The organism is Nisaea sp. (genome assembly GCF_017640745.1).
GTDB lineage: Bacteria > Pseudomonadota > Alphaproteobacteria > Thalassobaculales > Thalassobaculaceae > Nisaea.
This window is the reverse complement of sequence record NZ_JAEPQA010000014.1, coordinates 1-55,555: the sequence shown is the minus strand read 5'-3', so window position 1 is coordinate 55,555 and position 55,555 is coordinate 1. Positions and strand designations below refer to the sequence as shown.

The window sequence follows — 55,555 nt, the reverse complement described above, 5'->3', positions numbered from 1 at the left end:
CAATGATCTCGCGCGCCCGCTCCTCCTTCAGGCGGAAGTCCCGGCAGACCTCCAGCGCCAAGTCGATCGAGCAGGTCCCGTCGTCGAGCGAGATATAGGTAGTCAGCACGCGCGCTTTCAGGTCCGTCGGCGTCGGGTTGAGATCGTAAGCAGGCGAGAGCGCCCACCCATCCGGCCCTGAGCGCAGGAATCCGTGGTTTCGGAGATGGTCATCGACATTGGAGATAAGGATGTTGAACACCATCCGGCGGTACAGTTCCTCCAGGTCCGCACGCGTGCGCGAACCCAAGCGGGACAACTCGTCAGCGATCTCGATGTAGCTCGCCCGCTGCCCGTCGGTGAGCTGAAGCATGGACAGGGCCGACAGGAACGGGATGCGCGTCTCGCCGTCTCGATCGAAGCGCCAGGAGAGCAGGACCGGCCGCCCGTCGACCCGATGCAGTTCGTGTTTGGGGGTCGAGATGCCGGCTTCGGCGGCAAGCAGCAGGGTGATGTGCTCCCAGGTCTCGACGCTGTACTCGTCCGTTTCCTTGGGGAACTTGGCGATGGCCATGCGACCCTCGGGATCGATCACCGAGGCCTTCGGGCGAGCGCCGCCAAGCGACGAGCCCGGCGCGAACATCATCCGCAGGTCCTCGTCCGTCTCCTCGTTCCGCTCGATGCGCCGCACGCTCTTCAGGAGCGTGCCGAGCGCGATGAAGGGAGCGACGCTGTCCTGGTCGGGTGCAAGGAACACATCTCCCTCGACGTCCCTGAAGCGCAACGCCCCGAGCCTGGAGCGATCTGCGACACCAAGGAGAAAGTCCAGCTCCCCGAGGGTCCTTGGTGTGCGGCCCTCCCGCTCCGCCTGCCGTCGCTCCCGGCGCCGCATCAGTTGACGCCCCCAGGTGTCCGGGGCGGAGTCCCCGATGGTGCCGAAGATCTGCTGACCTTGCGGGGGATGGTAGGTGCTCGTCGTCAGCGGCAGGGCAGGTTCCAGAACGAAGCGTTGCGGGTTCGCCAGCCAGTCCTCATGGTACCGGAAGGACACCGTCTCGCCGCCCCGGCGGCGCTGACGGTAGAGGGTCCCGACGCGATGATCGGCGTCCCCGAGCGCAATCCAGACCTCGGCCGTGTCGAGCTGCCCCGCTCCGGTCATTTCGGTCGCACCCGCTGGGGCAGCGCATCGATGTCAAGGTCGGTCCCGAGCGCGTCCTGGGCCGGGTCGGCCAGGGACGTCAGCCGGTCAAGGAAACCGAGCGCATGGAGGACGGAGGCGTAAGTGCCGATGTTGACCCCAGGGTCGCCCTTCTCGATCCGGGCCACGGTCTTGCGGGACGCCAGGGCGCGCTCCGCCACCACCTGCATCGTCAGATTGCGGCGCTTCCTCGCGATCCTGATATCATCCCCCAGACGGCGCAAAGACCGCTGAACGACGCTCGAAGGCATGTTAGGCGTCGGCATTAATGTCTCCATCAAGGCCCTTTAATTGACCTTAATGTATCATGATGGACGCATTAATCAACATCTCCTAACGTTACCCCTAGGACCGACAACTGCGAAATTTGCTAAAAATGGCTGGCGCCTAAGTAAAAGCATAGGCTGGGACTCCCGGCGGCGAACCCCTCCACCGCCCCCCGGGGGAGACGATCGGCCACGGCGCTCATTAAAAGGAAACATGCAACTTGGAAAACCCAGGCGAACAATACCTTAAGGCGCAAGGTTTGAGTCCGCTGATGCTTGAGCACATCGGCGCCATAGCTGTGTTTTCTGGAAGCTTTGAGTTATGGGCTGAAAGAATCGTATGGCGCCTCAAAAACGAGGAGCCCAAAGGCACACATCCGACAACAGACGGCCACCCAATTAGCTCATTGATCAAATCAATATTGACTGCTAGCGACGCCCACCAAAACAGGCGTTTAGCAAATCTCACTATAGCTTGGGCAAGAGCAGCTAAACCAACGACAGAATGCAGGAACAGCATATTCCATGGGCTTGGCGTCAACCTGGCTGAAACGACGATATTCATGAAAGGAGCGTCTTGGTCCGGCGAATTACGAAAACGCTCACCGTCCGAGTTTCATGCTGACGAACACACCTTACTATTACTGCGCGAAGCGTGCGGCGACCTCGCCTATATCGCCCAAAAACTCGCTACTGAGACAGGCATTGAGGAATCCCATCATCGGTCCGAATTTGCAGACTTCAGAAGCAGGTTGTCTCAAATAAAGTCAATCACACAGGAACTTTGCGACCTTACGGCAGCAGTCAATCACGAAAAATACTAATCGTCATGAATGAGCGCCTAGATCTTTGCTCCGCCAACTAGAGCTTCATCGCAATACGCCCGGCTTCGATGTGGGTGTAGCGCATGAGCATGGCTGGTGTCCGATGACCCGACACCAGCGCAACCTCGGGCAGACTGAAGCCCCGCTCGAAGAGCCGGCTGATGGCCTCGTGCCGCAAGTCATGGAAATGCAGATCCTCGATCTCAGAGCGCCGGAGGATGCGCTTCCAGGCCATTTTGACCCCTGTCGTCGTTATCGCGAACACCCTGGTGTCGTCACTCAGGTCGGACGCGCGTCTGGCCGCCGTCAGCGCACGTTCACTCAACGGCACCAGCCGGCTGCGCCCGTTCTTGGAGATCCGAACCAGAGCCAGCCGCTTCTCGTAATCGATGTCCGACTTGAACAACCCGACGATCTCCCCCTGACGCATGGCGGTCTCAAGGGCGAATGTCACCACCAGTGGGATTACCTTGTTCCGGCACGCGTTGCAGGAGACTTCCAGCCGCCTTTCCTCGTCCTCGGAAAGCCTGCGTGTCCGGCCCGGCGATGGTCTCGGCTTCAGGACCAGGCGGAACGGGTTCTCGGCACCAACCAGCCCCCAGGATCGTTCGGCCACGTCCCAGACATGCTGCAGGGTCCCGAGGTCCCGGCGCACGGTATCGACCGACACTAGCGCAAGACGGCGATCCCGATAGTTCGCAACATCCGCTGTCGTGATTGATCCCAGGGTCTTAGTCGCGATCCGGTCCAGCGCCATCTTCCCGAGCCGCAACTCCTCAATGGCGGAACTGCGCTTGGCTGGTGTGATTTCGCGTTTGTAGCGCTCGATAAGATCGGCGAGCGTCGTCCGGCTCGGACTGAGGCTCCCCGTGTTGATCTGGCGACCTCGCAGCTCCTTCTCGGTCTGCGCCGCCCAGCTGACAGCGTCCTGATACCGGCCGAAAGTCTTGGTCAGCGCAGGCTTGTCCTTCACACGGACCTGGGCTTGCCAGCGGTCTTTGCGCTTGCGGATGGTAGGCATGGTTGGACCTCACTGTGACAAATGGTGTGACAGCAAGGCGTTCAGAGGATGTTCGGGGCAGATCTACACAGAAAAAGATCAATGATCTCAGTTCTGTAGATGGTGGGCGCGGCTGGGATTGAACCAGCGACCCCTACGATGTCAACGTAGTGCTCTCCCGCTGAGCTACGCGCCCTATCTTTGCGGCATCGGGATTGTGTCGCCGCGAAGGAGGCGTGTGTATAGCCAGCGTCAGATCGATTTGCAAGACCTCTTTCACCGCTTTTCGCTCACTTTTTGACGCCCGCCGGGCGTGGCGCAACGCGCCTTGCGGGCCTGGGCGCGTGACGCTTGCCATCGGCGCAATCCATATTAGGTTGGAGAGACATTGGCGACATGTGGAGGCTTCGGATTGACGAGCGAAACAGCGATGGACGAGAAAGTCGCCGCGATCATCGAACCGGGCTTCCTTTCCTCGGGCGACGTGACCGCCGATCCGGTGCCGCCGGTGCCGGACGAGATCGCCGACGTCTATCGCATCGTGCGCCCCGCCGCGCCGGCCAGTCCGCTCGTCGTCGCCTCGCCGCATAGCGGGCGCCTCTACCCGCGCGACCTGGTCGAGGCCTCGCGGCTCGGCCCGCTCGATCTCCGCTCTTCCGAGGACGGCTTCATGGAGGAGGTGCTGGAGGGGGCGAGCCGAGCAGGCGCACCGCTGCTGACCGCCCACTTTCCGCGGGTCTATGTCGACGTCAACCGCGAGCCCTACGAGCTGGATCCGAGCATGTTCTCCGACCCGCTCCCGGACGGCGCGGTGACCGACAGCATCCGGATTTCCGCCGGGCTCGGTACGATCGCCCGCGTGGTGGCGAATTCCGAGCCGGTCTACGGCCGCAAGCTCACCTTCGCGGAGGCCGAGGAGCGGATCCGGCGCTATTACATCCCGTATCACCGGGCCCTGCAGCGGCTGATCGCCGAGGCGCTGGAGCGGTTCGGGTTCTGCCTGCTGGTCGACGGCCATTCCATGCCCTCGAGCGCGGTCCGCCATGTGCGCAGTGAGCGCCGGCCGATCGATATCGTGCTCGGCGACAGCCATGGCGTCACCGCCGCGCCGATCTTCATAGAGCGCGCGGAAAGCTTCTTCCGGGCCCGCCACTACACGGTGCGCCGCAACAGCCCCTATGCAGGCGGCTTCGTGACCCGCCACTATGGCCGTCCGGCGATCGGCATCCATGTTCTCCAGATCGAGATCAACCGCGCCCTCTACATGGACGAGCGGCGGATCGAACCGCGCGCCGGGCTGGCGCCGCTGAAGCAGGACATGGCAGCGCTCCTCGCCGAGCTTTCGGAAGCTGCGCTGCATGCCGCAGCGGGCGGCCCCGGGGCGGCCCGGGTCGCAGCGGAATGACGGAACCGGCATAACCACTTCGGCACGGTCCTTGCTTCTCCACTCCCGAAAAGGAGTGAGACCATGCGCTTTCTGTTCAAACTGGCCATACTTGCCGCCCCGTTTCTGGTTCTCTCCGGCCTTGCCGGGGCAAGCGAAACCTCGGACCGGATGTGCGCCAATGCAGCCCGTCACGCTGAGGACGAGCACCGCATTCCGCGCCATCTCCTGTTCGCGATCTCGCTGAAGGAGACCGGACGCTGGCATGACGAACGGCAGGAAAGCTACACTTGGCCCTGGACAGTGACATCCGGCGGCGAGGGCAAGCATTTTCCGAACAAGATCGCGGCCATGGCCGAGGTCCGCCGCCTGCTGGCGAAAGGCATCACGAACATCGATGTCGGCTGCATGCAGATCAATCTGCATTATCACGGCAAGGCCTTCGAGGATCTGGAAGAGGCCTTCGATCCGGACCGGAATACCGAATATGCGGCACTTTTCCTGACCGAACTGAAGACGCGCCACGGCTCCTGGCGCGATGCGATCGAGCATTATCATTCCGGCAACGAGACACGCGGCAGGAATTACCGACATGCGGTCTCCCGCCTTCAGCAGCAGGCATACAAAGGTGTCGCGGTCACCGCGGCGGATCCGTCCAAGGACGATATCGAACTCGCCGCCCGTTCCGCGGCACGCGCCGAGGCTCTCAGCGCGGATGCGGAGACACGGCGCGAGCGACACGAGCAGGAGGCTGCAATCCGCGAAGCCCGCGCCGCCCGTCAGCTCGAGATCGCATCCGAGACGGCACGCCAGCTCAAGCTGGAGTTCGAGAACCGCAGGGCCAGCAAGCTCGCCGCCTGGCAAAAGCTGAAAGAGGAGCGGCAGGCTGCAGCGGGTTTCGTGACCAACGTCAATTGACGTCAACCGGCGGCAGGCCCCGCGCGAGAGGGGCTTGCGAAAAGGCTTCCGGCGCGCGAGCCTGCCCTCGCACGATCGCGCAACATGGAGCTTCCCCGGTGCCCGGACCCGTCCGCGGCGTGGCGTTCGACAAGGACGGCACGCTCATCGATTTCGAAAAGACATGGCTTCCCGGTCTGCTGTCCGTGGCGGTGGAGCTTGTCGACCTGCATGCGCTCGACGTGGATGCCGCCGACCTGACACGGGCCGCGGGTGGCGACCCGGAAGCCTGGACAATAGCGCCGGGAACGTTGCTCGCGCAGGGCACCGCGCTCGAAGTCGCCTCGCTCTGGCGGAGCCTGGCGCCAGGCCTCCCCTCTCCGGACATCCTCGCCGATTGGCTCGACGATTACTGGCTGGATCACGCTTCCCGGAACCTGACTCCGGTGTGCGACCTCGGCACGCTGTTCACGGCACTGCGGAGCCAGGACATGCGAATCGCGGTTGTCACGAACGACGCCGAACGCGGCGCGCGGGACATGATCGATCGTCTTGGCCTAGGCGATCTCGTCGATTTCGTTGCCGGATACGACAGCGGCCACGCCGCCAAACCGGCGCCAGACATGATCCACGCTTTCCTGGATGCTTCGAACCTGAGGGCTTCCGAAACGGTGATGGTCGGAGACAACTTGGCCGACATGGATGCCGGCCGTGCTGCCGGCTGTCGCGCCACGATCGGCGTACTCACTGGTGCCACGCCCGAGGCCGAATTGACAAAAATTTCGGATTTTATCATCCCGGACGCGGGCCATTTGCCGACTCTACTCCGGCGGGCGCTCTGACGCAGAACTCTGCGGAATTCAAGACAAATAACGTATACATAGACGTATTTCCTCATACCGGGAAAACGCTGTACCCGGCCCGCCCCTTGGACTCGAAGGCTTTGACGGCGTGCGGAATCATGGCAATACTTCGGCCACCACGGGACCAAGCGGCCTCGGATGAGACGCCGGACGCCGGTTAAAACTGACTGTGGGGTTTAACAATGAGATCCGGAAAACCGGGTCCGGCTAGATAATGAAATAGGGAGGTAACTCATGAAATTGGGTTTGCTTAAGACGTTTGGAGCGCTTGCGATCGCTTCGACTGTGGCGATTGGTATTGGTTCCGGCGATGCCGAGGCCAAGAAAGTTCGCTGGAAAATGCACGCTGCGTTCGGCCAGAACGTCAAGGTTCTGGGCCCGCCGCCGCACCGTATCGCCGAAGGCATCGGACGGATGTCCGACGGCGATTTCGACATCAAGGTCTTCGAGCCGGGCGCTCTGACCGGTGGCTATGCCTACTACGACCCGATCAGCCAGGGCGCGATCGACGCGGCCTTCGGTACCCCGGGCGCCAACCAGGGCAAGAACTCGGCCTACGCGTTCCTGTCGACCTGGCCGTTCGGCCCGGCAGCGCCGGAATTCGTCGCCTGGTTCAAATATGGCGGCGGTACGCAGATCGGCGAGGAACTCTACGGCCGCGACAACATCAAATATCTGCTCTGCGGCATGATCCCGCCGGAGACTTCCGGCTGGTTCCGTAAGAAGATCGAGAGCCTCGATGAGCTGAAGGGCCTGAAGATGCGCTTCTTCGGCGTCGGCGCGAAGGTCATGCAGAAGTTCGGTGTTTCGACCCAGCAGCTTGCTGGCGGCGACATCTACCCGGCCCTGGAGCGTGGCACGATCGACGCCACCGAATTCTCCATGCCGGCGATCGACCGTTCCTACGGCTTCTACCAGATCGCCAAGTACAACTACTTCCCGGGCTGGCACCAGCAGTCCACCTCCAACGAACTGCTGATCAACATGGACAAGTGGAACGCTCTGTCCGACGGTCAGCGGGCCATGCTCGAGATCGCGTGCGACAAGAACGTGACCGACATGATCGCCGACGGCGAAGCCTCCCAGTTCGAGGCGATGATCGCCAACCAGAAAGACGGCGTGGAGATGGTCAACTGGACGTCCGACCAGCTCGCCCAGTTCAAGGCGAAGTGGGAAGAAGTGCTGGCGGAAGAGCTGGCGGCCAACCCCGACGTCCAGAAGCTCTGGGACAGCTACACGAAGTTCAACGAGGGCTTCAAGGTCTGGGGTGACCGCGGTTACCTGAAATAAGAGACGCTTAAATGCGGGAGACCCTTTTCGAAGGGTCTCCCGACTTTTCTGTTTGATGCCCCTTGAGAACGGACCGGCTCGACAAGGTCAGACCGCTTCCAGCAACCGAGCGGTTCAAGGGATCAGTCTCTCACTCTCATCCAAATGGGGTTTCATTTATGAAAGCCGCGCTTAACCTTGCGAGCGTTCTTGATCGATGGTCCCGAAATATGGGCCAGGCGGCGGCATGGCTCATCGTCCCGCTCGTGCTCATGATCGTCTTCGATGTCGTGACCCGGAAGGTGGATTTCATTCGCCTCTACTTCTCCCAGTTCTCCATCGATTACGGATACTCGGTCTCGACTATCCTTCAGGACATGCAGTGGCACCTGCACGGCATCATCCTGCTGCTGACATTCGGGTTCGGATATCTCGCCAACGCCCATGTCCGCGTCGACGTCTTCCGCGAGCACATTCGGCCGCGCAAGCAGGCCTGGATGGAATTCATCGGGCTGTTGGTACTCGCCCTTCCGTTCCTGTTCGCGGTTGCCTGGGAATCCTGGGTGCTGGTCTCGATCTCCTATTTGCAGGGCGAAGGCTCGGAATCCATGACCGGCATTCCTTGGCGCTACGTCATCAAGGGATTCATGCTGATCGGCTGCGTCGTCCTGGCTCTGGCGATCTTTGCCACCCTGTTCCGGCTCGCGGCCTACCTGTTCGGCACGCGCGAAGAGCATGAGGAAGCGAGAGACGCTTTGGAAATCTTCAACTACGAGCACCACAAGCCGGAATGAGCGGATTGATCATGAAAACCGGCGATAAATCCAGGGGCGGCGATATCCAAGATGTTTGAGGTTCTTTACGATCATTTCTACGAGTTCATCGGAGCGTACATGTTCCTTGCGCTCGCGCTGATGCTCTTCACGGGACTTCCCGTGGCCTTCGCGCTCGGCGGCGTCGCGGTCTCGTTCGGCCTCCTCGGGATCTGGCTCGATGTGCTCGATTTCGCGGTCTTCTTCCAGGTCGTCCAACGGATCTGGGGCGGCGACGGGGCTTCGGGAGCGATCCAGAACCCCATTCTGGTGGCGATCCCATGTTTCGTTTTCATGGGAACGATGCTCGAGCGGTCCAAGGTCGCGGAAGATCTCCTGCATATCCTGCAGGTTCTGTTCCGGCGCGTTCCGGGAGCCCTCGCCCTCGCGGTGACGGTCATGGGCACGATCATGGCCGCGACCACGGGCATCATCGGCGCATCCGTCGTCATGATGACCCTGATGGCGCTTCCCACCATGATCTCCCAGAAATACGACCGTTCGCTCGCAACAGGCACTCTGGCGGCCAGCGCGACCCTCGGCATTCTGATCCCGCCGTCGATCATGCTGGTGCTGATGGGAAGCCTGCTGGCCGTCTCGGTCGGCAACCTCTTCGTCGGGGCCATCTTCCCGGGCCTGCTGCTGTCCGGCCTCTATGTCGTTTACATTGTGGTGATCGGGATCATCTCGCCCGAGAAGGCGCCGGCGATCGCCGAAGACGCGATCCAGATGGAACCCAGCAACAAGAAGAACATCCTGAAATTCTTCGGTTTCAGCGCCGCAGCCATGGCTTTCTGCTACATCATGGCGGAATCCCATCTCGCGGATGTGTTCAACTGGGGTCTGATCGGCTTCCTGATGGTGTTCGGGATCTCGATGATCATCGGACGCATGGAAGGCGACAGCTATCTCGGCGGTATCCTGAAGGGCTTCGTGCCGCCGATCTTCCTGATCACGCTCGTGCTCGGCTCCATCTTCGCCGGCTGGGCGACGCCGACGGAAGCCGCCGGCGTCGGTGCCTTCGGTTCCCTGATCCTGGCCTTCGCCAACGGGACGCTGAACAAGGAAGTGCTGCGCGACGTCGTGCACCGGACCGGTCTCACCACAGCGATGATCTTCCTGATCTTCGTCGGCGCGACGGCCTTCTCGACGATCTTCCGCAACGTCTATGGCGAAGACCTGATCATCGAGTTCATCGAATGGCTCGAGCTCGGCCCGTGGCCGCTCCTGTTCATGTTGATGTTCGTGGTCTTCATCCTCGGCTTCTTCTTCGACTGGCTGGAGATCACGCTGATCATCCTTCCGGTCTTCGCGCCGGTGATCCAGACCATGGCGCCGGAATTCGCGCCGCATCTCGGGCTCGAAGTGCCGACGAACAATGCGCAGATCGAGTTTGTACAGCAGCAGGTGCTCTACTGGTTCGCGATCATCGTCGCGATCAACCTGCAGACCTCCTTCCTGACGCCGCCCTTCGGCTTCGCGCTCTTCTACATGAAGGGTGTGGCCAAGGAGATGGTCTCGATGCAGCAGATCTATCGCGGGATCATCCCGTTTGTGATCCTGCAGCTGATCGGCCTCGGGATCGTGGTCGCCATTCCGGAAATCACGCTCTGGCTGCCAAGCGTGCTGCTGAACTAGCAGGACCGAGACAAAACAAAAAACGCCCGGCTTCGAGCCGGGCGTTTTCGTTTGGGAGAAGAGTATCTTCAGGCCGAAAATTCGGCCCTGATTGCCTCGCTATGTTCGCCAAGGCGCGGCACCGGACGGAACGTATTGTCCATGCCGGTGAAGCTCGCCGGCGGCGCCACCGTCTCGATCGTGCCGACAGGCGTTTCCACCGGAACACGGCGCAACGCCGGATGCGCCAGCACATCGGCGACGCTGTTGATCGCGCCGAAGGCGATGCCGGCCGCTTTCAGCTTCTCCTTCACCTGCTCGCGGGTCAGGCCTCCGAAGACACGGTCGATCACGGCATTCACACCCTCGCGGTTGGCAACGCGGTCGGTATTGGTGCGGAAGCGTTCGTCGTCCGCGAGGCTCTCGTCGCCGAGCACGGACGCACAGAGCTTGCGCCACTCGCGGTCGTTCTGCACCGCGATCAGGATCATGTCCCCACCGGCGCAGGCGTAGGCCCCATAGGGCACGATGGCAGGATGGTTGAGACCGATCCGCTGCTCCTTCAGCACCCCGTAGGCCTCATGCAGCAGCCAGGGCGACATCCATTCGGTCATGCCGCCGAAGAGAGAAACCTTGATCTGGCTCCCCTCGCCCGTCCGACCGCGCAGCAGCAGCGCCTCGAGCACCGCGATCCGGGCGAACATGCCGCAGGCGATGTCGCAGATCGAAACCCCGACCCGGCCCATCTCCTCTTTCGAGCCGGTCACCGAGATCAGCCCGCTCTCCGCCTGGACGAGGAAGTCGTAGGCCTTCATCTCGGCATAGGGCCCCTCGTCCCCATAGCCGCTGATATCCACCGTGGTCAGCCGCGGATAGTGTTTGCGCAGCTCGTCCGATCCGAGGCCCATCCGGTCCGTCGCGCCGGGCGCGAGATTCTGGATGAAGACGTCGGCCTTCGCGAGGATCCGGTGCAGCAGCGCGCGGTCGTCCGGGTTCTTCAGATCCGCGACGAGACTCTCCTTGCCCCGGTTCAGCCAGAGGAAGAAAGCGCTCTCGCCATGCACCTCGTGGTCGTAGCCGCGCGCAAAGTCGCCCTCCGCGCGCTCGACCTTGATCACCCGCGCACCGGCATCTGCGAGGCGGGAGGCGCAGTAGGGCGCGGCCACCGCCTGATCGATGGAGAGCACCAGCATTCCGTCGAGAGGTTTTGTCATGACAGCGCCTCCCCGCTCAGTAGGAGCGGGGCATGCCGAGGACATGCTCCGCGATGTAGGCAAGGATCATGTTGGTCGAGATCGGCGCGGTCCGGAACAGCCGGGCCTCGCGGAACTTGCGTTCGACATCGTACTCCTCGGCGAAACCGAAGCCGCCATGAGTCTGCAAGCAGGTATCCGCCGCCGCCCAGGCCGCTTCCGCCGCCAGCATCTTAGCCATGTTGGACTCTGCGCCGCAGGGCTCTCCGGCCTCGAAGAGCTGCGCCGCCTTCTCCGCCATCAGCGCCGCCGCCTCGGTCTCTGCATAGGCCTTCGCGATCGGGAACTGGACCCCCTGGTTCTGCCCGATCGGCCGGCCGAAGACCTTGCGCTCGCTCGCGTATTTCGTCGCCTTCTCGATGAACCAGCGGGCGTCGCCGAGGCTCTCGTGGGAGATCAGGATGCGCTCCGCGTTCATCCCGTCGAGGATATAGCGGAATCCCTTGCCCTCCTCGCCGATCAGGCTATCGGCCGGGATCTCAAGATTGTCGAAGAAGACCTCGGTCGTGGAGTGGTTGACCATGGCGCGGATCGGCCGGATCTCAAGACCGTTGCCCTTGGCCTCGCGCATGTCGACGATGAAGACCGAGAGGCCCTCGGTGCGCTTCTTCACCTCTTCCTTCGGCGTGGTCCGGGCAAGCAGCAGCATCAGGTCGGAATGCTCGGCGCGCGAGGTCCAGACCTTCTGCCCGTTCACGACGTATTTCGTATTGCCCTTCTTCACAGCCGTGGTGGAAAGAGAGAGCGTGTCGGTGCCGCTGGTCGGCTCGGTCACGCCGAAGGCCTGCAGGCGGAGCTCGCCGCTGGCGATCTTCGGCAGGTATTTCCGCTTCTGCTCTTCAGAGCCGTGCCGGAGCAGCGTGCCCATGATGTACATCTGCGCGTGGCAGGCGCCACCGCTGCAGCCACTGCGGTGGATCGTTTCCAGGATCGCCGCGGCGGCGCTGATCGAAAGACCGCTGCCACCGTACTCCTCGGGGATCAGGACCGCGAGATAACCGGACTCCGTCAGCGCCTGCACGAATTCCGTCGGATAGGCCCGCTCGCGGTCCTTCTCGCGCCAGTACTCGCCCGGAAAATCGGCGCAGAGCGTCGCTACGGCCCGCCGGATCTCGGCGATCACCTCGGCATCGGTCGACATGGTTCCTCCCTGTCGCGGCCATTCCGGCCGCTTTCGATCACTTTTCCTGCAATCGGAAGATACCAAGGCGGACCGCGATCCGACCCTCCTTCAAATTGCGATAGATGTGTTTCTGTTTCCGGGCAAAGGCCTCGCCCATGATAACGGGCGCACCAGAGGGCGGCTCCGGCTCGCCTTTCTCCGCCCGCATCTGGCGGGCTTCACGCTGCGCGTCGAGGTAAGCCTCGACCAGGGCCGACTGGTCCTCGAAGCGCTCCGTGACGAAGCCCGCGGCATGTACCGCGACCTCGATCTCTTCGGCCGGGACGAGGTGCGAATGATCGGGCAGAGTGGCCCAGGGAACCGGCAGATGCACCGGCTCACCCGATCCGGCGACAATGTCGTAGAGCCCGAACCGCCCGCCGGGTTTGAGGACACGAGCAATCTCGCGGTAGAGCGCCTGCTTGTCGGCGATGTTCATCGCCACATGCAGGGTGAAAATGACATCGAAACTGTCGTCGGCAAACGGCATGGCAAGCGCATCGCCCTGCTCGATCCGGATGCGCTCCAGCCCGACCAGCGCGTTCAGCTGCCGAGCCGCGTCGCAGAAATCGGCGGTTAGGTCGATCCCGCTGACGTCTGCCCGATAGCGTGCCGCCGCCATGCGGGACGGCCCGCCAAGGCCGCAGCCCACATCCAGTACCTTGTCGCCCGCATGGATATCCAGCGCGTCGAGGAACTCTTCCGCGGCGACGCGGCCACGCAGATGCATCTGGTCGACGGAATGGAGATTGGCTTCGGTGATTTCGTCCCGGGCGATCCCGGCTTTCTCGAGGATCGCGATCAGCCGGTCGGCCAGACCGCTTTCGGAACTGTAATGCTCCGTGACGTCCGGCCGCTCGCCCACCGGATCAGCCCCAGAGCCGGAAATCCGGCGGTTGCACCAGGCTGCCCTCATAGACCAGGCCCGGCTCGCGGTCCTTCGCGAGGAGCAGCGGTCCGTCCAGATCGACCACCTTGGCGCCCTGCGCCACCACAACCCCCGGCGCCATGGCGAGCGAGGTGCCGACCATGCAGCCGACCATGACCTCGAAGCCCATGGACAGCGCCCGGTCGCGCAGACGGAGCGCTTCTGTGAGCCCCCCGGTCTTGTCGAGCTTGATGTTGATCATGTCGTACTTGCCGACGAGATCGTCGAGCGTCTCGCTGTCATGGCAGCTTTCGTCGGCGCAGACCGGCACCACCCGATCGAGGCCCTTCAGGCCCTCGTCCTTGCCGGCCGGCAAAGGCTGCTCGATCATCGTCACACCGAGTTTGGCGAATTGCGGCGCATACTCCTCGTACTGCGCGACGCTCCAGCCTTCGTTGGCATCGACGACGAGTTTGGTGTTCGGCGCATTCTCATGAATCAGCGCGACGCGCTCCAGATCCTTTCCGTCGCCGGTCATCTTCAGCTTGAGGACCGGCCGGGAGGCATTGGCCTTGGCCTTCTGTCCCATCACCTCCGGCTCGTCGACGCCGAGAGTATAGACCGTGGTCACGGGCTTCGGTTCCGGCAGGCCGGCGAGTTCCCAGGCCCGCTTGCCGGTTTTCTTCGCCTCGAAGTCCCAGAGCGCGCAATCGATCGCATTGCGTGCGGCACCGGGCGGCAGGGCCGAGAGCACCCCCTTCCGGTCCATGCCGTTGGCGATCTCGCCCGCGACGGATTCGATCTGCGCCGTCACGCTGTCAAGCGTCTCGCCGTAGCGTGCATAGGGAAAGCATTCGCCGAGACCGTCGACATCGTCGCCGGCGATCTCGACCACGATCACTTCCGATTCCGTCCGCGCGCCGCGGGAGATCCGGAAGACGCCCTGCAAGGGCCATTTTTCGCGTCTGACCGAGACCGACCGGTACATCAACTTTCCCCTTATGCTTCGCCGCCTGCCGGATCAGATCCGGATCAGATGTCCATGTTGTCGACGATGGCGCCGACCCCGTTGCGGATCGGATCGACCGCCGGCAGGCCGGTCTCGTCGCTCGCCTGCTTCAGGAACGCTTCCGCCGCGGCATCGTCGAGGCTCGAGGTATTGATGCAGACGCCGACGAATTTCGCATCCGGGTTGGTCAGGCGGGCAGCCTGCAGGTAGTAGGGGATGCATTCGCTCAGGCTCGGCACCGGATATTCCGGCAGGCCGCGCATGTGCGGACGGTTGGCCTCGTGGCAAAGCACCATGGCATCCGGCTGGGCGCCATGGATCAGGCCCATGGTCACGCCGGCATAGGAGGCGTGGAAGAGCGAGCCCTGCCCTTCGACCAGATCCCAGTGATCGGCCTCATTGGCCGGAGCCAGTTCCTCGACAGCGCCAGAGATGAAGTCTGCGATCACCGCATCGACGGAAACGCCGGACCCGGCGATGAAGATGCCGGTCTGCCCGGTCGCGCGGAAGGTCGCCTTCACGCCGCGATTGTGCAGCTCTTTCTCGATCGCAAGCGCGGTGAACATCTTGCCGACGGAACAGTCGGTCCCGACCGGAAGCAGCCGCTTGCCGGACCGCTTCTTGCCGTTCGCAACGGAGAAATTGCCCTTCGGGTGACGCACGTCATAGAGGCCGAGCCCCTTGGCCTTCGCCTTTTCCGCCAGCGCCGGGATCGTGGCGATCTTGGTATGCAGGCCGCTCGCGATCTCCATGCCGTGGTCGAGAGCTTTCTCAAGCTCGACCATCCAGCTCTCGCCGATCACGCCGCCGCGGTTCGCGACGCCCAGGATCACGGTCTTCACGCCGGCAGCGGCGGCTTCCTCGATGGTCATGTCGGGAAGCTTCAGATCGGCCTTGCAGCCAGGCAGACGGAGCTGACCGAGGCACCATTCGGGGCGCCAGACCTTCACGCCGTTCGCGGTCTTGGCTGCGAGCTGATCGGGCGCATCGCCCAGGAACATGAGATAGGGATGGCGGATTTCCACGACGTCACCTTGAGATAAATAGGGTTACGCATCGCCCCGGACGGAGCAGGACTAGAGCCGTGCGTGGCCTCTGCGGACGCGGGGCGGCCCGCTTCCGGACGGATCCGGAATGCGAGCCGCTGCGGCTCAGGTTTCTTCGAGATGGACTTCGTGGTCGCCTTCGGGCGCCACTTTCCATCCGGCTTTCGCACTTCTCCAGAGAAGATAGGCGGAAACCGCGAGCAGCGCCACACCGATAATCGGACGGGCGATCCCCTCCATCATGAACATCGGGACCGCGACCGCGGCGAGGAGCGCCGGGACATAGGCCAGCGTCCAGGATTGCGTGCCACGCAGCTTCTGGTACCACGGGAAGGCGATCGAGAAGGCCGCGACGACAAGGAAGAAGAGCGACCAGGGGCGGCTGAGGAACAGCATCAGATCGTTGTCGATCGAGAGCGCCCGCGACAGGTTCAGCTCGGCCACATGTCCCAGCACGACACCGAGGATGATCGGCGCCAGCGGGAAGCCGAGCAGGCGCAGGATGTAGCCGGCCACGCCGAAGAAGAACAGCACCCAGATGTCGTAGACAATGTTGTTGAGCGCGAACACGCCGATCGCACAATAGGCGAGGATCACCGATGCCAGCACGTACATCGGGATCCGGGTCACCAGGAGGAACAGCTTCAGCGTCACCGACTGCATCGCGATCATGATGAAATGCGCAAGGAAGAAGGCGATGAAGATCGCGTAGGCGAGATCCGGATTGTCGCTGATGAAGGTCGGGCTCGGCTGCACGTTGTGGATTAGCAGCGCGCCAAGCATCACGGCGGTGACGATGTCTCCCGGAATGCCGAGCGCCATCATGGTGATCAGCGCGCCGCCGGCAGTGGCGTTATTGGAGGATTCCGGCGCGATGATGCCGTCCGGAATGCCGGTGCCGAATTTCTCCGGGGTCTTCGATGCCTTCTTCGCCTGGTCATAAGCGAGAATGTTGGAGATCGACCCGCCGGCGGCCGGCAGCACGCCGGTGAAGACGCCGATGAGGGAGGAGCGCACGAGGTTGGTCCAGCGCGAAAGGATGGTACGGATCGCGGCCAGATGCTCGACCCGGACCCGTCCGTCGGTGCCGCTGACGTCCATCAGCGGCTCGCGGGCCTTCACCCGGTCCTGGATATCGGAAAGCAGCTGGCTGAAGGCGAAGAGACCGATCAGCACCGGCAGGAAGGAAAAGCCGGATTCGAGATCGTCGAAGCCGAAGGTGAAGCGCGCGACGCCGTTGACCTCGTCCTCGCCGACCGTACCGATGAAGAGGCCGAGCGCACCCGCGATCATCCCCTTCATGAGATTCTCGCCGGAAAGGCTCGCCGTAATGGTCAGCGCGAAAAGCACCAGCGAGAAATAGTCCCAGGGCCCGAACTCCAGGCCGATTACGGCGAGGCTCGGGGCCAGGGTGACGAGAAGCACGGCACTGATCAGACCGCCGAAGAAGGACGACCAGACGCCGAGACCAAGCGCGAAGCCAGGCTTGCCCCCGCGCGCAAGCGGGAAACCGTCGAAGGTGGTCGCGATGGAGGACGGCGTTCCGGGAATGCCGGTCAGCATGCCGGACATCAGGCCGCCCGAGAGACCGCCGACGAAGACGCCGATCATGGTGGCGAGCCCCTCGACCGGGCTGAGACCGAAGGTAAAGGGCAGCGTCAGGACGATCGCCATCGCAATGGTGAAACCGGGAATGGCGCCGGCGATCAGACCGGCGGTCACCCCGATCGTCATCAGGGCGAGGTTCCAGACCGCGAAGACGTCGGAGAAGGCGTAGAGGATATGGTCAAGCATCGCGCGCTCCTCAGTTCAGCTGCAGAAGTTCGCCGTCCGGCAGCAGCACGCCGAGACCGAAGGTGAAGATGCTCCACATGATACCGACCATCGCCACGGCGATGAGAAGATGGAGCGGGACCCGCTTCAGGCTGGGCTCGCCAAGAAGGGTCAACGCAAGGAAGACGAAACCGACACCGCCGAGCAGCATGCCCAGCAGATCCAGGGTCAGCAGAAACAGGAAGAACAGCACATAGACAATCAGCGCGTTGCGGAACCGGCCGAGCCCCGCCGGCGCGGCTTCCGCCGAAGCTTCAACAGCGCGCGGTTTCACAATGCTCTGACCGAGCAGTCCGAGACTGAAGACCGTCAGCACCACGAGCACGACCTGCGGCCAGACACTCGACTGCATGGTCCCGTAGTTCGTGACCTCGATCTCAAAACTGGCGGAGAACATGACCCCGCAAAAAACCAGGAGCACAAGCGCTATCAGCGTATCTCGGTTCAACCGGCCCACCGGCTATCCTCCAAACTCGTATCGGCGAAATAGAAACGGCGGCTCCCGTGGACCGGGAGCCGCCGCCCGCAGGGCTGTTTAATCAGCTGCCTTTGTAAAGTCCAACCTCAATCGCGATCCGCTTCCAGGCCGCGAAGGTCTTTTCGAAGTAGTCGGTGTACTCTTTCGGGCCGAGATAATTGACCGCGGTGCCCTTGGCGGTCATCGCCTCGACCACTTTCGGATCCTGCGCCGCCTTCTCGAAGATCGCGGCATAGTGATCGATCACTTCCTGGCTCGCGCCCTTCGGCAGAACGATACCGCGGTCCGTACCGTAGATCAGGTCATAGCCCTGCTCCTGCAGGGTCATGACGTCCGGGATTTCCGGATTGCGCGCCGGCGTGGTGATGCCGAGCGCCTTCAGCTCGTTGGTCTGGATGTACTTCTTGGCGGCGGCGAGGTTGATTTCACCGATCTCGATGTTCTTCGCCAGCAGCGCGGTCATGCGCTCACGGGTGCCGTCATAGGAAACGTGCTTGAACTTCACGCCCGCCGCGTCTTCGAGCAGCAGGAAGATGAAGTGACTGGTGGAACCGAGCGTACCACCAGCAACGACAGTACCCGGAGCCTTCTTCGCGGCTTCAACCAGTTCCTTGACGTTGTTGTACGGAACGTCAGGGTTGGCGCCGATGATGGCCGGGGTCCGGGTCAGCAGGGCTACCGGCTCGAAAGCGTCCCAGGTGAAGTCGACACGACCGTTGAAGAAGCTGGTCAGCGCGCTCTGATGGATGGCGAACAGGGTGCAGCCGTCCGGCTTGGAGCCGCGCGCTTCCTTGGCGCCCTTGTTGCCGCCCTGGCCGCCGATATTGACGACTTGGATCTGCGGCTTGGCACCGGCCGCATTGGCCGACTCAACGAACTGGCGGAAAATCACGTCGGTACCGCCGCCGGCGCCCCACGGAACGATCAGTTTGGCGGTGCGGCAAGGCAGATCGGCGGCCTCGGCACCCGGCGCCCCGGCGAGGGCGACAGACGCGGTCGCAAAGGCCGCGAAAAGGGCTGTCTTGATCTTCATTTCTTGTCTCCCAGAAGTCACACCGGCCGGAAGCCGGCGCTCAGGATGTCGCGGACACACCACCGGCGCACCCGACCAGAGCCAGTAACCCTATGAATACAAACCGGGGTGTCAACCTTTTGCCGTCGCCGGACTATTTTCCGGTTTTTCCGCCACAACAGCAAAATCAGGACCTTATGCGAGTTTCGCCTTCAGGTTGTCGCCGCGAGGACTTCAGCTTTTCTGTCCGAGACGGCCTCTATTGTCCTGACGCTGAAGCATTTCTTTCCAGTCGGCGGCCAGGTTTTCCAGATACCGGGAAAATCCGTCCGCTGCGATCAGGCGCGCCTCTGTTCCATAGTCCTCGTGCAGGCTCGCGAGGACTCCGCGTGTCTCCATGACCTTTTGCAGAGTTGCGACATGTGCTGCGGCGATCTCCGCGGGAAGTGCCTCCGGACCGAAGATCCCATGATCCACGCCCAGCGTCAGCCCTCGGACCTCCGTTCCCAAAGCGGGAATATCTGGCAGCAGTTCGGAGGGAGCCGGGCCGGTCACAGCCAGCACGTGAAGCTCCTTGTCCTTCATCCTGGCCCTTGCCGCTTTAAGCGAAACGAAGCCCAGCGTACCGGGCGGCCCATTCAGTATTTCGCGATAGCGCGCGATGCCGCTCGGGAAACTACGGATTCGGAACCGGACGCCAAGCGCTTCCTCCATCTGCAGGAAAAGCAGCTTTTCGAGGGGGTTGTCCACCAGCGCGAAAGTCATCGATTCCGGTTTGGCGCGCAGATCGGAAATGATCTTGCCAAGGCGCGGCGGTTCGGGTTCCTCGCCCTTCGGCGCCGGTGTCGCGGGTCCGCCCGACGACAGCGCAAGCGCCATCGGGGTTTGCGTCAGAAGCGCGATAGGTGTCAGTCCGCGCCAGGCACGCATGTCGCCGTTCAGGATTTCGAACGCCACCCGGATCTGCGTGTCAACCAGCAGAGTACAGCCGTTGGGCGCCGCAGCCTCGATCAGGTCCTGCGCGATCGCCCGCGGCCGGTTGCGCACGCGATAGGTACTCCCTCCCTGCGCACTCGCCGCATCGGCGACCGCACGTGCCACGAGGTCGCTGGCCGAACCCACGGCTGCCGGAACAATAAGAGATACGGTTATGCAGGAAAGGTCTTGAGCACGTACGACGCCGGGCCGCACGGACAGTGCGGCAGCCGCAAGAATCAGAGGCAATAAGAATCTGAACTGTCGCATCCTGCTCCCACCCGCGTCGCGGAGACTATACATCGCACCCGACCGCCGTCCAGCGACACACGGAGCCAAGCATGTTTTGACGGCAGCGAAATCTGGGCTACAGAAGACATCGAATTCTGACAATCACAGCGGTCACGGGAAATCGGATCAATGGGTAGGAAGCTTAGAGTTGGCATTGGCGGTCTTGGAGCCATCGGTCTCACCCTGGCGCGCGCTGTAGCCGACGGTACACTGCCCGATCTCGAACTTGGCGCCGTTTCCGCCCGGGATGCGGAGAAAGCCCGGAAGAACCTTGAGTCCATCGGCGCCGAAGCCCCGGTTGTCCCGCTGGAGAACCTGGCCGAGAAGTGCGACATCGTCGTCGAATGCGCCCCCGCCGCGGTTTTCGAGACCGTCGCCCGGTCCGCGATCGAGGCCGGACGCATTTTCGTGCCGGTCAGTATCGGCGCGCTGCTGAACCACATGGATCTTGTCGAGCGGGCGAAGGAAACCGGCGCCCGCCTGGTTTTGCCGACCGGCGCGCTGATCGGCCTGGATGCGGTGCGGGCCGCGGCTGAGGGCGAGATCGCTTCCGTCACGCTCGAGACCCGCAAGCCGCCGCGCGGACTTGCCGGCGCCCCCTATCTGGTCGACAACGATATTTCCGTCGAGCATCTGAACACGGCGAAGAAGGTGTTTGAAGGCAATGCGCGGGAAGCCGCCAAGGGGTTCCCCGCAAACGTCAATGTGGCGGCCGCCCTCAGCCTCGCCGGCATCGGTCCCGACCGGACAACGGTTCAAATCTGGGCCGACCCGGAGGTGACCCGGAACACGCATACGATCCGCGTCGAGGCCGACAGCGCCCGTTTCACCATGACGATCGAAAACATTCCGACGGAGGAAAATCCGAAGACCGGGAAGATTACGGCTCTCAGCGTCATCGCGACCCTGCGCCGCCTAACGGCGCCGCTGACCGCCGGAACCTGAGCGGAGAAGGCAGCCCTGCTCAGCTGGTCAGGTTGAGCAGGCCACCGCCGCCACTGATCCCCTGGAACAGACTGACCAGATTCGGATTGGTCACGCCGCCAGACGAGACGTTCCCGCCGATCGCCTGCAGATCCACCTTGACCAGATACTGCTCGATGAACTTGATCGCGTAATTCGTATTCTCGAGCGGCTTCAGGAAGCTCAGATTTTCCGCCGAGCCGCTCGTGCCCGTGAGCGCGGTCTTCTTCTCGTCGAGGATCGATTGCTGAATATTAAGCGTGTACTGCTCGGCCTTGATCCGGCTGAGAGTCGAGCCGACGGAGAAAAGTGCGTCGTTGAGCAGTTCCTCGCGCGATGCCGCGGCCGCGCCCGTCACGGCGAGATACTGAAGCGAACTGAGAGAACTTTCGAAACTGTCCTTGAACCCGTTCTGCGCATCGACGGTGATCGCCGTTCCAAGCGTGCCGAGCGTCACCTTCAGGTCGCTTGCGAACTCCTTCAGAAGATTGTCACCGCTGGCGCCGGCGCGGTCGATAATCTCGTCGAGATCGCCGCGGATCTGACGGATCTCGGAATCGATCGAGCCCAGGGGATCAGCGGTGTTGGCCGCGAAGTCGAAGATCTTCCGGTCCGTCACCAGATTATTCTTTACGTCCGACAAGGCGTCCGTGAACGTCGTATCGATATCCCCGAGAATACTGTTCGCATTCACCGCGGAAAGCGTCGCTGGAAGTCCGGACAGGATGTCCGTGTCCAGGCTTCCGCCGCGAGCGTCTATGCTCTTGCCCGACGTCGCGTCGGCTTGATAGGTGAAGGTACCGCCCGTCAGCAAATTGTCGAACGTGAAGGTATTGGTCCCGTCGGACGCCGACCCCGCATCGTTGATCAGCGAGGTCAATTCCTCAAGCTTGGCGCCGTATTTGGTGTTCAGCGCAGTGATGTCCGCGCCGTCCTGCTGCGCATCGAAGGCAAGCGTGCGAATCTCTGACAGAACCGTAGCGGCCTTCGAGAGCCGCGTAAGAGAATCGTCGACGGCGGAAATGCCCTGCGACAGTTCCTGCGAGTTGAGCGTGTAACCGAAATTCACGCTGTTGACGCTGCCATTGAAGCTCGAATTGTTCACGCCGTTGATGATTTCGGCGCTCTTGAACTCCTGCTCTGCATCATCGAAATCCGTGCGTGCCGCCGCGAGGCCTGAGGACAGGGAACCAAGCGTCACGGCCTGAAACGCCGTGTTGGCATCATCGAGGCTCGTCAGGAACGAACCCAGATCATAGGACGAGGTCACGACAGCGGTGCCGTCGGATTTGACCACCGTCGTGATCTTGGCGCTGCCAAGCGCATCGATCCCGCTGCCGACATCGCCGGACGGAACAAAAAGATTCTCCGTCGTCCCGGAGGTGCTGTCGACGTAATTGGCGCTCTTGATGAAGCCGTCCGCAGCCGTGATCTCTCCGACCAACGTCGCGAACTCATTCTTCAGGCTATCAAGATCTTCCTGGGTCTCTACACTCGCCGCCTCTGCGAAAATCTTCTTGAGACGCTCGACGTTCGGGTCCGTTTCCGCGAGAGCCCGCTCGCCGGCCGCAATAAGGCCGCGCTGGCGGATCAGTTCCGGAATTGCCGTTTCCTGAACCGGAATCTCGCTTGCGAGAACGCCGGCCGGGTTGGTGACATTGTCGAAATCCTGAAGCCGGATGCGGAGGTCTTCCAGCTGATCCTGCAAATTGCCCAGTTCGGTAGTTGCGTTCGTCGTCGCCGCAAGCCCCTTCTTCAGGGCGGCAAGATCGTCATTCACCAGGTCGACCCTGGTCTTGGTGACGTTCTCCTCGTCCCGGTCGAGAGTGTTGAGCCGGTCGAAATCGAGCTTGGCGTCGAGCAGGGCTTCCTGCCTCAGAACGGACTGGTTTGCGATCTGCGGCGGCAGTCCGAGCGCCGTCGTGACAATACCGCGCAGCGCGATGTCGCCGAGAATTTCGACGGAGGAGTCGATCTGATTGATCTTGCGCAGGAAATAGACCGCCTCGCGGGCCGCCGGGTTCTCGTTTCCGAGCGCGATTTCGAACGCGTTGGTCAGGAACTTGTCGATGACCTTGGTCTGGATCTCGTCACTCTTGAACTTCGAGACCCCCTCGTTCGCGACATTGAAGAACTTCGCGAGCTCGCCATAGCGCGGATCAGCCAGCCGGTTGGCGTAGGAGTTCGGGTCGTCCTTGTCGCTGTTGAAGATCGCCTTCAGCTTGCCGGGATTGCCGATCTCCGACTCCAAGCCGAAAGCGGTCAGGACGAATTCGAGGGTCTTGCGATCCTTGAGCAGGTCGTCGAGCTTGGTGATCTTGTCGGCGGAGGCCTGGAACTTGGTGATGCTTTTCTGAACGTCGGCGCGATTGTAGAATTCCGTGCGAGCCGCAACGGGATCCTTCTTGTATTTCGCGAATGCCGCGACCGCCGACGTCGGGGACGACGAGGAGGCGCTGCCGCCAAGAATGGCCAATGCGACCGATGCGTTCGACATGTTGTCCTCTGCTTCTGCAGCCGGAACTCCGGCCCGACTCTAACCACATGATCATATGCAGGAATCGGACCACCCCTTCTGAGGCGCTTAATCTGTAGCATTTCGGAGGTTAAAATTCAATTTAAGAAATGTTATGCGCCCGGGAATTGCGAACTTCCGGTTAGGCGCTCTATAGTCGCCCCTCCTCGACACCCCCGTCCCAGGAAAAAAGATGTTTACGACCCGTCCCGAAATCCGCGGCACCTTCGGTGTCGTCGCCTCGACCCATTGGCTCGCCTCGTCGGCCGGCATGGCCATTCTTGAGCGCGGCGGGAACGCCTTCGACGCCGCCGTCGCCGCCGGTTTCGTGCTGCAGATCGTCGAGCCGCACCTGAACGGACCGGGCGGCGACCTGCCGCTGATCATGCACAGCGCGAAAGAGAACCGGACGCGGGTGATCTGCGGCCAGGGCCCCGCACCACAGAACGCGACCATCCCGGCGATCCGCGATCTCGGACTGGACCTCATTCCGGGCAGCGGCCTCCTCGCGGCGGTGACGCCGGGCGCGTTCGACGCCTGGATGCTTATGCTGCGCGACCACGGCACGATGGGTCTCGGCCAGGTGATGGAATATGCCATCGGCTACGCCCGCAACGGCTATCCGGTGGTGCCGAAGATCACCGACACCGTGAACACGGTGCGCGATCTTTTCCTGAACGAATGGAAGAGTTCTGCGGCGATCTATCTGAAGGACGGCAAGGCGCCGGTTCCGGGCGGCATGTTCTCCAACCCGAAGCTGGCCGATACCTACGAGCGCATCGTCCGCGAGTCCGAGGCCGGCGGCGGCAGCCGCGAGGTGCAGATCGACCGGGCGCGCGATATCTGGTACCGCGGCTGGATCGCCGAGAGCATCGACCGCTTCTTCCGCGACGCCTACATGGACGCGACCGGACGCCGTCACAAGGGCCTGCTGACCGGCGACGACCTTGCCGGCTGGTCTGCCACCTACGAGGATCCGCTCGCCTACGATTACGGCCGCTACACGGTGATGAAGCCGGGCGCCTGGAGCCAGGGCCCCGTGCTGCTGCAGCAGCTCTCCCTGCTGAAGGCCATGGGCCTCGCCGACATGGATCCGACCGGCCCGGATTTCGTCCATGCCGTGACCGAGACCTCCAAGCTCTCCTATGCCGATCGCGAGGCCTATTACGGCGACCCCAACTTCGTCGACGTTCCGATGGACGTCCTGCTGAGCGACGCCTACGCGGAAAGCCGCCGCGCGCTGGTCGGCAAGGAGGCCTCGGACGCTTTCTTCGCCGGCACCATCGAGGGCTACAGCAACAACATCGCCTTCACGCTGGAGCCGCATGCGGCGGATATTTCCGGCGCCGGTCTCGGCGTCGGCGAGCCGACCGTCGGCAAGATGGGCGAGGCCAAGGGCGACACCGTCCATATCGACATCATCGACAAGGACGGAAACATGGTCTCGGCGACGCCGAGCGGCGGTTGGCTGCAGAGTTCGCCGATCATCCCCGAACTCGGCTTCTGCCTTGGCAACCGGGCGCAGATGTTCTGGCTCGAGGAAGGCTCGCCCTCAACTCTCGCGCCGGGCAAGCGTCCGCGCACCACGCTCTCGCCCTGCTTCGCGCTGCGCGACGGCGAGGCCTACATGCCGTTCGGCACGCCGGGCGGCGACCAGCAGGACCAGTGGTCGCTGCTGCTCTTCCTGCACCATGCCGAGCACGGCATGAACCTGCAGGAGGCGATCGACTGCCCGGCCTTCCACAACGAGCATTTCCCGAGCTCGTTCTGGCCGCGCGGCCGGACAGAGAAGCGGCTGGTGGTGGAGGGCAGGTTCCCGGAAGAGACCGTCAACGAACTCCGCCGCCGCGGCCACGATGTCGAGGTCGGCGAGGACTGGTCGGAAGGCCGCCTGACCGCCGCCGCGAAGGACGGCGACATGCTGCGCGCCGCCGCCAACCCGCGCGGCATGCAGGGCTACGCCGTCGGCCGCTGATCCGAAGCTTCGAGCGCGCGGGCGGCGGCATGCCGCCCCGCGACATAGGCAAAGGCGATCGCCGGGCCGAGATTGATCCCCGGCGCCGGATAGACCCCGCCCATCACCGAATGCATGTCGTTGCCGCAGGCATAGAGACCGGCGATCGGCGCGCCCTCGGCATCGACAAGGCGGACCTCGGTGTCGGTGAGCAGCCCGACGGCCGATCCGATGTCCCCCGGCCAGAGCCGGATCGCATAGAAGGGCGGTTTCCGGACCGGCCCGAGGGTCGGGTTCGGTCCGTGCGACGGATCTCCGTTCGCCCGCTCGTAGACAGTTGAGCCCCTGCCGAAATCCAGATCCACGCCGGTCTCGGCGAAATCGTTCATGCGCGCCACCGTGCCTGCAAGGCCTCTCGCGTCGATTCCCAGCTTCGCCGCAAGCTCCGCGAGGCTGTCCGCCCGGACCAGATATCCATCGGCAAGGAACGGCGCGAGACCGCGTCCGCCCGGCCGCACCATGCCGAGGCCGTATTTCCTGAGCCCCTCGGCATCGGTGATCTCGTAAGCCGGAATGGTCGAGCCATCCCGGTTCGCGGCGTACATGGCCGCGACGAACTCGTGATAGGAGCGGCTCTCGTTGACGAAGCGCCGTCCGTCACGGCCGACAGACAGGATCCCCGGCTTGGAGCGGTCGAGCACGAAATGCGGAAACACCGCCATGCTGCCGTCCTTGCGTCTGCGGCGGGAGACCGGCGCCCAGAAGACCGGCTGGTCCCCGGCTTCTCCGTAGCGTGCACCGAGTCCGAGCGCGACATCGTGCAGCGCCCCGGTATTGCCGGGCGCGGCGGGACTGAACTCCGGTTGCGGTGACGGCAGCATCTCCAGGCGCCGCTGAGGATGGCGCGCGAAGCCTCCGGAGGCGAGGATCACACCGCCGCGCGCGCGAAGGTCCCGCACGCGTCCGTCGAACTTTACGGTGACGCCCGTCGCGTCAGGCGCTGCGGATATATCGGTTACCTCGGCTTCAGTCATCACATCTACGCCGAGATCCAGCAGCGCTTTCAGCAGCCGTCCCGTCAGGGCATTACCCATCACCAGCCGCGCTCCGCGCCCGAACCGTAGTCGGTCGGCCGCATAACCGGCGATCAGCCTCACTCCATGCGCGAGGGATCTGAGCGAAGAGCTCATCTTCAGCAGATGGCCGATATCGTCCCGGTCGACCATCATCCCGCCCAAGACGGTGAATTCAGGAATCGGCGGTCTCAGCAGATGCAGAAATCTGCCGAGCGCGGCACCGTCAAACGGCAGCGCCTCGAGCGCCCGGCCGCCGGCGACAGAGCCTTCCAGCTCGTAGAGATAGTCGGGGTGGAACGGACGGGCCCGGAAGCGGACATCTGTCCGCTCCTCAAGGCAACGGACCGCTTCGGGACCCGCACGGAGAAAGGCATCGCGCATTGCTTTCGGCGCCCTGTTCCCGACCGCAGCATCGAGAAAGGCGGCGGCACGTTCCGGGCTATCCTCGGCGCCGACTTCCGCCGCATGCCGCGTGTTCGGAATCCAGACCGTTCCGGCCGACAGTGCCGACGTGCCGCCGAGATATTCGGAACGCTCTATGAGCAGGGTCCGCGCACCTTCGAGCGCGGCGAAGACCGCCGCGGCCATTCCCGCCGCCCCGCCTCCGAGCACGATGACGTCCCACTCGCTTTTCTCAGGCCGGGCACTGTCGGGACTGCTCATAAGTCGGATTCCTGTCGCTGGGATCGAAGGGCCAAACGGGCAGCACGCCCGCTCCAAATCCAAAATTAGAATCTCTTTCCATTTTTTGCCATGACCGATGTACGCTCTCCGTTGCGAAGAGAAGAATGCCTCCCGGGACCGCCGGAAGGCTCTCGAAAGGAGATCGCGGTGAGCAGCGCCCTCGAACGCGGATTGCGCATTCTGGAGTTGATGGTGGAGCATCCCGCAGGCCTCCCCGTCAGCCGGATCGCCGCCCTGCTCGGCATGCCGGTTTCCGGCGTGCACCGTCAACTGCGCGAGCTGGCCCGGCTGGGCTATGTCAGGCAGCCGAGGGATCAGGGCGACTATCTGCTGAGCGTGAAACTCTCCGCGCTTGGCCTCGGCTTTCTCGGCCGCGCGGGCGTAACGGACATTGCGCAGCCGATCCTCGACCGGCTTGCGGCGGCGAGCGGCGAACTGATCCGCCTCTCGGTCGTCGACGGCGAACAGCTGGTCTGGGTCGCGGTGGCACAGGGCGCCACCACCGGCCTGCGCTACGATCCCGGACGCGAGCAGGGGGTCGTCGTTCATCTCGCGAGCACCGCAGGCGGGCAGGCCTGGCTCTCCGGCATGAGCGACGCGGACGCACTGGAATTGGTCTCCCGCCAGGGCCTCCGGCCGACAGAGTTCGAACCGGGACCGGGCGCGCCGGCAACGCGTCCCACGCTTCTCGCTGCCTTGGCCGAAGCGCGCGCAAAGGGCTACGCGCTGACCGTCAACAGCTACATGATCGGCATGGCCGCGATGGCGGTTCCGGTCCGGCATGGCAAGGACGGTCCCATCGTCGGTTGCCTCTCGATCGCCGGGCCGACCGTGCGTCTCGACACACCGCGCGTCACCGAACTCGCGCCGAAACTGCACGAGGCCGCAGCGGAGTTGTCGGCGGCCGCGGACGCATCGCAATTTTTCGGGCGCCTTCGGGAAGACGGCGCGACCGCGTCCCGGCCCGCACAGCAAGCGGCAGGCACCCGATGACCCGCGCCTATTCCCTCGGTTATCTGACCTGCAACGGCGCCGATCCCGTGACCTCCGTCGGGATCGCCGCGGATCATGGCTATGACATGATCAGTTTCCGTCTGCTGCCCGCGGGCCCGGCCGACCGACTCTTCCCGCTACTGGAAGACGATACGATGCTGCACGAGGTGCAAGCCGCGATGCGGGATACCGGCGTCACGATGGCGGATGCCGAGATGATCCGGCTGGCCTCCGACACGAGGATCGAAAGCTTCACCCCGTTTCTCGACCGGATCGCGGAACTCGGCGCGAAACATGTGCTGGTCGCCGTCGACGATACGGACCCGGACCGGAGCCAGGACAACTACACTGCGCTCTGCGGCCTCCTCGGCAGCTACAACCTGACCGCCGATCTCGAATTCATGCCCTGGACGGGCGTGAAGAATCTGGCGCATGCCCGGCGCATGGTCGAGAGCGCCGATCATCCCGCTGCCGCGGTCCTGTTCGACAGCCTGCATTTCGACCGCTGCGGCGCCTCTCTCGACGAGTTCCGCGACCTGCCGGCACGCCTGATGAATTATGTCCAGATCTGCGACGGACCTGTGCCTTACGACCCGTCGGACGAAGAGCTGATCAGGATCGCCCGGACCGCGCGGATGATCCCCGGAGAAGGCGGGATCGACCTCGCCGCCATCGCCGCGCTCGTTCCGAAGGAGATGACCGTCAGCGTCGAGGTTCCGAACCATGCCCTGGCCGCAGAGATCGGCGCGTCCGAAGTCGCGCGGCGCGCCCTCGCTGCAACCAAGAAACTGCTCGGTGACCCGTGACCGGGTCGAACAGGTAGTAATCCAACGGAGTGAAACGAAATGGCCCTGACCGGCGAAGCTTTTCTGGCACTTTGGCACGACATCGATCCGCCCTCCCAGACCGAATACATGGAATGGCATACCCGCGAGCACATGCCGGAACGGCTCTCCATCCCCGGCTTTCTCGTCGGCAAACGGCTGATCAATCACAGCGTCCCGCGCTACCGCTACGGCACGGTCTATTGCGGCGAGACGGTCGAGACATTCCGCTCCCCCGCCTATCTGGAGCGCCTGAACAATCCGACCGACTGGTCCAACAGGGTGCAGCCGACCTTCCGCAATTTCCTCCGCGTCGCTTGCGACCGCATCGCCTCCTCCGGCGTCGGCGACGGGGGCGCGATGGCGACGATCCGGCTCGACTTCGCTGACGGTATCGGTCCGGAGCAGGTGCGCGCCAGTGCGCAGGCGCTGGCCGACAGCCTGCTCAAGGTGACTGGCGCCGCCGGCGCGCATATCGGCCTCGCCCGCACGGAGGTTTCCGGCGTGAAGACCCGCGAGACCGAGATCCGCCCGGAGATGAAGGAGAAGGAGTTCGATGCGGTCGTGCTGATCGAGGGTAGCGGGCTGCCTGAACTCGAAGCCTCGGTGCCCGCGTTCGAAGCGGCCATCGCCGCGAGCGGCATCGGCCTCAAGAACCCCGAGACCATCGTCTACAACCTCGCCTATCAGCTCTCCGCGGCGGATATGGCCGGCACGGGAGCGGCGCAATGAAGGTTCTGATCACCGGCGGCGGCGGATTTCTCGGCGCTTGGCTCATCAAGCGGCTGAAGAAGCGGAACGTAGACGTCCGCGTCTTCGACCTGAAGGAAGACCGCTCGATCGTCCGCGAAATCATCGGCGACGGCGCCGACGAAATCGACTGGGTGAGCGGCGACATCGCCGATACCGAAGCCGTGCGGGAGGCCGCACGCGGCTGCACGTTCGCGGTTCATCTCGCTGCCCTTCTGACGCCCGAATGTTCGGCCGATCCAGTACTCGGCGCCAAGGTCAACCTGGTCGGTACGCTGAACGTCTTCGAGGCCGCCAAGGCGGAAGGCATGACCGGCGTGGTCTATGCCAGCAGCGCGTCCGCCCTCGCCCCGGACAGCTGTACGGATCTCAGTCCGATCACCCATTACGGCGCCTACAAGCTGGCGGCGGAAGGCTGCGCGCGGGCCTACTGGATCGAATCCGGCATTCCCAGCATCGGTTTCCGCCCGGCGATCGTCTACGGCCCCGGGCGGGTGACCGGCCTCACCGCCGGTCCCTCGGTCGCCTGCCGGGAGGCTCTTGCCGGCCATCCCTATACGATCGGCTATTCCGGCGGGGCCGACCTGATCTTCGTCGACGACGTCGCGGCGGTCTGCGAGGCGGCGGCCACGCGGCCTTTCGAGGGTGCGCATGCCGTCACGCTGTCAGGCGAGATGGTCGATGCGGGCGCGATCGTGGAGGAAATCCGCAAGCATGTGCCGGAGGCGGAGCTGGACTGGAACGGTCCCACCCTTCCGATCCCGGCAGAGATGGTTCCGACCCCGGTCGAGGACCTGCTCGGAGCGCTCCCGCGCACGTCATTGTCCGAGGGCATCGCCCGGACCATCGCGCATTATCGCTCCGGCCGGGAAGCCTAGCGGCGGCGGGTGGCCCGCTCCATCAGGCCGCTGTTCAGGTACTCGCGCATATAGAGCGCAATGTCCTCGCTGAGCGCGATAGCTCTCTCACGCCCGTCGTCGAAACGGAAGGTGATGTAGAACGTGTCATCGACCAGATCGATCACGAAGGACGTCACGCCCGGCGCCTCGGCGCGCAACTTCTCCGCCTGGCGTTCTTCCGGCTGCTTCATGAAAAACTCGAGCCAGGCCCGGGCTTCCTTATCCTGCATCGACACGCCACCTCATTCGTATGCCGGGGTCATAATAGGACTGTTTTACCCGGTGTTTGCACCGGAAATACTGTTCAGACAAACAGGATAGCTGCTAGTGGAGAGGATCTGGACGGTCCCTTGAGCGAACGGAGCCCGCGCCCGTGAAGAAACTGATCATCTTCGTGACCCTGCCGCTGATGCTGATCGTCGGCGCCGGAATGGGCGCCGTGATGTTCGGACTGATTCCCGGTTTCGATCCCCTCGGCGCCAAACGCAAGCACATGATGGGCGGCGGGGACTCGGCGCCGAAGGAAGAGCCCTATGTGAACGAGGCCCCGCCGCCCTATGCGGCGGCGGATCCGAACGCGGTCGTCTTCCAGCTCGAGGAATTCGTCATCAACCTGCAGACCGAACGGCGCTATCCGGTCTTCATGCTGCTCAGCCTCGCGCTTGAGCTGAAGGACCCGAATGCGCAGGCGCGGGTCGCAGCGCTGGAGCCGCGAATCCGGGATGCGGTGATCATCTACGCCAGCAGCCTGAGCCAGGAAGAACTGAACGGCTTCGACGGCATCAACAGGATCCGGGACGGTGTCTGGGTCCGCTTGCGGGACATCATCCAGAAGGAAGACCTGCTGAACGTTCAGGTCATGAAGATGACGATCAAGTAGCGGCCGCCGCCTCCAGACGTGAGGTCTCGCTCTCGATCACCTGTTCCAGCCGGCTCATGAAACTCTTGCGGTCGAGCCCCGGCGGAATCGGCTCAAGAATCCGGACATCGACCGTGCCCGGATATTTCATGAAGCTCTCCCGCGCCCAGAACTGCCCGGAATTGAGCGCGATCGGAACCGTCGGCAGGTCGAGCGCGCGATAGAGCGCGTAGACGCCCGGATGATAGGCCTGCTCCATTCCCGGCGCGACGCGCGTGCCCTGCGGGAAGATCACCACCGGACGCCCCTCGGCGACCCGCTCCTCCGCCGCCTTCACCATCAGCTTGAGCGCGCCCGCCCCCGCCGAGCGGTCGACCGGGACCATACCGACCTTGCGGAAATACCAGCCGACCACCGGCAGCTTCAGCAGCTCCTGCTTCAGCACGATGGCGGGATCGCGGCAGATCAGCTGCAGCGCGATGGTCTCCCAGGCCGACTGGTGCTTGCAGGCGATCAGGCACGGACCGTCGGGAAGATGCTCCCGGCCCTCGATCCGCCAGCGCAGGCCCACCGTAGCCGCAAGCACCGCCAGCACGCCGCGGCACCAGGTGTCGCGCACCCAGCAGACCCAGCTCCGCGGCCCGAGAAAGACCGGAAGCGCCACCAGGCCGATGATGGGGGTGAAGATGTAGAAGAGGACGTTGAAAAGCGTCGCCCTGAAAGCGGTCATTTTTGATTCCACAAGCTTTGCCCCACCCTTTACTGAAGTTTGCGCGGCCTGTCACGCCGCCCCTTCTCCGAAACCGGGAGCGCGCCATGACCACAGACCGGCGGGAGAGCCGAGAAGACCCCGGCTGGTTTCCGCGCCTGCTCGATGCGCTGGAGCGCCTTGCCAGGACAGGAAAGGTCGCCACCTATGCGGAGATCGCCGCCGAAGCGGGCATTCCGGGGCCGTATGCCATCCACAAACTGACGGAAACGCTGGAGCGGCTGGTCAGCGACGATCACGCGGACGGGCAACCGCTCCGGGCGGCCGTCGCGGTCTCGAAATCCCGCGGCGGGGTGCCGGGGCCCGGGTTCTTCCAGCACTGCTCCGCCCTCGGGCTTTACTTCGGGCCTGACCGGGGGCCGCAGGCGGAGGTCTTCCACCGCCTCGAACTGGATCGCCTGTTTGTGAAGTACCGCGACGCGGGCGGGGATGTATCGACGCGCCCGCAACGCTAGAGTAAATCCCTAGAAATTACGGTATGATATCCACATCCGATCACTGTTTGGACGCGCCCATGTCGCTCACCAGATCCATCGGCGCTGCCGCGCTGGCCGCCGCCCTTTCGGCCGCGACGGGCGTCGCCGTCGCGCTTGCTGCCGACCCGGTCGCCACGATCAGCCAGAAGGGGCGCCATTTCACGCCGGGCGAGATCTCGGTGAAGAAAGGCGACATGGTCCGCTTCGTGAATGACGACTTCTACGGGCACAACGTCTATTCCGAGACCGAGGGCGCGAGCTTCGATATCGGCCTGCAGGCTCCGGGTGAGGAGCGCGACGTGGTGCTGGAGAAGCTCGGCATCGTCGACGTGCGCTGCCGGATCCATCCGCGCATGCGGCTGAAGATCACCGTCGAAGAATAATCCCCGTCCGATGTCCCTCCGCCTCAAACTGATCGGCGCGTTCCTGGTGGCCGTGCTGGCTGCGGGCGCGCTGGCGGGGACCAGTTTCTTCTCGACCTGGACGCTCGGCGACATCGCCAAGACGCTCTACGACCGGCCGCTGCAATCGATCAATTTCGCCCGCGCGGCGCAGACCAGCTTTCTCGTGATCGAACTTGAGGAGCGGCTGACCGGGAGCGCCGCCGAAGAGCGTTTGCTCCGCCTGCGCGAGGATTTCTTCCTCGATCTCGAGATCGCCGACGAACGCCGCATGTCGGAACGCACCGCCGAACTGTCGGCTGCTCTGAAGAGCGATTTCGAGGCCTGGTGGCAAACCGCGCACGAAGCGCGCGACGATCCTTCTCTCCTTGCCGCAAGAGACGAGATCGCCGAGCGGCTGAAGACCAACCTCGACATCCTGGTGCAGGTCGCGGCCGAGGACGGCTACCGTTTCTGGCTTGCCGCCGAACAGCAGGTGGAGGACACAAAGCGCTTCACGACCTGGATCCTCGCCGGCGTCCTGGTGGTGTCGATCATCGTCGCCATCCTGCTTGCCCGCGACATCATCCGCCCGCTGAACCGCCTGGCCCGCCGGACCGTCGAGCTCGCCTCGGGCGACCGTTCGATCGAAGTGCGGCAGAACGATCTCGATCGCGGCGACGAGATCGGCGGCATGGCCCGCTCCCTCATCGTCTTCCGCGACGTCATGAACGAGGTCCGCGAGGCGCGCGACAGCGCCGAGGCGGCGGCCAAGGCGAAGGCCGACTTCCTCGCCATGATGAGCCACGAGATCCGCACCCCGATGAACGGCGTGATCGGCATGACCCGCCTGCTGCTGCGCAAGCCGCTCGGCGAGGAGGAACGGCATTTCGCCGAGACCGTACTGGAGAGCGCCGAGGGGCTGATGCATCTCCTCAACGGCATCCTCGACTTCTCCAAGCTGGAGGCGGGCAAGCTCGACCTCGAAGTGCTCGATTTCGACCTCCGCCGTCTGGTCGAAGGCTCGCTCGCACTGATGCAGGGCCGGGCCGAGGAGAAAGGCCTCTCCTTCGTTGCGGAAGTCTCTCCCGACTGCCCCTCGCATCTGAAAGGCGACAGCGCGCGTCTCCGACAGATCCTGCTGAACCTCGTCGGCAACGCGCTGAAATTCACCGAAAGCGGCTCCGTCACCGTCTCGGTCACACCGGGAGCGGCGCCGGATACCTACCGGTTTTCTGTAAGCGACACCGGCATCGGCATCCCCGAGGAAAAGATCTCGCGGCTGTTCCGGCAGTTCAGCCAGGCGGACAGTTCCACCGCGCGGCAATATGGCGGCACCGGGCTCGGGCTTGCGATCTGCAAGCAGCTCGTCGAGGTGATGGGCGGCGAGATCGGCGTCGAGAGCAGACCAGGCGAAGGCAGCACATTCTGGTTCGAGCTGCCGCTGCCCGAAGGCAGGAAGCCGAACAAGACCGACAAAGCGGCAGCAACCAATCTGCCGCCCCTCTCCCTGCTCGTCGCCGAGGACAATCTGGTGAACCAGCAGGTCGCCCGCGGGTTGCTCGAAGCGGAGGGTCACAGCGTTCATATGGTCAGTGACGGCGCCGCCGCGCTGGCCGCGATCGAGGACAATCCGCCCGGTACCTACGACGTCATCCTGATGGACATGAACATGCCGGGGATGGACGGGCTGGAGGCGACGCGCCGGATCCGCGCGCTGCTGCCGCCACGCGCCGACATCCCGATCCTCGCCGCCACCGCGGCGGCGACGGCGGAAGAGGTCGCCCGCTGCATGGACGCCGGCATGGACGGTTACGTCGCAAAGCCGATCCATCCGGGCCTGCTCTTCGGCGCGCTCGCCCGCGTGCTCGGCCCGGTCATCCCGGCGCCCGACGGCCTCGATCCGGAGGAGGAGGATCTCTTTCCCGATTTCGAGGACGAGCCCGCCCCCGCCTCGCCGGTCGCGGAGAAACTGATGCAGGACGGCCCGGCACTGGAGCCCGAAGTGCTGGAGACCTACCGCGCCCAGCTCGGCGACGAGTTCGCGGCCGAAATGGTGAGCGACTTCCTCTCCGGGCTCGACGCGCACCGGGAGGCGATCGCGGGTCATCTCGCGGCGAAGGATACGGCCGCCCTCGGCGAAGCCGCGCACACGCTCAAGAGCGCGGCCGCCTCCGTCGGACTGCGCCGGGTCTATCGCGACGCGGTTTCAGTTGAAAGTGCGGCCGGAACGCAGCATTTAGAGGACTGCGCGGCCGCGGCCGAGGATCTGCTCGCCGCCCTTGAGGAAAGCCGCACACTCTTGGAGAGCCAGGCCGCTCAATGAACAGCCAGACCGACCCCCTCGCTGCCTTTCGCCCGAATTTCGGCGAATTCCAGGTGATCGTCGCCGAGGACGAGCCGATGGCCGCAAAGCTCGCCCAGGGCGCGCTGAAAGTCATGGGCTTCAAGCGCATCTTCCATGCCACGGACGGACTGAAAGCGCTAAAGCTCCTGCGCGAGCTCGATGGCGACGTGCAGCTCATCGTCTCCGACTGGAACATGCCGGAGATCAACGGGCTCGAGTTCCTGAAGGCTGTGCGCAGGAACTTCCCGAAGATGAAGTTCATCATGCTGACCGGCAACGCCAACAAGGATTTCGTCATTGCCGCGCGCAAGGCCGGCGTCGACGCCTATATCGCCAAGCCCTTCACGCCGGACCAGATGAAGGCCAAGGTCGAGGCGATCTTCAAGCTCTGAGGCCCGATCCGCCCGGATAACCGATCCGGTCCGTCCCTCCTCGCGTAGACACAGGTAAGCGCCGACTGTGCCGGCTCCGGCCGCGCGCGCCTTGACATCAAAAGACGGACCCTACCCCATGACCCTCCAGAAGACATTCGCCGCCGCGGCCCTCGCCGCCGGGATCGCATGGACCGCGCCCGCCGCCGCGCTCGACCTGATCGGCCTGACGGCGCGCAATCAGCTCGTGCTGATGACCGACAGCGCGCCGGGCAAGAGCCGGATCGTCGATATCACCGGCGTCGACACCAAGGTGCTCGGCATCGATATCCGCCCGGCCGATCTCGCGCTCTATGCGGTCACCGCCTCCGGGACGATCTACACCATCGATCCCACGTCCGGCGCCGCCACGATGAAGGCGAGGATCTCCGAGCGGCTGGAAGCGGTCGACAATCTCGTCGTCGATTTCAACCCGCAGGCCGACAGGCTCCGCGTCATGGCCTCGAACGGGCAGAACCTCCGGGTCAATGTCGATACCGGCGCCACCGTGGTCGATGGCCGCCTCGCCTATGCTGCGGGCGACCGCAACGCAGGCAAGTCGGCCGGCGTCCTCGCGGGCGCCTATATCAATGCCTACAAGGGCACGAAATACACCCAGCTGTTCGACGTCGACAGCCTGAACGCAACCTACGCGGTGCAGGATCCGCCGAACGACGGCGTGCTGAAGTCCGTCGGCCCGACCGGTCTCGAGCCCGGCACACTGGTCGAGGCGATCGACATCCATACCGACCCGAAGGACGAATATTTCGGCTTCGCCGTAGCGGGCGGCAGCCTCTACCGCCTCGACGTCGCCCGCGGGACCTTGACGCGGATCGGCCGCATCGCCTCCGGCGGCGGCGCGGTGATCGATATCGCCGCGCCCGTGGTGAACCGCTGATCATGGCGGCCCGCACGTTCCGGCGCCGCATCGCCGCCACCCTCGCCCTCGCGACCGCAGGCGCCTGGGCGGCGGTCGGCGGGCTCTATGCCGCGACCCCCACGGTGATCGAACAGGCGGGCATCGAATTCCTGCCGAAGGCCGTGACCATCAAGGCGGGCGAGCAGGTGGTGTTCCTGAATTCCGACGTCTTCGGCCACAACGTCTATTCCGACACCGAGGGCGGCACCTTCGATATCGGCCTGCAGAACTCCCGCAGCGAGGTCGCCGTGACCTTCGAAAATCCCGGCCGCTTCACCCTGCGCTGCCGGATCCACCCGAAGATGCGCGCGGTCGTCACCGTCACCGACTGATCCCTCCCCTGGCCCGTTCCGCGATGCGGAGCGGGCGATTTTCAAGCGCGCGGATCCGGTCCATACTCCCCGTCAACGAAAACGGCCGAACGGCCATTTGGGGGAGGACCGGACCCGTGAGCCACATCCAGACAGAACATCTCTTCGACATCACGCTTGCGGTGGAAGCCCCGCTCCAGCTCCTCGGCCACACGCCCTATGGCGAGCGCAAGATCGCCAGGGTGACCGGCGGCACGTTCGATGGGCCGGGCATCAAGGGCACGGTGCGCGGCGGCGGCGGCGACTGGATCCTGGTGCGCGCCGACGGCGTGACCCAGCTCGATGTCCGCCTGGTGCTGGAAACCGACGACGGCGCGCTGATCTACATGACCTACAAGGGATTGCGGCACGGCCCGGAAGAAGTGATGGCGCGGCTGAACGCGGGCCAGCCGGTGGACCGGAACGATTATTACTTCCGGATTACCCCGAGCTTCGAGACTAGCGCGGACAAGTATCTCTGGCTGAACAAGGCGGTCTGCGTCGGGACGGGGGATCGGACGCCGAGTGGGCCGGTTTATAACGTGTATCGGGTGTTGTGAGCCATCGAGAGTTGGTCAAAGGCAAGCAACTTGGAATAGGATTGCACATGGAAGAAATACCCCATGTCGGCGTTTCTTACCAAGTCGACCTTCCAAAAGAGATACCCTCTGAGTTTATAAAAAATATAGCTGCACCGGGCCTGAAAACTCTCAGCGAACCTCGCCCCATAGGCATATATGCGAGCCTAGAGTGGGCCATGCCGACTTTGCTTGTCGTCTATATCCTCAAGCCATACTTCAACGCCTTTCTTACTGAAGCCGGATCAGATCATTACAGGATATTGAAGAACGCTTTGTCTCAATTATTAAGGCATCTATTTGGGAAAAGGCCTGAAACACGCCCAAAAAAGCGCTCACGAATATTTTCAATACAGACATATACTCAGGATCAAAGAAGTTTAAAATTTATTTTTCCAGAAGGTCTTTGCCATCAAGATTATGACACATCGTTGGATACTCTCTTACAACTACTACAATCCCATCACTCGAACGGGAAAACAGATCAATTATCTAAGTTAATAGACTCAACAGCTGATAAACGCGGCCCAATTTACGTTGAATATTTTTTGGATGAGAAAACGTGGGTGCTAATAGATATGGCAAAAGAAATCTCTAAAATGGCCCGCGCCCCCGAGAAATAGAGGGAATAAGGAAACACACACCCTAATTCGGTACCGTCACCTCTCCTCCCTCTCAACCAATGCCGCGAGATCGCGTCGACCATGAGCGACGAACACCACTTCGGCGTCGCGCCCGTCAACACGGTAGAGCAGCAAATACTCGCCGACGGAAAAGCTCCGAAGATCCGGATGAAGGTCAGACCTGCGGCGGCCGCCATCCGGGTTCTCTCCGAGGAACCGGCACGCCCTGTAAAGCGTCTCGACCATGCGCGCTGCCGCGCGCAGATCGTGTTCGGCAATCGTATCGTAGATCACGTTCAGGTCCTTGACGGCCTCGGCATGAAACCGGAAGCCCATGCCTCAGGCGCTGCGGGAGGCGTGCTTTTCCCGGAGCGCGGCGAAAACGCTCTCACCGTCCACCGGGGCGCTCTGGTCGGACAGGCGGCGCGCGAGTTCGGCCTTGAGATGAGCGCGGCAGGCTTCGAGGGCGACGGCGTCCGAGAGCAGGTCCGACGGCGCCCGCCCCGTCGCGGCACTCAATTTCGCGAGCGCGGCAGCGGTTTCGTCGGTGATTTCGATCATCTTGCTCATAAAACGCATCATAGCATCGTCGGTGCCGGGGGGACACAGCGCTCGGATCATCAAGCCCGTCGTCATCCCGGACCGCGATCCGGGATCCATCGCTCCACCGTCACCACCATGCGTTCCCCTGGGTCCCGGCCTGCGCCGGGATGACGGACGCGGGGTGATCTTGGGGAGAGGGCTGGTTCTTTGGTCCAGTGCACCAGAAAGAGAAAACCCGCTTGGCGAACCAGGCGGGCTCTCCGAACCTCAAAGTTCCGTCAGAGCCTACATATCGCCCTCGACGACGGTCAGCCCGAGCGTGTGCCAGGCCTGCATGCCGCCGCGGTAATAGAGGATCTTCTCCGCCGGATAGCCCTCGCGGAGCATGGCCTTGATCGCCATCGGGGATTGACCGCACCAGGGGCCGTTGCAGAACAGCAGGACCGTCTCGGCATTCTCGCAGTTCCATTTCCCGTCCGCCTTCTTCACGCAGCCGATCTCGTCCAGACGGTCGGCCATCTGGGTGTAGGGCATGTTGATCGCGCCGGGGATCGTGCCGTCGACATGCCATTCGACGGTCCGGCCGTCGATCAGCTTGCCGCCGGTCCTGGCGAACTCAAGCAGCTCGACCTCGCCCACGGTCGTCACGCCCGGCGCGACCTGCATCGGCTGGATGCAGAAGGGCGGACATTTGCGCGAGGTCTTCGCGTAGGTAGGATCGATCGTCGCTTCCTGGTCCTGGTTGCGCATGACCTCCACCGGGCCGTCCTTGGTCGGCACCGTGACGCTCGGCGTCTGGGCGTTGATCTTCACTTCGAGCTCGGCAGCAAACAGCTGCTGCGGCGCCGCGGCCAGCAAGGCCAGCAGCGCGGTCAGAATCATGGCTCTCATTCTCTGTCCTCCCATAAATCTTGTTTGTGCATTCGAGCGTATGACCGCTTCGTCATGCGATATTACATTCATGTATTCGAATGTGTTTAGCGCAATAATTGCAGCGATGCGCATCCGCCCCTGAATGAACGGGACGCGCCGGAGGAGGATCAGGCGGCAGGATCAAGGGAACAGATCACTCTTGCCCCTCGTCCAGAGCAGCGAGGATCGCCACCCAGTTCTGCCGGCCGCCGAGGAGCCGGACGATTTCGATATGGTCCTCGAGGATGCGATAGACGATCAGATGGCCACCCAGGGGATGGATCCGGACGGGCGGCCTCAGCTCCGTGCGTTCCCGGGCCATTTCCGGCACGCGCAGCAGAGCCTCGAACCCTTCCGTGAGCGCGTCGATATAGTCGTCCGCCTTTTCGGCCGACCAGGTTTCCTCGGAATAGAGCCAGATTTCCTCAAGATCGGCGCGCGCCCGCGGCGTCAGACGGTAATGGGTCGGCGCGCCGCTCTCACCCGGCGGCACGGCGCGCGCGCATCGCGGATTTGAAGGCCTCCGGGTCCAGGCGTTCCGCCGTACCGCTGGCGATACCCTCGTCGATGGCCGACTGCAGCATGACGAGCGCGGCGCGGCGTTCCTGGTCCCGGCGGATCAGGTGGCGGACGTAGTCGCTCGCATTGCTGTAACGGCCATCGCGGGTCTGCTCCTCGACCCAGTCCTTCATCGGGTCCGGCAGGGACACGTTCATCGTCGCCATCGGCATCTCCTTGCTCACGGATACTCTAGCGCACGATGGCAAAGTTTGCCAATTCACGATTGGTGGCGCCGCCCCCTCACCCCGGCTTCACCGCCTCCGCCAGCATGGTCATGCCCGGGATCATCGGCTCCACCTTCACGTCGGTGAACCCGGTCGCCTCCAGCTTCTCCTGCAGCCACTCGTCGTCGAGCGAGCGCGCCTCGGGCGTGAAGGCCGTGTGCTGGAGCTGCCAGAGGGCGGCGAGCTTCGGGCCGGTGCGGTCGGCGGTGACGATGAAATCGTGGATCAGCAGGCGGCCGCCCGGCACCAGCTTGTTCCAGGCGCCTTCCAGCAGGTTTTCATGCTCGTCGCCGGGCACGCCGGAGAAGAGATAGGACATCAGGATGGCGTCCTGTCCCTCCGGCCACTCGGTGCGGAGCGCGTTGCCGCGGATGTACCTGATCCGGTCGGAGAGCCCCGCCTTCGCGATATACTGCTCGCCGAGATCGGCGACATTGGGGAAATCCACGATGGTGGCGGTCAGGTCCGGAAAGGCCTTGGCCAGCGTGATCGCGAAGGCGCCGGTGCCGCCGCCGACATCGAGCAGCTTCTTGCCGCCGGAAAGGTCCACCTGCTTCGCGAGGCCCCGCGCCGGGCCGAGGGAGCCGGCATGCTGGCTCCTGGAATAGAGCCGGGCCTGCTCCGGGTCGGAGAACCAGTCGGCATAGGAGCTGGTCGCGTCGTCGGGCAGGTTGTTGGCGATGGCGTCCTCGATCTGGTCGAGCAGCCCGTACATCTGCCTATCCACCTGCAGGCGGAGATAGTCGCCGAAATCGTATTTCGCCCCTTTCACCAGGAAGGCCTCGGCGGCTGGCGAGTTGGCAAAGCGGCCGTCCTCGGTCGAAACCACGCCGAGCGCGGCGAGCGCGGTCAAGAGGGTCTGCACCCGGTCCGGGTGCAGACCCGTCGCCTCGCCGACCTCCTCGACCGAGAGCGGACCGTCCTTCAGCGCGGTGAAGATGCCATGATGCAGCGCAGCGAAAAGCGCCTTCGAGCCCATGAACCCGAAGGCAATATCCGAGATTTCTTCCGCTTTGGTAAGCAGCGTCATGGTCCGAACCTCTCCTGTTTATCGTTTTATCGACATAATTTATCCGATAACGACAGAAGAGGCAAAACGGCTGGGGTTTTCCAAGGCGGGACATGGGCTTAGGGATCGTTGCGGCACGAAATTCTTGCTGCAGCGCAAACATATCCACGCGCCCGGCCTTGAGACGCGACGCATCGCTTGACCCACACGCCCATCGGTTGAACCATGATGCAACCCGATGGCGAAAGGAGGCCGCGATGGCACTCTACAAGGACGATCGGTATCTCGTGAAAATCGACGACGACGCGTTCGACTTCCTGCACCGGCCGGCGGATACGGCGCCGTTTTCCGGAATCTACCGCTGCGAGGGCTGCAGAAAGGAAGTGGCCTCGAACCAGGGCGACCCGCTGCCGCCGCAGAACCACCACCAGCACGACGAGGCCCTCGGCGACATCCTCCGGCGGCTCGTCGTCTACGCGGATCACGATCCGCAATAGCGGGAAGAGACGCCCTCTCCCGCGTCGGGGAGAGGGCGAAGAGGTGTGCTGCGGCTCTACTTGCGGATGCTCGCCAGGAACTGGCGGATCTCTTCCTTCAGGCGATCCGCGTCGCCGGTCAGGCGCCGGGTCTCGTCGCGGATCTGCGAAGCGGCGTCGCCGGTCTGATGAACCGACTGCGAAACCTCCGAGATGGTCGAGGAGACCCGGGCGGTGCCGGCGGAGGCTTCCTCGACATTGCGGGCGATCTCCTGCGTGGCCGCGCTCTGCTGCTCGACCGCGGCGGCGATCGCGCTGGCGATCTGGTCCACCTGTTCGATGGTTTCGGTGATCGCGGCGATGGCGTCGGCGGACTCGCTGGTCGAGGACTGGATGCCCTGGATCTGCGCCGAGATCTCCTCGGTCGCCCGCGCCGTCTGGCTCGCGAGGTTCTTCACCTCCGAGGCCACGACCGCGAAGCCCTTGCCCGCCTCGCCCGCCCGCGCGGCCTCGATCGTGGCGTTCAGGGCGAGGAGGTTGGTCTGTTCGGCGATCTCGGTGATCAGCCCGACCACCTCGCCGATCTTCTGCGCCGCCTCGGCGAGCCCCTGGACCTTGCCGTTGGTATCGGCCGCCTGCCGGACCGCGCCGGAAGCGACATCGGAGGCCTGCGAGACCTGACGGCCGATCTCGGAGATCGAGGCGGTCAGTTCCTCGGTCGCCGACGCAACCGTCTGGATGTTGCGGGCGGCGCTGTCACTGTCGGAGACGACGATGGAGGCCTTCGCCTTGGCGTCGTCGGCCGAGGCCGCCATGCCGTTCGCGGAGCCGCTGAAGGCGCGGAGCGCGTCGGCGACCTGCTCGACCGTGCGGGCAACGGTGCCTTCGAACTCGTCGGCGGTGCGGATGCGCATCTGCCTGCGGTCCTCGCTCGCCTTCTCCAGCGCATCCGAACTCTCCTGTGCGATGCGGCGGCGTTCGAGGGTCGCGGTCTTGAAGGTCTCGACAGCCTTGGCAAGATCGCCGACATCGTCGCGGCGCTCGAGATAGGGCACGTCCCGGTCCAGTTCGTTGGCCGAGAAACGCTGGATGATCTCACGCAGCACCGGGAAGGGCTTCATGATCGCGCCGATCACGACGAAGGCGAGCGCAGCGGTCGCCAGCACGACCACGATCATCACGGAGAGCAGGCTCAGGGTCAGCTCCTGCTCGATCGCCGCGATCGCCTGCTTGCCGACGCCGACATAGAGGATGCCGATCACCTTCGATGTGTCGGACGTGGAGAAGATCGGCTGGTAGAGGGTGAAATAGTCCTTGCCGAGAATGGTGGCGACGCCGCGATAGGTCTCGCCCTTGGTGACGATCGGATAGACCCGTCCGGTCTTGCCAAGCGGCGTCCCGATGGCGCGGCTGCCGTCATCCTTCTTGATGTTCGTGGTCCGGCGCCAGAAATCGCCGCTTTCCTCGTCCCAGGCGAAGATCGTCGCCGTCTCGCCGGTGGCGAGGCCGACAGTGTCGATCGGTCCATGGTCCTCGAAGGCGGGGATGGCGCCGTCCCAGGAGAGTGCCAACCCGTCCGCCTTCCGCGCGACCTTCAGCTCGCCATAGGTCTTCTCCAGCAGCAGCGCGGCCGTGTTCAGGTTCTGACCCTGCGCGCGCGCAGCCTGTTCCTGGACATAGGAACCGATCAGAAAAATCGAGGAAAACGCCGTCGCCAGCATCGAGACGATGACAAGGAGGATGGTGACCGCGGCCACCTTGTTACGCACACTCAAGCCCGACAGCATTTCAACCCCTCTCCGCAAGCAAAAAAGTCCCTCGTCGCGCGAGGGTTGCGCGCAGCGTAAAAGCTTTAAGGTAAATTTTATCTTACCAAGCGGGATTTAGTCGTCCGGCGCCACAGGCCAGGGCGCGAAGCCGTAGAGTTCCTCCGGATTGCGGAGAAGAATACGCGTGCGCACCTCCTTCGAGGGCGCCCACTCGGCCAGCAGGTCGAGCAGAGCGCGGTCGGCGGAGCCTTCGCCTTCTTCCTTGCCTGTTTCGCCCGTCCGCTCAAGATGCGGCCAGCCGCTGCCCCAGAGCATCCGTTCCGGCGCCCAGTCGGCGAGCGCACGGGCCAGCGTCCGTACTTCCGGATCGTCCGCCTCGCCGGTCTTCGAGATCGCATACGGACGTGCGAGCTTGACCCAGACATGTCCCCGGTCGATCAGGCGGCGCAGCGCCCGGAAGCCGGGCTGGGTCAGGCTGCGGGAAAAGCGGAAGCCGCCGCAGTCGGAGAATACGGTCTCGCCCGGCCAGCCGCGCAGCATCTGCTCCAGCTCGTGCAGGTCTGAGCCGTCGAGGGAGATCTCCCGGCTCCAGCCGGTCAGGTCGTGGGTGCGGCGGACATGGCGGTCAAGCTCTTCCCAGGGGCAGGTGAGGCGCCCGCGCAGCATGCTAAGGCGGAGCCCGTCGATCCCGGCGCCGGCCAGATCGGCGAGACGCTTCGGATCCTCCCCCGGCCCGAGCGTCGCGAAGGCGCGGGTGCAGTCCTCGACCAACCCGTCGGGCGATACCGCGAGTGCTTCCTTCGCCCGCAGCAGGAACTCCACATCCGCTCCCGGCACATCCGGCTGGAACAACACGGCACGGGCAAGCCCGAGCTCCTCCTGCCGCTCCCGATAGGCATGCGGCGGATGCTCCGGCAGTCCGCCCACCGCCTGTTCGCCGTCGAGGCTGGTGATCGTCACCTCGCAATCGACGGCGCCCGGCGGCGGCACCACCTTCGCCCGCTCGTCCGCGTCGGCGCGCAGTTCGCCAAGAAAACTTTCAAAGGACATCGGGCGGCGCCCCTAGAAAAGCTGAAAGACGCCGGTTTCCCGGTAACGCCCGAAATACTTAAGCGTCACCCGGTGGGAGGGAAGCATCTCCGGCAGATTGTCCAGCGCAAACCAGTCGAGAGCCAGCGTCTCTTCGCCATCGGCAGTCGGTGTGCCTTCCCAGCGCCGGGCGACGAAATCCAGCCCAAAGCCCTGGATACGGTCGCCGTTTGGGTAGGTCAGAAAGTTGGTCTCCGGATCGGAGGAATGTCCCCATGGCACAGGGTCCAATACGGTCAGACCGGTCTCCTCGGCGACCTCTCGGACCAGGGTCGTAAGAGCGCTTTCCCCCGCCTCGCAGAAGCCCGCGGGCAGCCCCCAGACATTCATGTCTCCACGCAGCTGCAGAAGAACGCGGCCATCCTCGTCCTCGATCACACAACGGGCTCCCGGCATCAGGACGAGCCGGTTGCCAATCAGCTTCCGCAGCTGACCGAGATAGCTCTCTTCGAAATCATTCACGACCGGGGCTTTCCGCCGCTCACATCACCGCCCCGATCTGCCAGGGAATGAATTCGTGATCGCCGATCCCGAGCCGCTCGCTCTTTGTCTTTTCGCCCGAGGCGACGCGGAGCACCTGCTCGAAGATCTCGGTCCCCATCTCCTCGATCGAGACGCCCTGATCCATGACCGGACCGCAATTGATGTCCATGTCCTCGGACATGCGCTCGTACATGGCTGAGTTGGTGGCAAGCTTCATCGAGGGTGCCGGCTTGCAGCCGTAGCAGGAGCCGCGTCCGGTGGTGAAGGCGACGATGTTGCTGCCGCTCGCCACCTGCCCAGTGATCGAGGCCGGATCGTATCCGGGGCTGTCCATGAAGACGAAGCCCTTGGTGTCGATCTTCTCGCCGTATTTGTAGACCCCGGTGAGGTTCGTGGTGCCGCCCTTGGCGGCCGCGCCGAGGCTTTTCTCTAGGATGGTCGTCAGACCACCCGCCTTGTTGCCCGGAGAGGGGTTGTTGTTCATCTCGCCGCCATTGCGCGCGCAGTACTCTTCCCACCACTTGATGCGCTCGACCAGCTTTTCGCCGACCTCCTTGCTGACGGCCCGGCGGGTCAGGAGGTGCTCGGCGCCGTAGATCTCGGGCGTTTCCGCCAGCACCGCGGTGCCGCCATGCCGCACAAGCAGGTCGGCGGCGTAGCCGAGCGCCGGGTTCGCGGTCATGCCGGAATAGGCGTCCGAGCCGCCGCATTGCAGCGCCAGCGTCAGCTCCGAGGCCGGGCAGGTCTCGCGCCGGCTCTGGTTTGCGAGCGGCAGCATCTCCTCGATCAGCTGAAGGCCCTTCTCGATGGTCTTCCGGGTGCCGCCGGTCTCCTGCAGCGTCATGGTGCGCAGGCGCGGGCCGCGCTCGAGCTGGTTCGCTTCCAACAGGAAGTCGATCTGGTTCACCTCGCAGCCGAGGCCTACCATGATGATGCCGGCGAAGTTCGGGTGCCCGGCGAAGCCCCAGAGCACCCGCTGCAGGTTCGCGTAGCCCTCGCCCGTATCGGCCATGCCGCAGCCGGTCGCGTGGCTGAGCGCAACCACACCGTCGACATTCGGATACTTCACCAGCAGTTCCGGCGTCACCGCGTCGGCGAGATATTTCGCCGCCGAGGCCGAGCAGTTCACGCTGGTCAGGATCCCGATATAGTTCCGCGTCCCGACCTTGCCGTTCTTGCGGCGGAAGCCCTCGAAGGTCGCGCGCTCCTTTTCCGGCACGTAGTCGGTGTCGCGCCGGTCCATGCAGAAGGCGTAGTCGCGCTCGAAATCCTTCATCGCGACATTGTGGGTATGCACATGCTCACCGGGCCGGATGTCGGCGGTCGCGAAGCCGATCACCTGGTTGTACTTCTTCACCGGCTCGCCGACGCCGATGCGCCGGGTCGCGATCTTGTGGCCCCGCGGGATTGGACCCAGCGTCGCCACCATCTCTTCCGCGATCTTGGTGTTCGCCGCGATCTCGGTGCGCGACGTGACGACGTTGTCCGCCGGGTTGAGCCGGACCGTCAGTTTCTCGCCGCCGCGGCCTGCGTCTGCTTCGGCCATCACATGCATCTCCCTCAATATGATTGCTGCGATGATAGCTCAGCACCGGTGCTGCGCAAAAGCTTGCCGCGTGGAAATCCGGTGCTTACTGATGGACGATAATCTGATCAAATCGGGGGGAAATCATGGCAGGACGTCTGAACGGCAAGAAAGCGCTGATAACGGCCGCGGCACAGGGCATCGGGAAGGCCACTGTCGAGGCCTTCAGCCGCGAGGGCGCGCAAGTCATCGCAACCGACATCAACATGGACGCGCTCGGCGCGCTGGAGGGTCTCTCCGGCGTCACCTTGCGCAAGCTGGATGTGCTGGACGACGTGGCGGTGATGTCGGCCGCCAAGGAGATCGGCGCCGTCGACGCGCTCTTCAACTGCGCCGGCTTCGTCCATCACGGCACCATCCTCGACACCAGTGACGAGGATTGGGACTTCTCCTTCAATCTGAACGTCAAGGCGATGTTCCGCATGTGCCGCGCCTTCCTGCCGGCGATGCTGGAGAACGGCGGCGGCTCGATCATCAACATGTCGTCGGTCAGCTCAAGCCTGAAAGGCATCCCGGCGCGCTGTGTCTACGGTGCCAGCAAGGCCGCCGTGCTCGGCCTCACCAAGTCGATCTCGGCCGACTTCCTGAAGCAGGGCATCCGCTGCAACGCGGTTTGCCCCGGCACCGTGCAGTCGCCCTCGCTCGACGGCCGGATCAACGCCTTCGACGACCCCGTCCAGGCGCGCAAGGATTTCATCGCCCGCCAGCCGCTCGGCCGGCTCGGGACTGCGGAGGAGATCGCCGCCATGGTGCTCTATCTCGCCTCGGACGAAAGCGCATACACGACCGGCCAATTCTTTGTTGTCGACGGAGGCATTCTCAACTGATGTCGTCTCAATCTCTCACCCGCGTCGACTTTGACGCCGCCGCCGCCCGTATCCGCGGCAAGGTCCGCCGGACGCCCTCCCTCGAGGCCGTGGCGCTGAAAAGCGATCCGGCGCCCGGCGGGCGTCTGCTGCTCAAGCTGGAGAACCTGCAGCCGACCGGCTCCTTCAAGGTGCGCGGCGCCACGAACACGGTGATGTCGCTCTCGGAAGAAGAGAAGGCGCGCGGCCTGATCACCGCGTCCGGCGGCAATCACGGCCTCGGCGTCGCCTTCGGCGCGCGCATGAGCGGCTGCCCGGCGGTGATCTATCTGCCCGAGAGCACACCGAAAGCGAAAGCGGAGAAGCTGAAGGCATGGGGCGCCGAGGTGATCGTGCATGGCGCGGTCTGGGACGATGCCAACGAGGCGGCGCTAGCGCGGGCGGAGACCGAGGGCCTGACCTATATCCATCCCTTCGCCGATCCGAGGGTCGTCTCCGGGCAAGGCACCATCGCGCTGGAGATGCTGGAGGACAATCCGGAAATCGACACGCTGGTGGTCGCCATCGGCGGCGGCGGGTTGATTGCCGGTGTGGCGACCGCGGCGAAGCTGCTGAAGCCGGATATCCGCGTGATCGGCGTAGAGCCGACCGGCGCGCCGACGCACCATGCCGCCCGCGCGGCCGGGCATCTGGTGACGCTGGACAAGATCGAGACGGCTGCGGGCACGCTTGCCCCCCGGACCTCGGCCGAGCTCAATTTCGGTTTGATTTCGGAGAACGTGGACGAGCTGGTGCTGGTCTCGGACCCGGACATGAAGGCTGCTGCGGAATGGCTCTGGGCGGAAGCCGGGATCGCGGCCGAGCTGAGCGGGGCCGCAGCACTCGCCGCCATTCAGAGCGGAGCTGCTGCCGTCGAAACGGGGAGCAATGTCGGCGTCATCGTCTGCGGCGCCGGAACTGACGGACTCGGCTAGCCTTTTCTATCAGGCGCCTTTGCGAATCACGAAAGTGAAGGCGCCTTCCGCCTCGTCCTCGCTGACAAGTTCATGGCCGCCGCTATTGCAGAAATGCTTGAAGTCGAGCGGCGAAGCAGGATCCGTCGAACGAACCGAGATCAACTGGCCGGGCGCAAGGCCTTTAATCGCCTTTCGGGTTTTCAACACCGGCAGCGGACATTTCAAGCCGCTCGCATCCAAGGTCATCGCCGGTTCGTTCATCGTCTTTCGCCTCGCAGATCATCGGGTCGGCTGAATATTGTGACGGAAGCCCTCGCTTGCCAATCCCCGCCTGTTCCCGGCCATGTCCGGTCGGCCGCGCATCGGCGATTTCACGGATGATCTTGGCCAGCAGGACGTCGGCAAAGCGGGTTTGCTCGTCGGCCACCATGACGAATGCACCGACGCCGCCGATGATATCCAGACGGTAGTGCATCTCCAAAGGCATGCCTCCCGGTCCCGGACGGTTCCCGCCACGGCTTTTCACAGCAAGTGCGTTTACGGTAATTCCGGCATCGACCGCCCGGTCTCTCGCCCAGTCTATCGGGCGACCGCCGATCTGCGGGCCGTCCCCGGAGACATCTATCACCAGGCGCGTGCCCTCGTAGGCGTTGCCGAGGATCATGTCGGTCGAATAGGCGATCGCCTCGCTTATCGAATTATATCCCCAGGCCGCGCGCGGCGCCGCCATCAGCGCCTCGCCGAATGCGCGAGCATCGTCCGGCCCGGCGATTTCCGACCAGTCGACGATGGTATGCTGGGAGGCCGCGTCTCCCCATTCGATATAGGTAACCACTATTTTACCCCGGCGACCCGACGCGATGGCGTCCAGGACCCGCCTATCGGCAAGCGCATCGGCATATCCCTGACGCTGCAACCGCAGTTCTTCGTCGTCGATGGAGCCTGACCCGTCAGCGGCAAAGACCAGCTCCAGGTCGACCGGCTCCGCTAAGCCGGAACGAGTCCAGGCGCTCATTAAGACAAGTGCGCACATCACCGCCCGGCATCCGGATCGCACGCCACAGGCGCGACTTAACATTCTTGAAACAAAACGGAATTTATCTGTGGATAACTTTTTTTGCGCTGCGGCACGGCTAGAAGCTTCAAATGCAAGGGATCCGTTCCGCCTCATGTTCAGTCGCCCTCAAACATTGCATTCGCAAAGCGTTTTGACGATTCGAGTTTAAAAAACAAAAGAGCCCAATTATTCACAAGCCATGCACAGCTTGGCATTTCATGGTCTCTCCGAGCATCCCGGGCAAGCCTAAGAATTCTGAGACTCCGATCACTCCCGTCAACAATAAAGACTTGTGAAGGAACGCAAAGCTATAATTGAATTAGGGTCAATCTGAAAGAGATGGACAAGCTTCTCTGTATTGCCGCACCCGGACTGATCATACGCACCCTCGAACACAAACAAAAATCGGGTGAAATTTAAAAGAATTAAAAATGAAAAGAACCGGCGGGCCGGAGCTCGATACTTCGTTTGGCGGATAGCACCGGCTCCCCGTCCATCGCCAACTGGGTGACGTCAACATTTAAACGGACCGGCTGGCGCACCCAATAGGGGAAATCGATCCTCAGCACCAGCCGGTCACCGCCACTGATGACGCGGTGCAATTCTCTCCGATACCGCCTGGGGTCCGCATAGCTCAGGAAGTCCCCGGAGACAGACGCCATGATCCGGAACTCTCCGTCTCGGCCAACCGTAACGATGCCGGCACAGGCGGGTCCGGCGAAGACATTCGCTTGCGGCGCAACAACAACCGGAGCGCCGCATCCCTGTTCGCCCCGGGGCACGATCTCCAGCTGCATCATCGAACCTGCACCGCCGCTCGTCCGTTCCGGGGCAGCTTCCTCACGCTGGATGATCGAACTGTAAAGGACCGCTGCCATCAGTCCCGCAGACGCTATCCCGGCGGCGGCCGCAATGCGTTTCCCTGCGAGCGGCGGCCACCTGCCTCGCGGAGGCGAGCTCCGCAAGGCGCCATAGCGGCTTTCGAACGTTTCCGTCCCGAGGCAGGCCGACAGAGCCTGCCCCGGATGGTCGACGGGCAGAACCTGCCAGCCTCCGGCACTGTCCGGGATGTCACCTCCGGCGGGGAGTACGAAGAGGCCCCGCCCCGATCCGGCCATACCGGCCCTTTCCAGCTTTTCCCGGACGTGATCGACCGTTCCGATATTGAGATCCCGGTCGAGCCGTCCCGTGACCAGCAAGTCCGTTTCCGCCGGCTCGTCGCCCTCGGCAAGGAGGTCTTCGTGCTTCAGTAAGTGGGCGACAAACAGGCCGAGCTGCCAGCTCTCGCCCCCTTCGATCGTCGCTGACAGATCCGTCCGATAGACCGGGTGACCGGTCTGTCGCTCGACCACACCCGTCGGCTCGCGCACGAAGGAGTCGTAATCGGCGCTAACCGGCAGCGCGGCAAGGGAGCCTGAGAGACAGAGAGCGGACCGGACCGTCGGATTCTCCGCCGAGATCCGCACCACGCGGACCGCCCCACGGGTCGTCGCGATGAAAACCCGTACCCGTTTCGCGCCCGCCGTCACGTCAGGAAGAGCCTGCTGTCCGGATTGCGGAACGCCCGGAGAAACGGCGCATCGGCATCGAACATGAGCTGAAGCGGCAAAGTGTCCGCCTCGGGCAAGACGGCATATTCCGGGCGCATGCCGGGCTGAAGGGCGACAAGCAGGCGCGGCAGCTCCGCCCCCGGCTGCGCCTGCTCGATCAGCAGATATGTCGGGCCGTCCGCGGCAAGTGAAGTCGCCAGCCGCAGACGATAGCTGTCACGTTCGCGCATTTCGAGGCCGCCGCTGCTCGCCGCTGCGGCTGCAGGAAACTCGGCCAGGGCAATCCGGCGGAGCAGGGCTTCCGCAGCCGGGGCCAATTTCGGATTACCGAAAGCGCGGTCCAAAACCGCATCCGCTCCCCTCCCGTCCGGCCGCAACAGACGATGCGCCAACTCGGAAAAGCAGATCGCACCGGCTGCCTCTTTCGTCGCGCCTCGCAGGTCCCGGGCCAGCGAGGCCGCAGTAAAAAGCGCCTTTGCCAACGGATCGGCCACCGTCTCGTCCTCGCCGGTCATGCATGCTCCCGGTAAAGGGCCGCCAGAGCAGCGGCGAAACGGCGGCAATCCTCGTCGAAAACCTGATCCGGGGAGATCAGGTCAAAATGCCGTCCAAGCGACTTCAGCAGGTCCTGCAGACTTTTGGCGCAATCGCGAACCAGCGGTTCGCTGACTTCGGCCGCCTCGAGAACCTCGCGCTCCAGCACGCGGTTTTCGTCGAAACCGCGACGGTTGATCTTGGCGAATGCGCCTCGGGCGGCGTGGAAAAACCCGGCTTCGGGTGCCGCCTCCGGATCGCCGGAAAGCGCATGTTCGATCAATCCTCCGACGACCTGCTCGGGGCGAAGCGGGACCACGTTTCCCTCGAAAGGTCCCGATCCTGAAACACTTTGCTTGAGGGCCGGCGCCATCTCCGGAAAGAGCGAGACCGCAATCGCCAAAGCTTCCGGTCTGCGGTTCCGGAACAGAATATACATCAAGGCCTTGCGAACTTTCAGGAGATGCATTGCGATCGTCCCGAAGCTTGCGACGGTGGTCGCGTATTTCTCTTCCGGCGAGGTGCCGATCAGGCTGGCCACCAGATCCTGCCCGGCATGTCCGCTCCGCCTGCGCAGCGCCTGGATGATGCGCGCCTGATGTGCGCCAAACACTTCGGCACGCAGGATTGTCAGCGGCAGAATGCCTGCCGCGTCGCCGGCCTCCAGAACCATTTCAAGGCGTGCGGCCTCCCGCTTGTTTACCGATTTGAGCCGGTCTGCCGGAGGCGAGGAAAGTTCGGTGAGGATGGCCCGCCCCCCGTCTACGACCTCCAGAGCCTCCAGCACCTGTTCGGGGTCAACCTCCCCCTGTTCGCGTGATGGCCCGATCGGCGCGGCGCTCTCGACCGCCCGCCGGACCGCCGCCTCCTTGAGCGCCGTCCGCAGCCGGAAACAGTCCAGAGCGACGGTGCGAAATCCCCTGAAATCCCCGCCGTCGGAATGCAACGCGCAACGCTGTTCCCAGAACGCCAGAATTGTGCGGTCATCGATGGATTCGGCAGCCGGCCTGCGTCCGCTTCGATCGGCGAGAAAACCGCATATCACACCGAACTTCCGCTCGTATTGCTGCGAGGGGAGATGCCGCTTCAGAAACTCGTAGAGGCGTCTGGACAGGGCGTTGGCGAGCGCCTGCGCTTCACCCCGCCCTTGCGGGCCGGCGAGAAATGCCGCGATCTCATCGTCCACCGCTTCGAAACCAAGGGCGGTTACACAAAAATCAAGCAACGCAGCGAGGAAAGGGATCCGGCCATAGCTGATGCGGAATTCCGGCGAGGCCGTTCGAAGAATAAGCTCGTTCGCTCCGGCATGAACCCCGGACCCATTCCGGTCGAGCCGTCCGGAGGCGATCGACGCCGCTTTGAAGGCCGCAGCGCTTGCTGTGCGTACGCCCCAAAGATAACCGATATACCCTCCGCGTCCCGCGATCCGGTCTGCAGCGGAAATCAGGAACGCAAGTTCCAGCAAAGGCCGGCCATAGGCCCTGGCGGCGACCGTCTGGATAAGGGAGCGGCGCACTCTCGCATCGTAACGCCGCCCGGCATCGCCCGAGGCTTCGACGACCGCGGCGAGCGCCGAGGCAAGCTCTCCGCTGATCTCCGTTCTCAGGCCAGCTGCTCCCCCACCATGCTCAAACACGCGCGCGGCCCCTCTAAATTAGTGAGTAATTTTATATTTCCTCACCTTATGCGTGTTTATCTTGGGTGATTTCCGGACCAGCCGCAACACTCCCATATGCAAGTGGTTGCCCGCAGATCAGGGCGCGGACAGCTCCAGCCGCCCGTTGGCGACATCGACAGAGACGAACGCACGCGCTCCTAGATCGGCGGCAATCTTTTCGATCCTTCCGGCAAGCGCCGTCAGATCGAGAGCCGTCTTGTAGCCGAACGTTACAGCGCTGCCCTCATCGTGGCGCCGGATGCGCAAAGGCGACAGAAGATCGACGGTCTCCACGGCGAGGATGTCCGCAACCGTCAGAACTTTGTCGAACGGCAGGCCGGAAAAGACGAGCTGGACATCGGCCCCCGTCCGTTCGGCAACCGATGCTGCCGCGCCTTTTCCTGCGCTGACCCGGTAGGGGACCATGTGGATCTCGACATCTCCGATCCAGGGCGCAGTTGCCAGTTGATGGAAGAATGTCTCGGCGGATGGTGCGACGTCCGGTAACTGAGTGCCGGCAATGGGGGCAAGATTGCCGAACTCCGGCGGTCGGCCTGCGGCGAGCAAAACGATCAGGGCTTCACGATCGGACGCCGCTCCGGTCCGGGGTGACACGAAATAGTCCGAGGTCCCTCCGATCCAGACCCGCCGTTCCGCCCCTTGGGAAAGCCGCAGTACCGGCCCCCCTTCATTCGTGCCGCCCCTTTGCTTTAGAGCGAGCCCCACGACCGAACCGTTCGCGACGCGCACATATATGGCCGCCCACCGATCGACCGGCCAGCGCGCGAAGCGCAGTTCCGGCACCGCCTCAGACACGAGCTCCGGATTCGCCAGAAATACAGTTGGACCGGCATCCTCGGACCGGGCCGGAACCACTCCCAGGAGACCCGCGACCAGAGCTCCCCATGCGATGCCGCGCAGGTTCATTGCCTCAAGCGCGGCGCGCCGCGACCGACTCGGCCAGAATACAGAGCAGCTCGAACATGACCGTCGCGCCGGTCAGCGCGGTGATGCCGCTCGGATCGAAAGGCGGCGCGACCTCGACCACGTCGGCGCCGACGAGGTTCACCCCGCTCATGCCGCGGACCAGCAGCTGCGCCTCGAGTGCCGTGAAGCCGCCGATCTCCGGCGTCCCGGTTCCAGGTGCATAAGCCGGATCAATACCGTCGATGTCGAATGTGAAGTAGGTCGGCCCATCCCCGACCACGCGCCGAGCCTCGGCGATCACCGCCTCCAGCCCCATCGCATGCGCTTCGTGGATCTGGATGACGCGCATTCCGTGCTCGTAGCTGAAGGCCCACTGGTCGCGCCCGTTTATGCCTCCGCGAATGCCGATCTGCACGCAGCGTTTCGGATCGAGCACGCCTTCCTCCACCGCCCGCGAGAACGGCGAGCCGTGGTGGAAGCGGGAACCGAGATAATCGTCGCCGGTATCGCAGTGGGCGTCGATCTGGATCAGCCCGACCGGCTCCTTGCGTCCGAGCACCCGCAGGATCGGCAATGTGATCGAATGATCGCCGCCGGCACTGAGCGGCACCGCGCCGGTCGCCGCCAGCTTTTCATAATACGCCTGAATCTGTTCATGCGCCTGCTCGAGCTGGAACGGCCGCTCGACCACCGCGTCACCGACATCGGCGACCGAACACAGTTCGTAGGGACAGGTCCCGGTCGCCTGATTGATGGTGCGTATCATGCTGCTCTGGTTGCGGATCTCCCGCGGGCCGAGGCGGGCGCCCGGACGATTGGTCACGCCGCCGTCATACGGTACGCCGACCAGCGCGATATCGAGGCCGTCGGCGCTTTCCCGGAAGGGCATGCGCATGAAGGTCGGCAATCCGGTATAGCGCGGCGCCTGCATTGCCTCGAATTCCTGTTTCGACATGCCCATGGCCGTGCTCCTTTCTCCGCTTTCGTTCCAGTCTGCGATTGCGCCTGATCG

58 protein-coding genes and 1 tRNA gene (1 of these 59 cut by a window edge) are annotated in these 55,555 nt (G+C 63.7%); 25 read left to right on the top strand and 34 right to left on the bottom strand.

Annotated features, from left to right (window positions below; all coding sequences use genetic code 11):
- Window positions 1–1,099: the 5' portion of a type II toxin-antitoxin system HipA family toxin gene (locus tag JJ959_RS11430; RefSeq protein ID WP_292883798.1), read on the bottom strand. It extends 131 nt beyond the left edge of the window; 1,099 of the gene's 1,230 nt are visible here — the first part of the coding sequence; it begins with the start codon at window positions 1,097–1,099; its stop codon lies off the left edge, out of view.
- A 35-nt stretch (window positions 1,100–1,134) separates the two neighbouring features.
- Window positions 1,135–1,443: a helix-turn-helix domain-containing protein gene (locus tag JJ959_RS11425; protein ID WP_292883638.1), complete on the bottom strand. Its 309-nt coding sequence runs from the start codon at window positions 1,441–1,443 to the stop codon at window positions 1,135–1,137.
- Between the two features lie 221 nt (window positions 1,444–1,664).
- On the opposite strand from JJ959_RS11425, the gene JJ959_RS11420 reads away from it, so the two are divergent.
- Complete coding sequence (locus JJ959_RS11420) at window positions 1,665–2,267, top strand: hypothetical protein (protein ID WP_292883634.1); 603 nt, start codon at window positions 1,665–1,667, stop codon at window positions 2,265–2,267.
- 37 nt (window positions 2,268–2,304) lie between these two features.
- Here JJ959_RS11420 and JJ959_RS11415 read toward each other — a convergent pair whose 3' ends face one another.
- Both JJ959_RS11415 and JJ959_RS11410 read right to left on the bottom strand, forming a co-directional pair.
- On the bottom strand, window positions 2,305–3,288 hold the full coding sequence (locus JJ959_RS11415) for a site-specific integrase (RefSeq protein WP_292883631.1): 984 nt from the start codon (window positions 3,286–3,288) through the stop codon (window positions 2,305–2,307).
- A gap of 100 nt (window positions 3,289–3,388) precedes the next feature.
- Window positions 3,389–3,463, bottom strand: a tRNA-Val gene (locus tag JJ959_RS11410).
- Between the two features lie 216 nt (window positions 3,464–3,679).
- Here JJ959_RS11410 and JJ959_RS11405 point away from each other — a divergent pair.
- The 6 genes from JJ959_RS11405 (at window position 3,680) to JJ959_RS11380 (ending at window position 10,130) form a co-directional block, all read left to right on the top strand.
- Window positions 3,680–4,672, top strand: a complete 993-nt coding sequence (locus JJ959_RS11405) for an N-formylglutamate amidohydrolase (protein ID WP_292883628.1) — start codon at window positions 3,680–3,682, stop codon at window positions 4,670–4,672.
- A 63-nt stretch (window positions 4,673–4,735) separates the two neighbouring features.
- Window positions 4,736–5,569 (top strand): transglycosylase SLT domain-containing protein, encoded by an 834-nt coding sequence (locus tag JJ959_RS11400; RefSeq protein WP_292883625.1) that lies wholly within the window; start codon window positions 4,736–4,738, stop codon window positions 5,567–5,569.
- Window positions 5,570–5,688: 119 nt separating this feature from the next.
- A complete protein-coding gene (locus JJ959_RS11395) occupies window positions 5,689–6,390 on the top strand; it encodes an HAD family hydrolase (protein WP_292883623.1) in 702 nt (233 codons plus the stop codon).
- 255 nt (window positions 6,391–6,645) lie between these two features.
- Window positions 6,646–7,701, top strand: coding sequence for a TRAP transporter substrate-binding protein (locus JJ959_RS11390; RefSeq protein WP_292883622.1), 1,056 nt, complete (start codon window positions 6,646–6,648; stop codon window positions 7,699–7,701).
- Window positions 7,702–7,859: 158 nt separating this feature from the next.
- Window positions 7,860–8,474, top strand: coding sequence for a TRAP transporter small permease subunit (locus JJ959_RS11385; RefSeq protein WP_292883620.1), 615 nt, complete (start codon window positions 7,860–7,862; stop codon window positions 8,472–8,474).
- Between the two features lie 51 nt (window positions 8,475–8,525).
- Window positions 8,526–10,130: a TRAP transporter large permease subunit gene (locus JJ959_RS11380; protein WP_292883618.1), complete on the top strand. Its 1,605-nt coding sequence runs from the start codon at window positions 8,526–8,528 to the stop codon at window positions 10,128–10,130.
- Between the two features lie 68 nt (window positions 10,131–10,198).
- On the opposite strand, the gene JJ959_RS11375 is transcribed toward JJ959_RS11380, so the two are convergent.
- The 9 genes from JJ959_RS11375 to JJ959_RS11335 form a co-directional block, all read right to left on the bottom strand.
- Window positions 10,199–11,323: a CaiB/BaiF CoA-transferase family protein gene (locus JJ959_RS11375; RefSeq protein WP_292883616.1), complete on the bottom strand. Its 1,125-nt coding sequence runs from the start codon at window positions 11,321–11,323 to the stop codon at window positions 10,199–10,201.
- Between the two features lie 16 nt (window positions 11,324–11,339).
- A complete protein-coding gene (locus tag JJ959_RS11370) occupies window positions 11,340–12,503 on the bottom strand; it encodes an acyl-CoA dehydrogenase family protein (RefSeq protein ID WP_292883614.1) in 1,164 nt (387 codons plus the stop codon).
- Window positions 12,504–12,540: 37 nt separating this feature from the next.
- Window positions 12,541–13,389, bottom strand: coding sequence for a class I SAM-dependent methyltransferase (locus tag JJ959_RS11365; RefSeq protein WP_292883612.1), 849 nt, complete (start codon window positions 13,387–13,389; stop codon window positions 12,541–12,543).
- 4 nt (window positions 13,390–13,393) lie between these two features.
- Complete coding sequence (dgcA, locus tag JJ959_RS11360) at window positions 13,394–14,380, bottom strand: N-acetyl-D-Glu racemase DgcA (protein ID WP_292883610.1); 987 nt, start codon at window positions 14,378–14,380, stop codon at window positions 13,394–13,396.
- A gap of 44 nt (window positions 14,381–14,424) precedes the next feature.
- The gene (gene dgcN, locus JJ959_RS11355) at window positions 14,425–15,426 is read right to left on the bottom strand and encodes an N-acetyltransferase DgcN (protein ID WP_292883608.1); all 1,002 of its coding nucleotides are present in this window, start codon (window positions 15,424–15,426) and stop codon (window positions 14,425–14,427) included.
- A 126-nt stretch (window positions 15,427–15,552) separates the two neighbouring features.
- Window positions 15,553–17,241: a tripartite tricarboxylate transporter permease gene (locus JJ959_RS11350; protein ID WP_292883606.1), complete on the bottom strand. Its 1,689-nt coding sequence runs from the start codon at window positions 17,239–17,241 to the stop codon at window positions 15,553–15,555.
- Window positions 17,242–17,251: 10 nt separating this feature from the next.
- Window positions 17,252–17,737: a tripartite tricarboxylate transporter TctB family protein gene (locus JJ959_RS11345; protein WP_292883604.1), complete on the bottom strand. Its 486-nt coding sequence runs from the start codon at window positions 17,735–17,737 to the stop codon at window positions 17,252–17,254.
- A gap of 82 nt (window positions 17,738–17,819) precedes the next feature.
- On the bottom strand, window positions 17,820–18,791 hold the full coding sequence (locus JJ959_RS11340; RefSeq protein WP_292883601.1) for a tripartite tricarboxylate transporter substrate binding protein: 972 nt from the start codon (window positions 18,789–18,791) through the stop codon (window positions 17,820–17,822).
- A gap of 213 nt (window positions 18,792–19,004) precedes the next feature.
- Complete coding sequence (locus tag JJ959_RS11335) at window positions 19,005–20,015, bottom strand: tripartite tricarboxylate transporter substrate-binding protein (protein ID WP_292883598.1); 1,011 nt, start codon at window positions 20,013–20,015, stop codon at window positions 19,005–19,007.
- 150 nt (window positions 20,016–20,165) lie between these two features.
- On the opposite strand from JJ959_RS11335, the gene JJ959_RS11330 reads away from it, so the two are divergent.
- Window positions 20,166–20,981 (top strand): aspartate dehydrogenase, encoded by an 816-nt coding sequence (locus JJ959_RS11330; RefSeq protein WP_292883596.1) that lies wholly within the window; start codon window positions 20,166–20,168, stop codon window positions 20,979–20,981.
- A gap of 19 nt (window positions 20,982–21,000) precedes the next feature.
- Here the strand turns inward: JJ959_RS11330 and JJ959_RS11325 are convergent, their stop codons facing one another.
- Window positions 21,001–23,496: a DUF1217 domain-containing protein gene (locus JJ959_RS11325; RefSeq protein ID WP_292883593.1), complete on the bottom strand. Its 2,496-nt coding sequence runs from the start codon at window positions 23,494–23,496 to the stop codon at window positions 21,001–21,003.
- Between the two features lie 211 nt (window positions 23,497–23,707).
- Here JJ959_RS11325 and JJ959_RS11320 point away from each other — a divergent pair, with 211 nt between their 5' ends.
- A complete protein-coding gene (locus tag JJ959_RS11320) occupies window positions 23,708–25,489 on the top strand; it encodes a gamma-glutamyltransferase family protein (RefSeq protein WP_292883590.1) in 1,782 nt (593 codons plus the stop codon).
- On the opposite strand, the gene JJ959_RS11315 is transcribed toward JJ959_RS11320, so the two are convergent.
- Complete coding sequence (locus tag JJ959_RS11315) at window positions 25,471–27,207, bottom strand: FAD-dependent oxidoreductase (protein ID WP_292883588.1); 1,737 nt, start codon at window positions 27,205–27,207, stop codon at window positions 25,471–25,473. The two genes, JJ959_RS11320 and JJ959_RS11315, sit on opposite strands and share 19 nt — an antisense overlap.
- A 168-nt stretch (window positions 27,208–27,375) precedes the next feature.
- On the opposite strand from JJ959_RS11315, the gene JJ959_RS11310 reads away from it, so the two are divergent.
- Genes JJ959_RS11310 through JJ959_RS11295 form a run of 4 tightly spaced genes read left to right on the top strand, consistent with a single transcriptional unit; the run spans window position 27,376 to window position 30,673 of the window.
- The gene (locus JJ959_RS11310) at window positions 27,376–28,221 is read left to right on the top strand and encodes an IclR family transcriptional regulator (RefSeq protein ID WP_292883585.1); all 846 of its coding nucleotides are present in this window, start codon (window positions 27,376–27,378) and stop codon (window positions 28,219–28,221) included.
- A complete protein-coding gene (locus JJ959_RS11305) occupies window positions 28,218–29,027 on the top strand; it encodes a TIM barrel protein (protein WP_292883583.1) in 810 nt (269 codons plus the stop codon). The genes JJ959_RS11310 and JJ959_RS11305 overlap by 4 nt, the downstream gene beginning before the upstream one ends.
- A gap of 39 nt (window positions 29,028–29,066) precedes the next feature.
- The gene (locus JJ959_RS11300; RefSeq protein ID WP_292883581.1) at window positions 29,067–29,777 is read left to right on the top strand and encodes a hypothetical protein; all 711 of its coding nucleotides are present in this window, start codon (window positions 29,067–29,069) and stop codon (window positions 29,775–29,777) included.
- Window positions 29,774–30,673: an NAD(P)-dependent oxidoreductase gene (locus JJ959_RS11295; protein ID WP_292883578.1), complete on the top strand. Its 900-nt coding sequence runs from the start codon at window positions 29,774–29,776 to the stop codon at window positions 30,671–30,673. The genes JJ959_RS11300 and JJ959_RS11295 overlap by 4 nt, the downstream gene beginning before the upstream one ends.
- On the opposite strand, the gene JJ959_RS11290 is transcribed toward JJ959_RS11295, so the two are convergent.
- The gene (locus JJ959_RS11290) at window positions 30,670–30,924 is read right to left on the bottom strand and encodes a hypothetical protein (protein ID WP_292883575.1); all 255 of its coding nucleotides are present in this window, start codon (window positions 30,922–30,924) and stop codon (window positions 30,670–30,672) included. The genes JJ959_RS11295 and JJ959_RS11290 overlap by 4 nt on opposite strands.
- 143 nt (window positions 30,925–31,067) lie before the next feature.
- Between JJ959_RS11290 and JJ959_RS11285 the strand changes: the two genes are divergently transcribed.
- The gene (locus JJ959_RS11285; RefSeq protein ID WP_292883572.1) at window positions 31,068–31,574 is read left to right on the top strand and encodes a flagellar basal body-associated FliL family protein; all 507 of its coding nucleotides are present in this window, start codon (window positions 31,068–31,070) and stop codon (window positions 31,572–31,574) included.
- Here the strand turns inward: JJ959_RS11285 and JJ959_RS11280 are convergent.
- A complete protein-coding gene (locus tag JJ959_RS11280) occupies window positions 31,567–32,283 on the bottom strand; it encodes a lysophospholipid acyltransferase family protein (protein WP_292883570.1) in 717 nt (238 codons plus the stop codon). The two genes, JJ959_RS11285 and JJ959_RS11280, sit on opposite strands and share 8 nt — an antisense overlap.
- A gap of 86 nt (window positions 32,284–32,369) precedes the next feature.
- Between JJ959_RS11280 and JJ959_RS11275 the strand changes: the two genes are divergently transcribed.
- The 8 genes from JJ959_RS11275 (at window position 32,370) to JJ959_RS11240 (ending at window position 38,405) form a co-directional block, all read left to right on the top strand.
- Entirely contained in the window at window positions 32,370–32,777 is a 408-nt protein-coding gene (locus tag JJ959_RS11275; protein ID WP_292883568.1) for a hypothetical protein, read from the top strand.
- A 59-nt stretch (window positions 32,778–32,836) separates the two neighbouring features.
- Window positions 32,837–33,181, top strand: coding sequence for a plastocyanin/azurin family copper-binding protein (locus JJ959_RS11270; protein WP_292883565.1), 345 nt, complete (start codon window positions 32,837–32,839; stop codon window positions 33,179–33,181).
- Between the two features lie 10 nt (window positions 33,182–33,191).
- On the top strand, window positions 33,192–35,504 hold the full coding sequence (locus JJ959_RS11265) for an ATP-binding protein (protein ID WP_292883562.1): 2,313 nt from the start codon (window positions 33,192–33,194) through the stop codon (window positions 35,502–35,504).
- Complete coding sequence (locus JJ959_RS11260; RefSeq protein ID WP_292883559.1) at window positions 35,501–35,917, top strand: response regulator; 417 nt, start codon at window positions 35,501–35,503, stop codon at window positions 35,915–35,917. Before JJ959_RS11265 ends, JJ959_RS11260 begins: the two co-directional genes overlap by 4 nt.
- A gap of 118 nt (window positions 35,918–36,035) precedes the next feature.
- The gene (locus JJ959_RS11255) at window positions 36,036–36,833 is read left to right on the top strand and encodes a DUF4394 domain-containing protein (RefSeq protein WP_292883556.1); all 798 of its coding nucleotides are present in this window, start codon (window positions 36,036–36,038) and stop codon (window positions 36,831–36,833) included.
- A 2-nt stretch (window positions 36,834–36,835) separates the two neighbouring features.
- Window positions 36,836–37,186 carry a plastocyanin/azurin family copper-binding protein gene (locus JJ959_RS11250; protein ID WP_292883553.1) on the top strand — a complete coding sequence of 117 codons (351 nt, stop codon included), beginning with the start codon at window positions 36,836–36,838 and terminating at the stop codon, window positions 37,184–37,186.
- A 116-nt stretch (window positions 37,187–37,302) separates the two neighbouring features.
- Window positions 37,303–37,764 (top strand): DUF3237 domain-containing protein, encoded by a 462-nt coding sequence (locus JJ959_RS11245; RefSeq protein WP_292883550.1) that lies wholly within the window; start codon window positions 37,303–37,305, stop codon window positions 37,762–37,764.
- A 47-nt stretch (window positions 37,765–37,811) separates the two neighbouring features.
- The gene (locus tag JJ959_RS11240; protein ID WP_292883547.1) at window positions 37,812–38,405 is read left to right on the top strand and encodes a hypothetical protein; all 594 of its coding nucleotides are present in this window, start codon (window positions 37,812–37,814) and stop codon (window positions 38,403–38,405) included.
- A gap of 36 nt (window positions 38,406–38,441) precedes the next feature.
- Here JJ959_RS11240 and JJ959_RS11235 read toward each other — a convergent pair whose 3' ends face one another.
- From JJ959_RS11235 to JJ959_RS11210, 6 genes are all read right to left on the bottom strand, one after another.
- Complete coding sequence (locus tag JJ959_RS11235) at window positions 38,442–38,741, bottom strand: type II toxin-antitoxin system RelE/ParE family toxin (RefSeq protein ID WP_292883544.1); 300 nt, start codon at window positions 38,739–38,741, stop codon at window positions 38,442–38,444.
- A gap of 3 nt (window positions 38,742–38,744) precedes the next feature.
- On the bottom strand, window positions 38,745–38,975 hold the full coding sequence (locus tag JJ959_RS11230; protein WP_292883541.1) for a hypothetical protein: 231 nt from the start codon (window positions 38,973–38,975) through the stop codon (window positions 38,745–38,747).
- A gap of 258 nt (window positions 38,976–39,233) precedes the next feature.
- The gene (locus tag JJ959_RS11225) at window positions 39,234–39,839 is read right to left on the bottom strand and encodes a rhodanese-like domain-containing protein (RefSeq protein ID WP_292883538.1); all 606 of its coding nucleotides are present in this window, start codon (window positions 39,837–39,839) and stop codon (window positions 39,234–39,236) included.
- A gap of 175 nt (window positions 39,840–40,014) precedes the next feature.
- Complete coding sequence (locus JJ959_RS11220) at window positions 40,015–40,353, bottom strand: type II toxin-antitoxin system RelE/ParE family toxin (protein WP_292883535.1); 339 nt, start codon at window positions 40,351–40,353, stop codon at window positions 40,015–40,017.
- The gene (locus JJ959_RS11215; protein WP_292883531.1) at window positions 40,340–40,585 is read right to left on the bottom strand and encodes a type II toxin-antitoxin system ParD family antitoxin; all 246 of its coding nucleotides are present in this window, start codon (window positions 40,583–40,585) and stop codon (window positions 40,340–40,342) included. The genes JJ959_RS11220 and JJ959_RS11215 overlap by 14 nt, the downstream gene beginning before the upstream one ends.
- A gap of 76 nt (window positions 40,586–40,661) precedes the next feature.
- Complete coding sequence (locus JJ959_RS11210) at window positions 40,662–41,675, bottom strand: methyltransferase (RefSeq protein WP_292883528.1); 1,014 nt, start codon at window positions 41,673–41,675, stop codon at window positions 40,662–40,664.
- 236 nt (window positions 41,676–41,911) lie between these two features.
- Here JJ959_RS11210 and JJ959_RS11205 point away from each other — a divergent pair, with 236 nt between their 5' ends.
- Window positions 41,912–42,151: a hypothetical protein gene (locus tag JJ959_RS11205; RefSeq protein ID WP_292883525.1), complete on the top strand. Its 240-nt coding sequence runs from the start codon at window positions 41,912–41,914 to the stop codon at window positions 42,149–42,151.
- Window positions 42,152–42,207: 56 nt separating this feature from the next.
- Here the strand turns inward: JJ959_RS11205 and JJ959_RS11200 are convergent, their stop codons facing one another.
- From JJ959_RS11200 to JJ959_RS11185, 4 genes are all read right to left on the bottom strand, one after another.
- The gene (locus JJ959_RS11200; protein ID WP_292883522.1) at window positions 42,208–43,917 is read right to left on the bottom strand and encodes a methyl-accepting chemotaxis protein; all 1,710 of its coding nucleotides are present in this window, start codon (window positions 43,915–43,917) and stop codon (window positions 42,208–42,210) included.
- Between the two features lie 96 nt (window positions 43,918–44,013).
- Window positions 44,014–44,949 carry an amidohydrolase family protein gene (locus JJ959_RS11195; protein ID WP_292883519.1) on the bottom strand — a complete coding sequence of 312 codons (936 nt, stop codon included), beginning with the start codon at window positions 44,947–44,949 and terminating at the stop codon, window positions 44,014–44,016.
- Between the two features lie 12 nt (window positions 44,950–44,961).
- Window positions 44,962–45,450, bottom strand: a complete 489-nt coding sequence (locus tag JJ959_RS11190; protein WP_292883516.1) for an NUDIX domain-containing protein — start codon at window positions 45,448–45,450, stop codon at window positions 44,962–44,964.
- A gap of 19 nt (window positions 45,451–45,469) precedes the next feature.
- Window positions 45,470–47,017, bottom strand: coding sequence for a UxaA family hydrolase (locus JJ959_RS11185; protein ID WP_292883513.1), 1,548 nt, complete (start codon window positions 47,015–47,017; stop codon window positions 45,470–45,472).
- Between the two features lie 125 nt (window positions 47,018–47,142).
- Here JJ959_RS11185 and JJ959_RS11180 point away from each other — a divergent pair, with 125 nt between their 5' ends.
- Together JJ959_RS11180 and JJ959_RS11175 are read left to right on the top strand one after the other, a co-directional pair.
- Window positions 47,143–47,883, top strand: coding sequence for an SDR family oxidoreductase (locus JJ959_RS11180; protein WP_292883510.1), 741 nt, complete (start codon window positions 47,143–47,145; stop codon window positions 47,881–47,883).
- Window positions 47,883–48,836 (top strand): threonine/serine dehydratase, encoded by a 954-nt coding sequence (locus JJ959_RS11175; protein ID WP_292883507.1) that lies wholly within the window; start codon window positions 47,883–47,885, stop codon window positions 48,834–48,836. Before JJ959_RS11180 ends, JJ959_RS11175 begins: the two co-directional genes overlap by 1 nt.
- A gap of 9 nt (window positions 48,837–48,845) precedes the next feature.
- Here JJ959_RS11175 and JJ959_RS11170 read toward each other — a convergent pair whose 3' ends face one another.
- The 7 genes from JJ959_RS11170 to speB form a co-directional block, all read right to left on the bottom strand.
- Window positions 48,846–49,064 carry a sulfurtransferase TusA family protein gene (locus tag JJ959_RS11170; protein WP_292883795.1) on the bottom strand — a complete coding sequence of 73 codons (219 nt, stop codon included), beginning with the start codon at window positions 49,062–49,064 and terminating at the stop codon, window positions 48,846–48,848.
- Window positions 49,000–49,851, bottom strand: coding sequence for a DUF1194 domain-containing protein (locus JJ959_RS11165; protein WP_292883505.1), 852 nt, complete (start codon window positions 49,849–49,851; stop codon window positions 49,000–49,002). Before JJ959_RS11165 ends, JJ959_RS11170 begins: the two co-directional genes overlap by 65 nt.
- 449 nt (window positions 49,852–50,300) lie before the next feature.
- Window positions 50,301–51,404, bottom strand: a complete 1,104-nt coding sequence (locus JJ959_RS11160) for a hypothetical protein (protein WP_292883502.1) — start codon at window positions 51,402–51,404, stop codon at window positions 50,301–50,303.
- Window positions 51,401–51,940, bottom strand: coding sequence for a hypothetical protein (locus tag JJ959_RS11155; protein ID WP_292883499.1), 540 nt, complete (start codon window positions 51,938–51,940; stop codon window positions 51,401–51,403). Before JJ959_RS11155 ends, JJ959_RS11160 begins: the two co-directional genes overlap by 4 nt.
- Window positions 51,937–53,595 (bottom strand): hypothetical protein, encoded by a 1,659-nt coding sequence (locus tag JJ959_RS11150; protein WP_292883496.1) that lies wholly within the window; start codon window positions 53,593–53,595, stop codon window positions 51,937–51,939. The genes JJ959_RS11155 and JJ959_RS11150 overlap by 4 nt, the downstream gene beginning before the upstream one ends.
- A gap of 117 nt (window positions 53,596–53,712) precedes the next feature.
- Window positions 53,713–54,543 carry a hypothetical protein gene (locus JJ959_RS11145; RefSeq protein ID WP_292883493.1) on the bottom strand — a complete coding sequence of 277 codons (831 nt, stop codon included), beginning with the start codon at window positions 54,541–54,543 and terminating at the stop codon, window positions 53,713–53,715.
- 4 nt (window positions 54,544–54,547) lie between these two features.
- Window positions 54,548–55,555: agmatinase (speB, locus tag JJ959_RS11140; RefSeq protein ID WP_366817001.1), on the bottom strand; the 1,008-nt coding region annotated here is incomplete at its 5' end.

Bases quoted from the DNA above. Each gene is read 5' to 3' on its own strand.
- JJ959_RS11400 (WP_292883625.1), top strand. From the start codon at position 4,736: ATGCGCTTTCTGTTCAAACTGGCCATACTTGCCGCCCCGTTTCTGGTT.
- JJ959_RS11175 (WP_292883507.1), top strand. From the start codon at position 47,883: ATGTCGTCTCAATCTCTCACCCGCGTCGACTTTGACGCCGCCGCCGCC.
- JJ959_RS11305 (WP_292883583.1), top strand. From the start codon at position 28,218: ATGACCCGCGCCTATTCCCTCGGTTATCTGACCTGCAACGGCGCCGAT.
- JJ959_RS11375 (WP_292883616.1), bottom strand. From the start codon at position 11,323: ATGACAAAACCTCTCGACGGAATGCTGGTGCTCTCCATCGATCAGGCG.
- JJ959_RS11200 (WP_292883522.1), bottom strand. From the start codon at position 43,917: ATGCTGTCGGGCTTGAGTGTGCGTAACAAGGTGGCCGCGGTCACCATC.
- JJ959_RS11390 (WP_292883622.1), top strand. From the start codon at position 6,646: ATGAAATTGGGTTTGCTTAAGACGTTTGGAGCGCTTGCGATCGCTTCG.
- JJ959_RS11315 (WP_292883588.1), bottom strand. From the start codon at position 27,207: ATGAGCAGTCCCGACAGTGCCCGGCCTGAGAAAAGCGAGTGGGACGTC.
- JJ959_RS11210 (WP_292883528.1), bottom strand. From the start codon at position 41,675: ATGACGCTGCTTACCAAAGCGGAAGAAATCTCGGATATTGCCTTCGGG.
- JJ959_RS11180 (WP_292883510.1), top strand. From the start codon at position 47,143: ATGGCAGGACGTCTGAACGGCAAGAAAGCGCTGATAACGGCCGCGGCA.
- JJ959_RS11225 (WP_292883538.1), bottom strand. From the start codon at position 39,839: ATGAGAGCCATGATTCTGACCGCGCTGCTGGCCTTGCTGGCCGCGGCG.
- JJ959_RS11415 (WP_292883631.1), bottom strand. From the start codon at position 3,288: ATGCCTACCATCCGCAAGCGCAAAGACCGCTGGCAAGCCCAGGTCCGT.
- JJ959_RS11300 (WP_292883581.1), top strand. From the start codon at position 29,067: ATGGCCCTGACCGGCGAAGCTTTTCTGGCACTTTGGCACGACATCGAT.
- JJ959_RS11255 (WP_292883556.1), top strand. From the start codon at position 36,036: ATGACCCTCCAGAAGACATTCGCCGCCGCGGCCCTCGCCGCCGGGATC.
- JJ959_RS11320 (WP_292883590.1), top strand. From the start codon at position 23,708: ATGTTTACGACCCGTCCCGAAATCCGCGGCACCTTCGGTGTCGTCGCC.
- JJ959_RS11325 (WP_292883593.1), bottom strand. From the start codon at position 23,496: ATGTCGAACGCATCGGTCGCATTGGCCATTCTTGGCGGCAGCGCCTCC.
- JJ959_RS11240 (WP_292883547.1), top strand. From the start codon at position 37,812: ATGGAAGAAATACCCCATGTCGGCGTTTCTTACCAAGTCGACCTTCCA.
- JJ959_RS11280 (WP_292883570.1), bottom strand. From the start codon at position 32,283: ATGACCGCTTTCAGGGCGACGCTTTTCAACGTCCTCTTCTACATCTTC.
- JJ959_RS11165 (WP_292883505.1), bottom strand. From the start codon at position 49,851: ATGTGCGCACTTGTCTTAATGAGCGCCTGGACTCGTTCCGGCTTAGCG.
- JJ959_RS11260 (WP_292883559.1), top strand. From the start codon at position 35,501: ATGAACAGCCAGACCGACCCCCTCGCTGCCTTTCGCCCGAATTTCGGC.
- JJ959_RS11155 (WP_292883499.1), bottom strand. From the start codon at position 51,940: ATGACCGGCGAGGACGAGACGGTGGCCGATCCGTTGGCAAAGGCGCTT.
- JJ959_RS11230 (WP_292883541.1), bottom strand. From the start codon at position 38,975: ATGAGCAAGATGATCGAAATCACCGACGAAACCGCTGCCGCGCTCGCG.
- JJ959_RS11265 (WP_292883562.1), top strand. From the start codon at position 33,192: ATGTCCCTCCGCCTCAAACTGATCGGCGCGTTCCTGGTGGCCGTGCTG.
- JJ959_RS11185 (WP_292883513.1), bottom strand. From the start codon at position 47,017: ATGGCCGAAGCAGACGCAGGCCGCGGCGGCGAGAAACTGACGGTCCGG.
- JJ959_RS11250 (WP_292883553.1), top strand. From the start codon at position 36,836: ATGGCGGCCCGCACGTTCCGGCGCCGCATCGCCGCCACCCTCGCCCTC.
- JJ959_RS11195 (WP_292883519.1), bottom strand. From the start codon at position 44,949: ATGTCCTTTGAAAGTTTTCTTGGCGAACTGCGCGCCGACGCGGACGAG.
- JJ959_RS11335 (WP_292883598.1), bottom strand. From the start codon at position 20,015: ATGCGACAGTTCAGATTCTTATTGCCTCTGATTCTTGCGGCTGCCGCA.
- JJ959_RS11370 (WP_292883614.1), bottom strand. From the start codon at position 12,503: ATGTCGACCGATGCCGAGGTGATCGCCGAGATCCGGCGGGCCGTAGCG.
- JJ959_RS11275 (WP_292883568.1), top strand. From the start codon at position 32,370: ATGACCACAGACCGGCGGGAGAGCCGAGAAGACCCCGGCTGGTTTCCG.
- JJ959_RS11290 (WP_292883575.1), bottom strand. From the start codon at position 30,924: ATGCAGGATAAGGAAGCCCGGGCCTGGCTCGAGTTTTTCATGAAGCAG.
- JJ959_RS11340 (WP_292883601.1), bottom strand. From the start codon at position 18,791: ATGAAGATCAAGACAGCCCTTTTCGCGGCCTTTGCGACCGCGTCTGTC.
- JJ959_RS11270 (WP_292883565.1), top strand. From the start codon at position 32,837: ATGTCGCTCACCAGATCCATCGGCGCTGCCGCGCTGGCCGCCGCCCTT.
- JJ959_RS11425 (WP_292883638.1), bottom strand. From the start codon at position 1,443: ATGCCGACGCCTAACATGCCTTCGAGCGTCGTTCAGCGGTCTTTGCGC.
- JJ959_RS11205 (WP_292883525.1), top strand. From the start codon at position 41,912: ATGGCACTCTACAAGGACGATCGGTATCTCGTGAAAATCGACGACGAC.
- JJ959_RS11170 (WP_292883795.1), bottom strand. From the start codon at position 49,064: ATGACCTTGGATGCGAGCGGCTTGAAATGTCCGCTGCCGGTGTTGAAA.
- JJ959_RS11295 (WP_292883578.1), top strand. From the start codon at position 29,774: ATGAAGGTTCTGATCACCGGCGGCGGCGGATTTCTCGGCGCTTGGCTC.
- dgcA (WP_292883610.1), bottom strand. From the start codon at position 14,380: ATGTACCGGTCGGTCTCGGTCAGACGCGAAAAATGGCCCTTGCAGGGC.
- JJ959_RS11385 (WP_292883620.1), top strand. From the start codon at position 7,860: ATGAAAGCCGCGCTTAACCTTGCGAGCGTTCTTGATCGATGGTCCCGA.
- JJ959_RS11235 (WP_292883544.1), bottom strand. From the start codon at position 38,741: ATGGGCTTCCGGTTTCATGCCGAGGCCGTCAAGGACCTGAACGTGATC.
- JJ959_RS11350 (WP_292883606.1), bottom strand. From the start codon at position 17,241: ATGCTTGACCATATCCTCTACGCCTTCTCCGACGTCTTCGCGGTCTGG.
- JJ959_RS11215 (WP_292883531.1), bottom strand. From the start codon at position 40,585: ATGGCGACGATGAACGTGTCCCTGCCGGACCCGATGAAGGACTGGGTC.
- JJ959_RS11145 (WP_292883493.1), bottom strand. From the start codon at position 54,543: ATGAACCTGCGCGGCATCGCATGGGGAGCTCTGGTCGCGGGTCTCCTG.
- JJ959_RS11380 (WP_292883618.1), top strand. From the start codon at position 8,526: ATGTTTGAGGTTCTTTACGATCATTTCTACGAGTTCATCGGAGCGTAC.
- JJ959_RS11330 (WP_292883596.1), top strand. From the start codon at position 20,166: ATGGGTAGGAAGCTTAGAGTTGGCATTGGCGGTCTTGGAGCCATCGGT.